Origin of the sequence: Candidatus Vallotiella sp. (ex Adelges kitamiensis) (genome assembly GCF_020342435.1) — a bacterium.
Classification (GTDB): Bacteria; Pseudomonadota; Gammaproteobacteria; order Burkholderiales; family Burkholderiaceae; genus Mycetohabitans.
This window is the reverse complement of sequence record NZ_CP080504.1, coordinates 145,369-203,039: the sequence shown is the minus strand read 5'-3', so window position 1 is coordinate 203,039 and position 57,671 is coordinate 145,369. Positions and strand designations below refer to the sequence as shown.

The 57,671-nt window shown below is 44.7% G+C and carries 34 protein-coding genes and 3 pseudogenes (2 of these 37 only partly in view); 19 read left to right on the top strand and 18 right to left on the bottom strand.

Annotated elements, in window-relative coordinates; all coding sequences use genetic code 11:
• From K0T93_RS00830 to K0T93_RS04495, 4 genes and pseudogenes are all read left to right on the top strand, one after another.
• Positions 1 to 103: the 3' portion of an HAD family hydrolase gene (locus K0T93_RS00830; RefSeq protein ID WP_225721525.1), read on the top strand. Its footprint begins 596 nt before the window's first position; the window shows 103 of its 699 coding nt (coding positions 597-699); the start codon falls outside the window, past its left edge; the stop codon is at positions 101 to 103.
• Positions 100 to 1,740 (top strand): polynucleotide adenylyltransferase PcnB, encoded by a 1,641-nt coding sequence (gene pcnB / locus K0T93_RS00825; RefSeq protein ID WP_225721524.1) that lies wholly within the window; start codon positions 100 to 102, stop codon positions 1,738 to 1,740. The genes K0T93_RS00830 and pcnB overlap by 4 nt, the downstream gene beginning before the upstream one ends.
• 81 nt (positions 1,741 to 1,821) lie before the next feature.
• Complete coding sequence (gene folK, locus K0T93_RS00820) at positions 1,822 to 2,304, top strand: 2-amino-4-hydroxy-6-hydroxymethyldihydropteridine diphosphokinase (RefSeq protein ID WP_225721523.1); 483 nt, start codon at positions 1,822 to 1,824, stop codon at positions 2,302 to 2,304.
• A gap of 824 nt (positions 2,305 to 3,128) precedes the next feature.
• A pseudogene (locus K0T93_RS04495) lies at positions 3,129 to 3,539 on the top strand (3-methyl-2-oxobutanoate hydroxymethyltransferase).
• 306 nt (positions 3,540 to 3,845) lie between these two features.
• Here the strand turns inward: K0T93_RS04495 and dnaJ are convergent.
• From dnaJ to grpE, 3 genes are all read right to left on the bottom strand, one after another.
• On the bottom strand, positions 3,846 to 4,973 hold the full coding sequence (gene dnaJ, locus K0T93_RS00810; RefSeq protein ID WP_225721522.1) for a molecular chaperone DnaJ: 1,128 nt from the start codon (positions 4,971 to 4,973) through the stop codon (positions 3,846 to 3,848).
• Between the two features lie 148 nt (positions 4,974 to 5,121).
• Positions 5,122 to 7,023, bottom strand: coding sequence for a molecular chaperone DnaK (gene dnaK, locus K0T93_RS00805; RefSeq protein WP_225721745.1), 1,902 nt, complete (start codon positions 7,021 to 7,023; stop codon positions 5,122 to 5,124).
• 85 nt (positions 7,024 to 7,108) lie between these two features.
• The gene (gene grpE / locus K0T93_RS00800) at positions 7,109 to 7,717 is read right to left on the bottom strand and encodes a nucleotide exchange factor GrpE (protein WP_225721744.1); all 609 of its coding nucleotides are present in this window, start codon (positions 7,715 to 7,717) and stop codon (positions 7,109 to 7,111) included.
• Positions 7,718 to 8,492: 775 nt separating this feature from the next.
• On the opposite strand from grpE, the gene K0T93_RS00795 reads away from it, so the two are divergent.
• The 6 genes from K0T93_RS00795 (at position 8,493) to proC (ending at position 21,040) form a co-directional block, all read left to right on the top strand.
• Complete coding sequence (locus tag K0T93_RS00795) at positions 8,493 to 9,389, top strand: NAD kinase (RefSeq protein ID WP_225721521.1); 897 nt, start codon at positions 8,493 to 8,495, stop codon at positions 9,387 to 9,389.
• A gap of 79 nt (positions 9,390 to 9,468) precedes the next feature.
• Positions 9,469 to 11,121 (top strand): DNA repair protein RecN, encoded by a 1,653-nt coding sequence (recN, locus tag K0T93_RS00790; RefSeq protein WP_225721520.1) that lies wholly within the window; start codon positions 9,469 to 9,471, stop codon positions 11,119 to 11,121.
• A gap of 753 nt (positions 11,122 to 11,874) precedes the next feature.
• On the top strand, positions 11,875 to 16,155 hold the full coding sequence (locus K0T93_RS00785) for a YhdP family protein (RefSeq protein ID WP_225721519.1): 4,281 nt from the start codon (positions 11,875 to 11,877) through the stop codon (positions 16,153 to 16,155).
• Positions 16,156 to 16,292: 137 nt separating this feature from the next.
• Positions 16,293 to 17,759, top strand: a complete 1,467-nt coding sequence (gene tldD / locus K0T93_RS00780; RefSeq protein ID WP_225721518.1) for a metalloprotease TldD — start codon at positions 16,293 to 16,295, stop codon at positions 17,757 to 17,759.
• Positions 17,760 to 19,514: 1,755 nt separating this feature from the next.
• Positions 19,515 to 20,219, top strand: a complete 705-nt coding sequence (locus K0T93_RS00775; protein ID WP_225721517.1) for a YggS family pyridoxal phosphate-dependent enzyme — start codon at positions 19,515 to 19,517, stop codon at positions 20,217 to 20,219.
• 11 nt (positions 20,220 to 20,230) lie between these two features.
• Entirely contained in the window at positions 20,231 to 21,040 is an 810-nt protein-coding gene (gene proC, locus K0T93_RS00770; RefSeq protein WP_225721516.1) for a pyrroline-5-carboxylate reductase, read from the top strand.
• A 1,244-nt stretch (positions 21,041 to 22,284) separates the two neighbouring features.
• Here the strand turns inward: proC and recG are convergent.
• Positions 22,285 to 24,390 carry an ATP-dependent DNA helicase RecG gene (gene recG, locus K0T93_RS00765; RefSeq protein WP_225721515.1) on the bottom strand — a complete coding sequence of 702 codons (2,106 nt, stop codon included), beginning with the start codon at positions 24,388 to 24,390 and terminating at the stop codon, positions 22,285 to 22,287.
• A 260-nt stretch (positions 24,391 to 24,650) separates the two neighbouring features.
• On the opposite strand from recG, the gene queA reads away from it, so the two are divergent.
• A complete protein-coding gene (gene queA, locus K0T93_RS00760; RefSeq protein WP_225721514.1) occupies positions 24,651 to 25,727 on the top strand; it encodes a tRNA preQ1(34) S-adenosylmethionine ribosyltransferase-isomerase QueA in 1,077 nt (358 codons plus the stop codon).
• A complete protein-coding gene (gene tgt / locus K0T93_RS00755) occupies positions 25,724 to 26,854 on the top strand; it encodes a tRNA guanosine(34) transglycosylase Tgt (RefSeq protein ID WP_225721513.1) in 1,131 nt (376 codons plus the stop codon). The genes queA and tgt overlap by 4 nt, the downstream gene beginning before the upstream one ends.
• Positions 26,855 to 27,270: 416 nt before the next feature.
• Here the strand turns inward: tgt and mnmA are convergent, their stop codons facing one another.
• Positions 27,271 to 28,413, bottom strand: a complete 1,143-nt coding sequence (mnmA, locus tag K0T93_RS00750) for a tRNA 2-thiouridine(34) synthase MnmA (protein WP_225721512.1) — start codon at positions 28,411 to 28,413, stop codon at positions 27,271 to 27,273.
• 640 nt (positions 28,414 to 29,053) lie between these two features.
• Positions 29,054 to 30,298: a THUMP domain-containing class I SAM-dependent RNA methyltransferase gene (locus tag K0T93_RS00745; protein WP_225721511.1), complete on the bottom strand. Its 1,245-nt coding sequence runs from the start codon at positions 30,296 to 30,298 to the stop codon at positions 29,054 to 29,056.
• Between the two features lie 168 nt (positions 30,299 to 30,466).
• Between K0T93_RS00745 and yajC the strand changes: the two genes are divergently transcribed.
• From yajC to purB, 4 genes and pseudogenes are all read left to right on the top strand, one after another.
• On the top strand, positions 30,467 to 30,844 hold the full coding sequence (gene yajC / locus K0T93_RS00740) for a preprotein translocase subunit YajC (RefSeq protein WP_225721510.1): 378 nt from the start codon (positions 30,467 to 30,469) through the stop codon (positions 30,842 to 30,844).
• A 112-nt stretch (positions 30,845 to 30,956) separates the two neighbouring features.
• Positions 30,957 to 32,789, top strand: a pseudogene (secD, locus tag K0T93_RS00735) (protein translocase subunit SecD); the annotation flags it as partial.
• 211 nt (positions 32,790 to 33,000) lie between these two features.
• Positions 33,001 to 33,927 carry a protein translocase subunit SecF gene (gene secF / locus K0T93_RS00730; protein ID WP_225721508.1) on the top strand — a complete coding sequence of 309 codons (927 nt, stop codon included), beginning with the start codon at positions 33,001 to 33,003 and terminating at the stop codon, positions 33,925 to 33,927.
• A 561-nt stretch (positions 33,928 to 34,488) separates the two neighbouring features.
• Positions 34,489 to 35,877: an adenylosuccinate lyase gene (gene purB / locus K0T93_RS00725; RefSeq protein ID WP_225721507.1), complete on the top strand. Its 1,389-nt coding sequence runs from the start codon at positions 34,489 to 34,491 to the stop codon at positions 35,875 to 35,877.
• A gap of 602 nt (positions 35,878 to 36,479) precedes the next feature.
• On the opposite strand, the gene K0T93_RS00720 is transcribed toward purB, so the two are convergent.
• The 8 genes from K0T93_RS00720 to K0T93_RS00685 all read right to left on the bottom strand — a co-directional run bounded on the left by K0T93_RS00720 (position 36,480) and on the right by K0T93_RS00685 (position 46,965).
• On the bottom strand, positions 36,480 to 37,115 hold the full coding sequence (locus K0T93_RS00720) for a bifunctional 4-hydroxy-2-oxoglutarate aldolase/2-dehydro-3-deoxy-phosphogluconate aldolase (protein WP_225721506.1): 636 nt from the start codon (positions 37,113 to 37,115) through the stop codon (positions 36,480 to 36,482).
• An 18-nt stretch (positions 37,116 to 37,133) separates the two neighbouring features.
• Positions 37,134 to 38,984, bottom strand: coding sequence for a phosphogluconate dehydratase (edd, locus tag K0T93_RS00715; RefSeq protein WP_225721505.1), 1,851 nt, complete (start codon positions 38,982 to 38,984; stop codon positions 37,134 to 37,136).
• Between the two features lie 551 nt (positions 38,985 to 39,535).
• On the bottom strand, positions 39,536 to 40,807 hold the full coding sequence (locus K0T93_RS00710) for a glutamate-5-semialdehyde dehydrogenase (protein WP_225721504.1): 1,272 nt from the start codon (positions 40,805 to 40,807) through the stop codon (positions 39,536 to 39,538).
• Between the two features lie 130 nt (positions 40,808 to 40,937).
• The gene (gene holA / locus K0T93_RS00705; protein ID WP_225721503.1) at positions 40,938 to 42,047 is read right to left on the bottom strand and encodes a DNA polymerase III subunit delta; all 1,110 of its coding nucleotides are present in this window, start codon (positions 42,045 to 42,047) and stop codon (positions 40,938 to 40,940) included.
• A complete protein-coding gene (locus tag K0T93_RS00700; RefSeq protein WP_225721502.1) occupies positions 42,007 to 42,609 on the bottom strand; it encodes an LPS-assembly lipoprotein LptE in 603 nt (200 codons plus the stop codon). Before K0T93_RS00700 ends, holA begins: the two co-directional genes overlap by 41 nt.
• Before the next feature lie 11 nt (positions 42,610 to 42,620).
• On the bottom strand, positions 42,621 to 45,209 hold the full coding sequence (leuS, locus tag K0T93_RS00695; RefSeq protein WP_225721501.1) for a leucine--tRNA ligase: 2,589 nt from the start codon (positions 45,207 to 45,209) through the stop codon (positions 42,621 to 42,623).
• Between the two features lie 416 nt (positions 45,210 to 45,625).
• Entirely contained in the window at positions 45,626 to 46,423 is a 798-nt protein-coding gene (dapB, locus tag K0T93_RS00690; protein WP_225721500.1) for a 4-hydroxy-tetrahydrodipicolinate reductase, read from the bottom strand.
• A 98-nt stretch (positions 46,424 to 46,521) separates the two neighbouring features.
• Positions 46,522 to 46,965, bottom strand: coding sequence for an outer membrane protein assembly factor BamE (locus K0T93_RS00685; RefSeq protein ID WP_445082794.1), 444 nt, complete (start codon positions 46,963 to 46,965; stop codon positions 46,522 to 46,524).
• Between the two features lie 161 nt (positions 46,966 to 47,126).
• Between K0T93_RS00685 and fur the strand changes: the two genes are divergently transcribed.
• A complete protein-coding gene (fur, locus tag K0T93_RS00680; RefSeq protein WP_225721499.1) occupies positions 47,127 to 47,621 on the top strand; it encodes a ferric iron uptake transcriptional regulator in 495 nt (164 codons plus the stop codon).
• A 954-nt stretch (positions 47,622 to 48,575) separates the two neighbouring features.
• Here fur and gap read toward each other — a convergent pair.
• The 4 genes and pseudogenes from gap to K0T93_RS00660 form a co-directional block, all read right to left on the bottom strand.
• Complete coding sequence (gene gap / locus K0T93_RS00675; protein WP_225721498.1) at positions 48,576 to 49,586, bottom strand: type I glyceraldehyde-3-phosphate dehydrogenase; 1,011 nt, start codon at positions 49,584 to 49,586, stop codon at positions 48,576 to 48,578.
• Between the two features lie 56 nt (positions 49,587 to 49,642).
• Positions 49,643 to 51,676 (bottom strand): transketolase, encoded by a 2,034-nt coding sequence (tkt, locus tag K0T93_RS00670; protein ID WP_225721497.1) that lies wholly within the window; start codon positions 51,674 to 51,676, stop codon positions 49,643 to 49,645.
• A 703-nt stretch (positions 51,677 to 52,379) separates the two neighbouring features.
• A pseudogene (locus tag K0T93_RS00665) lies at positions 52,380 to 52,794 on the bottom strand (barstar family protein); the annotation flags it as partial.
• Positions 52,795 to 53,628: 834 nt separating this feature from the next.
• A complete protein-coding gene (locus K0T93_RS00660) occupies positions 53,629 to 55,950 on the bottom strand; it encodes an NADP-dependent malic enzyme (protein ID WP_225721496.1) in 2,322 nt (773 codons plus the stop codon).
• 143 nt (positions 55,951 to 56,093) lie between these two features.
• On the opposite strand from K0T93_RS00660, the gene thiL reads away from it, so the two are divergent.
• Positions 56,094 to 57,140 (top strand): thiamine-phosphate kinase, encoded by a 1,047-nt coding sequence (gene thiL / locus K0T93_RS00655; protein WP_445082793.1) that lies wholly within the window; start codon positions 56,094 to 56,096, stop codon positions 57,138 to 57,140.
• 25 nt (positions 57,141 to 57,165) lie between these two features.
• Positions 57,166 to 57,671, top strand: the 5' portion of a protein-coding gene (locus tag K0T93_RS00650; RefSeq protein WP_445082800.1) for a phosphatidylglycerophosphatase A family protein. The gene runs 19 nt beyond the window's last position; the window shows 506 of its 525 coding nt (coding positions 1-506); its start codon is at positions 57,166 to 57,168; its stop codon lies off the right edge, out of view.

The following is a 57,671-nucleotide window of genomic DNA, read 5'->3' as shown; positions in this document are numbered from 1 at the left end:
TGAAAAGGTTACTGACCCAGTGGCGACTAATCCGGATAAAAAGCTGCGAGAGTATGCACTTGCCCGTGGTTGGAGTATCCTTAAACTCTTCCAAACAACGTGATTACGAAATTCATCCGAAAGTTATTTAGCTTTCGTAGAAATGATTCCACCTCTCCGACAGGCATATCGCGCATTGCAGATGTCTATTGGAAGAGTTCGAATATTAACCTACACATCTCTCTAGAAGACTGCTGGCGCAATACGGCACGAGGTGAGCAGTATGGCGCACCAGCTAAAGCATTATCAGTGCGAAAAACTAGGCTGCTGTCTCATAAGTCATCGTGTTGGATGTTATGCCAAGATACCTTAGCCGTCAGAAAATATACTGAAAGTTATACTACTGCTAGGGGCAAAACTAAAGTACCGGTGATTGTATCGGCTGATGTACATCACATCGATCTATCACTGATTTCGCGTAATGCGATCCATGTTACTAACACACTTCAGAAAGCTGGTTTTTACGCATTTATCGTTGGCGGTGCAGTGCGTGATCTACTTCTTAATATAGCACCGAAAGATTTTGATGTGGCCACGGATGCTACGCCTGACGAAGTTATTAAGCTATTCCGACGCGCTAGATTAATCGGCCGACGCTTTCAAATTGTCCATGTTCAGTTCGGACTAGAGATTATCGAAGTATCAACATTCCGCGCGCTGATGGATATAACTCCAGATAATACTGGGCAGACTATGGATAGCGACCTAGAAACGCTAGCACGCAAGCGCAGGTGCAGTAGATCGAACTGGAGAATGCATACGATAGACGCAAGTGGCCGTGTTTTGCGCGATAATGTCTGGGGTGAACAGCATGAAGATGCCATGCGCCGAGATTTCACTGTCAATTCAATGTATTACGATCCATCGATGCAAACCGTGCTTGACTACCATCACGGGATGGACGACATTCAAGCACGCATATTACGCATGATCGGAGAACCAGCTACCCGCTTTCGAGAGGATCCCATTAGGATGCTACGTGTTGTGCGTTTCGCAGCTAAACTTGATTTTATAATTGAATTATCGACTCAAGCTCCGCTTGCTGAACTAGCGGATCTAATCAATAATATACCAGCAGCTCGGCTGTTTGACGAGATGCTTAAACTGTTGTTATCCGGCCACGCAGTAGACTGCCTGCGGAAGTTGCGTGCGCTAGGTTTGCATCATAGAGTATTGCCATTTCTAGATATAGCACTTGCGCAGCCCATTAGGGAACGTTTTATTATGCTTGCATTAACTAATACAGACGAGCGTGTACGTGCAGGTAAACGGGTTTCCCCAGGGTTCTTATTTGCTTCGTTACTATGGCATGAAATACAACTGCGCTGGCAACAACATGAGGCCGGCGGCGAACATTCTATTCCGGCACTACATCGGGCTTTGGATGCAGTGCTCAATCAGCAAACTAAAAAACTTGCGATACAGAGGCGTTACACGGCTGACATGCGTGAAATCTTAGAGCTTCAGCCTCGGCTAGAGAAGCGCTCTGGCCGAAGTGCATTAAAAATTCTAGAACATAAACGGTTTAGAGCGGGTTACGATTTTCTCTTACTACGCTGCGCATCGGGCGAGTTAGATCCAACCATCGGTCGATGGTGGGAATATTTCATTACTAGCGATTCGAGCTTACGCGAAGTAATGCTAGCAAAAAAGAAAAAAATGCCTGCCGTTCCGATGTCGCGGAAGATTAGGTCATCGTAAAACCCTGTTTCACGTAGCAACGAAAGCGCTTAATAGGCTTACGCGAACGCCTGCTATCGAATAAAAGGAAGAATCGACGTCATGACTGTCGCTTATCTTGGCTTAGGTGCAAACCTTGGCAACGCGCAGAAAACGTTGAGGGATGCTGTGATTTGCCTTGAACAGCAAGTGCTTATTACTGTGCTTGTAAAATCAAGTCTGTACTGTACTGCTCCAGTTAATGCTAATGGTAACGATTTTTATAACTGTGTTGTGAAGATTGATACTATGCTTACCATACGGAAGCTACTCGCTTTGTGCCATAGCCTTGAAGATCACTTTGGCCGAGAACGCTTGTACCAAAACGCACCCCGGACATTAGATATCGATATTCTATTATACGGCACTATACATCTTAACAAGAACGATCTTAAGGTACCGCATCCGCGATTAATTGAGCGAGCGTTCGCTTTAGTGCCATTACTTGAAATAGAAGCAACGATTGAGATTCCTAATCTAGCCCGGGCTGATTATTACCTATCTAGAGTCACCTCACAGCGTATCGAAAAGATCGCCTCTTACTAATCTACGCTAATGTACACACGATCACAATCGCTAACTATCAGTTAGAGTAGGCTAGTCAAACTGTTTATCAGTTTACTATCACTGACGCCATTACTAACGATATATCTGCTTGTATAATTAATGCTAATAAGCACTATAATTATCTATATACTCAAGACTAATATAAAATTATTAAGCATAATACTTAACAAAGTATTTCTTGAGCGTTTTTTAAAGAGTATGTGCCTAACTTTTCCGGCATTGTTATACTCTATGCATACTCGACATGTTACTCGACTGAATTTTCCTGTATTAAAAGATAGACTGTTTACAATATTAAACTTTTTGATGATAAATCAATGCCGTATAGCCCGCTAGATGACCTAGCTTAGATAAGGATAGATCTTGTAAACTACTTACTAAGAGATTAATTCTACGTTGTTAGAAACAATTTTATAAAATTGCTCTAGGCGCTTCATTTCAATAAGAAAGCATATTATCAATACATACTCTTATATATTCTATATTAGACTTTCTTCTTTTTGATTAGAAGATCTATTAAAATTAGATCGATATTAGCCATAAAGCGATATAGGCATAGGGTTTTTTTATAAAACCCTCTGAAGTGATTTAATATAAGCTATCCGTTAAATTCTGCTAGTCGTCGCATTGTGTCCTATTTCTTCAGAAGATAGGTGATTCTAGCGAGTTAATCGCAATGCTGACGTGCTGCGACGCGAGCTTTGCATCATTACTTGAACGCGTGGGTGGTAGCTATGTTCCTCATCGGTGACTCGCTGGGCAATGCACTATAGGGCCATGCGTATTCAAGAGCAGTCAAGCTTATGCAAACGGGCCCGCAGATAGTTAAACTTGGGGGTGGTCTATGGGTTGCTGAGACAATTCGTTTCCTAGTTGAGCGGTCAGTGCCAGTCTATGCACATTTAGGACTCACACCATGTTAGCATATACATTTAGCGATTTTAAAGTCCGGAGCACCAAACAATCTAGCAGCAGAAAAATTAATAAAAGATGCTCAATTGATTGAATAAGCTAGCGCGCAAACGCTCGTGCTTGAAGCAATTCAATCTTCGCTAGGAGCTCAGGTCACTATATTAAGAAAAATTTTAACTACTAGTATCAGCGCCAAAGGGAACTGTTTAGGTCAAGTGTTATTATTATACGATATGCTAGGTCTAGTTTCAAGAAAACAGCCTCGGTTCATAAAAAACCTTATAGCTTCAATATTCTATTGAAGCAGCCGTCTATGCTTACGTACGCGCTGTCAAGGAACAGACTTCCTCTGCTGAGGAGCATACATTTTAAAAATCTGCACTTAATCCTAGGTTAGAGGAAATAATATTCGTACTTACTTGGTGCCGATTTTGGGCAGACCTTATATTACTATAATCTTCGCCTATCTCGCGTTCGTGGATCAACAAGCGAGATAGGCGAAGATGTCATGATGCCTGTGATATATACTCTATAGAGAGATACGCAGTGTCGCACAAAGAAGATCGCTTAGACACATAAGTTGTCTAAGCGACACACTTCAAATTATATTATTCGAAGAAACTTTTTACGCGATCGAACCAACTCTTACTCTGCGGGCTATGCCGCGCCCCCCCCTCGAATAGCGATTTTTCAAATTGACGTAGCAGATCGCGCTGCATCTCAGTTAGCTTTACTGGGGTTTCCACTTGTACGTGTACATACAAATCCCCGGGTAAGCTTGATCTCAAACCTTTAATACCTTTTCCCCGTAGACAGAATGTCTTGCTTGATTGCGTGCCTTCCGGTACGGTAAACGATGCTTTTCCAGCTAGCGTCGGCACTTCAATTTCACCGCCTAGAACCGCGGTGGTAAAGGCAATTGGCATCTGACAATGTAGGTCATTACCATCACGTTCGAAGACAGTATGTGGCTTAATATGAATTTCTACATAGAGATCACCATTTGGACCGCCATTAATACCCGGTTCACCATTACCAGAAGATCGAATCCGCATTCCATCATCAATTCCAGCAGGAATCTTCACCTCCAGTGTTTTCGTTTCTCTAACCTTACCAGCGCCGTGACAACAGGCACAAGGCTCTGGAATATATGTTCCATTTCCGTGACACTGTGAACATGTTTGCTGGATACTAAAGAAACCCTGAGACATCCGTACTTGGCCCTGCCCATGACAGGTTGGACACGTCGCAGGTTTAGTGCCTGGCTTGGCACCAGAACTATTACATATCTTGCAAGGTGTCCAGTTTGGTACGCGGATTTGCGTCGCATAGCCGTGCGCTGCTTGCTCCAGCGAGATCTCCATGCTGTATCGTAGGTCCGAACCATGATATGCCTGGGGACCTGTACGGCGACCGCTACCTCCAGCCTGCCCAAAAATATCGCCAAAAATATCGCCAAATGCGTCTGAAAAACCGCTAAATCCTTGTGCACTAGCGGCGCTCATATTCGGGTCAACGCCTGCGCGGCCATACTGATCGTATGCGGCGCGTTTCTGCGAGTCGGACAGGATTTCGTAGGCTTCTTTTACTTCTTTAAAACGCCCTTCTGAATCCTTATTGTTAGGATTTCGATCCGGGTGATACTTCATTGCTAGCTTTCGATACGCCTTCTTAATATCGTCATCGGACGCATTTTTAGCGACACTCAGCACGTCGTAGTAGTCCTGTTTGGCCATATCAAATCAATGTAAAAATGGGCTTGGAGAACGGCCAAGCTCGCCAAGCGCTTTATTTTTCTACCATGCGCGAAATACACGATGGCTGCAAAATAGCTAGATTAGGGCCGCCTGTGTGAGATGCATACGGCGGCCCCCGTTGTTTCGCTTAATCTTTCTTTACTTCTTTAAAGTCGGCGTCGACAACATCATTTGGAGCTGCGCTTGTCTGGCTCTGAATGTCAGCGTACATTTTCTCGCTAAGTTTCTGTGAAGCTTTAGAGAGTATTTGAACTTTTGTTTCGACCTGCTTTTTGTCTGACGTGTTCTTTAGCGCTTCTTCTAATTCCTTAAGTGCAACCTCAATTTCGGTCTTCTCACTTGCGTTAATTTTCTCACCATAATCAGATAGAGCTTTCTTTGTGCTATGTACTAGCGCATCACCTTGATTATGCACATCAGCTAGCTCGCGTAGGCGATGATCTTCTTCAGCGTTTGCTTCAGCATCTTTTACCATTTTCTCAATTTCAGCCTCGGATAAGCCTGAATTTGCTTTGATGGTGATCTTGTTCTCTTTTCCAGTACCCTTATCACGCGCATGTACATGCAAGATACCATTTGCATCAATATCAAACGTTACCTCAATCTGAGGAATGCCCCGAGGAGCGGGCGGGATACCCTCTAGATTAAATTCGCCTAATAACTTATTACCAGCCGCCATCTCACGCTCACCCTGGAAAACTTTGATCGTTACCGCAGATTGATTGTCATCGGCTGTTGAGTATACTTGTGTATGTTTGGTTGGAATTGTGGTGTTTTTGTTGATCATCTTTGTCATTACACCACCCAGAGTCTCGATGCCTAGCGATAGAGGCGTCACATCGAGTAGCAGAACATCAGTTCGATCACCAGAAAGAACCTGACCCTGAATCGCGGCACCTACTGCAACTGCTTCGTCTGGATTAACATCGCGACGCGGTTCTTTTCCAAAGAACTCTTTAACTTTGTCCTGTACTTTTGGCATCCGAGTCATGCCACCCACTAAAATTACGTCATCAATGTCAGAAACTTTTACGCCTGCATCTTTGATTGCAGTACGACATGGTTCAATCGTACGCTCGATTAACTCCTCAACTAACGCCTCTAATTTTGCGCGAGTAATCTTTATATTTAAGTGCTTTGGGCCAGACGCATCGGCTGTAATGTATGGCAGATTGATTTCAGTTTGTGCTGAACTTGATAGCTCGATCTTAGCTTTTTCAGATGCCTCTTTTAACCGTTGCAGCGCAAGTATGTCCTTAGAAAGATCAACACCTTGCTCCTTCTTAAATTCATTGATGATGTAATCGATGACCCTCTGATCAAAATCTTCGCCTCCCAAGAAGGTATCGCCGTTAGTTGATAGCACCTCAAATTGCATCTCCCCATCCACATCCGCGATCTCGATAATAGAGACATCAAACGTGCCACCGCCTAAATCATAGACCGCAATCTTTCGGTCTCCTTTCGCAGTTTTATCTAGTCCAAACGCAAGCGCCGCAGCAGTTGGCTCATTGATGATTCGCTTTACTTCTAGCCCGGCAATACGACCTGCATCTTTTGTAGCTTGCCGCTGGCTATCATTGAAGTATGCCGGTACGGTAATTACCGCTTCGGTTACTGGTTCGCCGAGATAATCTTCAGCTGTTTTCTTCATCTTACGCAAGACTTCGGCAGAAATCTGCGGCGGTGCAAGCTTTTTATTATGCACTTGTACCCAGGCGTCGCCATTATTTGCCTTAATAATTGGATAAGGCATTAGTCCAACATCTTTTTGAACTTCTTTCTCCTGAAAACGACGGCCAATCAGTCTCTTAACGGCGAACAGCGTATTTTTAGGATTAGTTACAGATTGGCGCTTAGCTGGAGCACCAACTAGAATTTCGCCATCATTCATATATGCGATAATCGAAGGTGTTGTGCGGGTGCCCTCCGAGTTCTCGATCACTCGTACTTGGTTGCCTTCCATGAGCGCTACGCATGAATTTGTGGTACCAAGGTCGATTCCAATAATCTTACCCATTTTACTAATCTCCTGGCTTTGATCTAGCGGACTAGCGTATCACGCTAGTCATTCATTCACATCTGCTCACAACATAGGTACAACAGCGCCGATTTCAATACCTTGACGTAGCCTCGGGCGCGGCTACAGTAACTAGGGCGGGGCGGAGCACACGATCGGCAATTACATAGCCTTTTTGTAATACGCTAACGATTGTGTTAGGTGCCTGCTCGGTCGGTATTAGCGAGATCGCCTGATGCTGGTGTGGATCGAATGTTTCGCCGATAGGATTAATCTGGACAACACGGCCCTTCTCTAAAGCGCTAGACAATTGCCGTAATGTTAATTCGACGCCTTCACGTACTTTTTCAAAGTCACCCGTAATATCCGCTAGTGCGGCCTCGAGACTGTCAACAACTGGCAAAAGATGTTTAGCGAAACTCTCGATAGCAAACTTATGTGCTTTAGCAACGTCGTCTTGGGTGCGCCGTCTTACGTTTTCTGTCTCCGCTTGAGCACGCATAAAACTCTCATGCAATTCAGAAATTTTAGCATGGGCTTGCTCGAGTGCTTTAGTGTCAGGGATGCCCGGCTGTTCTATTACATCCCCTTCGTGAGGACTCTCATTTGGACATATATGCGATGCTCCCGACGATTGTGAATCGTTACCGGTAGGTTCTGTGTCTGATGTAGGAAAATTCTGGCCGACTTGCTTTTCTTCCATAATAGCTGTGGTCAATAATAGTTTGATCCGACTGTTTCCGCGCCCAGCCGAACTGCAGGCATTAGGACGCAAGATACGTTTAGTTACTAATCGACTTTGGGGTCGACGCAAGACTTTTCAATAGCTTTCCCTAAAAAGTCATGTCTATACAGCGTAGTACGCAGACGAGCTGTTTATACGGCTACATATTGTATTTTCTATATGCGGTGGTTTCTATCGATTTATACGATATCTTCGATGAAGCTCATTAAGCTGGCTTCATAGAATATTAATATATATCCGACCTTTTCCAAATGCTTTGAGAATTAAAAATATTGAACTTTATACTGTCTATAGCATACGTTTCAGTTCATTAGAGGTCAATGGTTGATACTATCGTTATGCTCTAAAAATAATCGAGATCTTTAAATTCACATTGGGAAACTTATAGGAATTTCAGCGTTTTTTGATACTGATACAGACATAGCGATATAGTGCCGATGGTGCACTACATGTGGAATCGGTGCGGCGTAAAGTGCCAAGGTGAATTCTTAGCCAGGTATACGTGATATAGATTTCCTCTAGGCAGAATTCAAGTATCGAATACTTAGCTCATTGTTAAAAACAACCCGCTGATTTTCAGCAATACTCTTGGAATCTAAGCGGGATCTATATAAAGAATCTACATACAAAATATAATTTTGCTCTTAGAGAGATTTTTTATTTATCCGAAAGCATATAACACGTAAACTACGAAAGCATATAGTTTTTTAGATACCTGTGGTGTAATGCGGGCATGAAAATCGGCCCCTTCAAAACTATTGCGCTAGTTGGGCGCAATAACTCACCTAGCGCTGGCAAGCTGCTTGTCGCGCTTGCTGAGCACCTGACACAACGCGGGTTCCAAATTGTGTTCGAGGCTGAGACAGCGCGCGAAAACGGACTTCACTCCTATCCGGCGTTTACACCGGCCGAAATTGGCTCTCGCGCCGACGTTGCCGTTGTGCTCGGTGGCGACGGTACTATGCTGGGTATCGGCCGGCAACTCGCTCCATACCGTACCCCGCTAATCGGTGTTAACCACGGCCGGTTTGGCTTTATCACTGACATCGAAATCGCTGATATGAATCAATTGCCCCAAATGCTATTGGGCAGCTATGAACGCGAAGAGAGGTCATTAGTAGAAGCTAGAATCATGCGCAATGGCACCCAGATTTATCATGCACAGGCATTTAACGACGTAGTTGTAAACCGAAGCGGCTTCTCTGGAATGACGGAATTACGCGTGTCAGTTGACGATAACTTTATGTCGGACCAGCGATCAGACGGACTGATTGTAGCTACGCCAACCGGTTCAACTGCGTACGCACTTTCTTCTAACGGCCCGTTACTGCATCCGCAATTGCAAGGAATTGTGCTGGTGCCAATCGCGCCACACGCATTGTCAAATCGGCCGATTGTACTGCCTGACACGTGCCGGATCGCGATCCAGATTATTGGTGGCCGAGACGTCAATGTGAATTTTGATATGCAGTCATTCACTGCGTTACAACTTAAAGATACGATCGAGGTACAGCGTTCCAGGTACACAGTACCGTTCCTACATCCAATTGGATACAGTTATTATCGGACTTTGCGCAAGAAGCTACACTGGAATGAGCATTCGTCGCTAGGTGGGGAGAAGCCCGGCTAAAGCAGCGCCGTCGCCATACGCCGTTTAAATCATTAAAATCTAGTTAGTCAGATTTTCACGACGACTGCTTTCTTCGACTATGCTACGTCATTTATCAATCCGGAACTTTGTTATCGTCACCTCGCTCGACATTGAGTTCGGGCAAGGCTTTACTGTTTTTTCTGGTGAAACCGGTGCCGGAAAATCGATCCTAATCGACGCATTGGCGTTAGTGCTCGGCGCTCGATCCGACTCGGCAGTGGTGCGGACCGGGCAGGGTCGCGCGGACATCACCGCAAATCTTGACGTGCATGAAGGTGCTGTGCAGTGGCTTACAAAGCATGCGTTTTATGACGGCGGCGGGCATGTGATATTGCGCCGTGTAATTACTGCTAACGGTCGTTCACGTGCATTTATCAACGGTGCAGTGGCTACGCTTAGCGAATTACGAGATATCGGTGGAATGCTTGTGGATATTTATGGTCAGCATGCCCATCAGTTACTGATGCGTGGTGATGCACAACGCGAGCTATTCGATGCACATGCAGGTCTAAAATTTTTAGCTGAAGACGTCGCACGGGCATGGCGCAGTCTGCGCGACGCGGTAGCGGCTGCACAGACTGCAGAGGAGCGAAAGGGTGAGATGCAGCTTGAACGAGAACGACTGATGTGGCAATTTGCAGAGCTCGAGAAACTGGCGCCGCAACCCGGTGAATGGGATAAAATTAGCATCGAGCACGATCAACTAGCGCACGCAGCAAACTTGATTGATGGTGTGCAGTCGGCGCTAGGAATTTTATCCACGTCGGATAACGCTATAGTTATGCAACTAAGTGCAATCATCGCTCAACTGCGAAGCCTAGCTAAGATCGATAGTACACTCAATGACGCGTTATCTACTTTAGAGCCTGCTGAGATTCAATTACAGGAAGCAGCTTATTCGCTTACCCACTACGCACAGAGACTTGAGCTTGAACCAGCTCGATTCGCGCAAATTGAAACCCGGCTTGATGCGCTATATTCGACTGCGCGTAAATTCCGAATACAACCGGATGCACTACCAGATGAGTTGCTAGCTCGACGCACCCAGCTACAAACGCTAGATTTAGCGGCAGACATTGATGCGTTGCGCTCTGCGAGAGAGTGTGCGGAGCAAGCCTATACGCTTCTTGCGAAGCGACTATCTAAAGCTCGTATCAAGGCAGCGAAGAGACTAAGCGCCGCAGTAACCGGCTGGATGCAAGACTTATCAATGTCTGGTGGGCGGTTCGAGGTTACGTTGGAGTTATTGCCTGTAGGTGGCCAGCATGGGCTCGAGCAGGTAGAGTTCCGGGTAGCTAGCCATGCCGGAATGCGGTTGCAGCCAATAGAGAAAGTAGCTTCTGGCGGAGAATTAGCCCGCATTAGCCTTGCGCTGTCAGTAATTTTGAGCACTGCAAGCCTAACGCCAACACTGATTTTCGATGAAGTTGACAGTGGAATCAGCGGCGCGGTAGCGGAGGTCGTTGGACGCTTGTTAAGCCAGCTCGGCCAGATCCGGCAAGTATTGTGTGTAACTCATTTGCCGCAGGTCGCTTCCCGAGGTGAACACCACTTCAACGTAGCCAAGTTTGCAGACTCTCAAGATGAGGCGTGCATTAAAGTAACTGTACTAGATTATGCAATCCGCGTCGAGGAGATAGCTCGCATGCTTGGGGGTATCGAGATTACCGAGATCACGCGAAAGCACGCAAAAGAAATGCTAGCTGCTTGAAGCGCCTCTACTTACCTAAAATACGCATACTATATGCATATACTTCTCACACTTTCTTAACAGGCCTTTTTACTAAAATTGATCAAACTAGAGATGTATAGCGTTCTAATACATACTTCCACGTCTGCAAAAATGTTCCTCTGAATATACCGACGCAAGGATAAAAGTGAACCAAAATTACCCCTGTACGCAGCTGTATTTCCATATAGAAATACACTGTTTATGATAGAGATACACTCAGCCGTCGCAAGTCTTAAGCGACACCTAACTTATGAGAAAGACTTATTTCGAGATCAGAAACAGGGAGGGGTAATACCCCTCCCTGTTTTTCCCTCATCTTCGAAAATACAAGTATATCTATGCTAGATAATGTATTTTACTTACTTCTCTCGAAGCCCACTATCTATTTAGATCAGGTCGGGCCATTCTGAGCAATCGCTGCACGTTTAACATACATGCCATACAATATCTGCGACCGACCTTGTTTATAGCAAGGTCAATGAATTTACAACTTATCTAAATTTATTGTGGCAGAACTTTATCTGCACACATTTACCTAGCTAGCTAAATCGCACTTCATCACTATCATCACTGTTTGAAAAAATTAGAGACGGACTAACCTTAGTAAGCGCTGAGGACATCAGTCTCCAAAGACTGATGCAGTGCCGAATGTAAGTCTCATATGATTTTACCCACATACTCTATGTTACGTTTATTTTTTATGCCCACCATCACATATTGCGTTCTCCTCGAATGCTAGACCGTCATGAAAAATTCGATTCTCAAGATTCGCGCAATACAAAATCCGGAAGTAGATGGCTAAACTGGCCGAATGATCGGATATTGCGACGTATACTCGGGTTTTGTACGATCCTGGCTATTACGCTGTACTTTGGTGCTGCAGCTATTTACTTAAGTCTACGCTACGTCATCTTCCCCCGACTAGATTCGATGCGGCCGTATATTGAGCGATGTATCTCAGATACGCTTCATGCTCCAGTACATATAGGTAAGTTGACTGGTCGCTGGAGCGGATTTCAACCCACGATAGAGATTTACAAACTGACGATCATAGGTTTAGACGGACAGCGTATGCTCGAAGTGCCTAATGCTAGCGCCACTCTATCATGGCGTTCGTTAACTCGTCTAGAACCGGTATTCTCAAGTCTAATAGTGGAGCAACCCGATATTTTCATCGAACGACACACTGATGGCACTTATACAATTGCCGGTGTGCGAGTCGATCCACATCAGCATAGTAATAGTGCAATCCTACGCTGGCTGATGATGCAGCGTATCATATTGTTGCGTGGTGGAGTCCTACACTGGATCAACGCGCCACGAGGCTTGCCGACACTAACATGTCGAAATATCTGCGTAGTCATTAAAAACCACAGCCTAAGTCATCAGCTTAGCGTACAAGCTCAACCAGACGGACATTTCCTACGTGGCCCGATTTCTTTCCGCGCACAATTTTATCATTCTCCACTGAAGATGCTCGCGGAGCCAGCAGGTTGGAGCGGAACGATATTTGCTTCGAGTAAAAGCATAGCGTTACACGAGCTGATACGCTATACAGGTACATGCCTAAATGTTCAGAGCGGCATGCTGAACGCAGTTGCGTGGCTTAACTTCTCAGATGGGAAATGGAGGGGTGCACGTGGCGTATTATCCGGATCAGAGTTACGACTGTGCATAGACCCGACGCTGCCGCAACTGGATGTACCCAGCGTCCGATTAGATTGGTCACTACATCATAGCAATATACATAATATTGATTACACGCTAAATTTAGGCAATGTACGCATTGAAGTGGGCGGGCAGATTCCACTCCCGGACGGCACACCAATTACCCGGCTGCTTAGTATTGGCAGATTTAACGCCCAGTTTCGCCGAGCAACACTAAGCCGGGGGCAATTAATTGGTATTAGCGGAGATGCGATCGATCTTGGGGTGCTTACGCACTTCCTGCGCACATTGCCACTACCGCATCGTATACTTAATGAATTGGAGCGGTTTGACCCACATGGCACGCTAGCGAACTACGAGATACAAATTGAGCACCGCGCACCACATAGTCAAGAAGCCGCTAGAATAGCTAAAATCAGTAGCAGCGAACCAATTATACGTTATCGCATAAATGCTGAACTTGAGGGAGTCAGCTTTAGCGCTCAGGATCCACTGCCTGGTGCAGAAAATATATGGGGTAAGGTTAGCGCTGATCAGAATGGTGGTTATGCCATGATTAATACCACCAACGCCGTAGTTTCGATCCCTGCAGAATTTGAGAATCCTCGACTTACGTTTAAACGGTTTATAGCTGAGGCAACATGGACTGCGCGTGCACTAGCTGCGGATTTATCCCGCCCAGCCATTACGGTTAACATCTCTCGATTAATTCTCGATAATCAAGACCTATGCGCTAGCGCAAGGGGCATCTATTCAAATCCGGGACACGGATATGGAAAGCTCGATATGGAAGCGATATTTGATAGGCTGTTGCTATCTCGCCTTGCGCGATATTTGCCCACCAGAATCAGCAAACATACCCGCTCCTATTTGAACCATGCACTGAAAGCCGGAACTGTGCGCAATGCGAAGATCTCCATCCACGGTGAACTGTCTAAGTTCCCGTACATACGTAATTCACAAGCTGGTGTATTCAAGATAGTTGTACCATTTCAAAATGGTAGTTTTGATCCAACGCCGAGTTTTCAGAATCAGATAAGAAAAGACATGCCGGAAATATGGCCTACGTTCGACGGCATCGATGGTCTATTCTGGATGAGTCAGAATATATTGCATCTTGATATCCAGCGCGCACGCTACCAGCGTGTCACTCTAGCTCAGTTAACGGGTCATATTAACGATTTAGCTGCACTTGACTCGGATCTAGTAATTGACGGCGTAGCTAGTGGCTCTCTAGCCGATATGCTTAATTATGTAAATCATAGCTCGCTTGCAGTACTCTTCAACCATCCGGGAAAGCTTGTAAGAGCTAAAGGCAACGCGACGTTGGCGCTTCGGCTATCGATTCCACTCCATTTGAATAGGACACATATTCGTGTGAACGGCTCACTTAGTTTGGCACACGATACGGTATCGTTTGTATCTGGAAAGCAGCTTTCGGTAATTCCACCCATTACGCAGATCCATGGAAAGGTAGATTTTACTGAGAACACAGTGACGATTAGGCATATCACTGGCCAGTTCCTTGGTGGGAATATTTGCGCTAATGGATGTATACAGGGGGATAAATCAGGCAGCTTCAGTGTATCGGGCCACTTATGTACCAACGCGATCCAAGCCATAGCGTTACCAAGACCAGTATCCACGCTGCTCACTCGCGTATCGGGCTGCGTACCTTACTCAGTAACTGTGCACACGTATAAGAACAAACTACCTTACATCTCAGTTACTTCAGATCTGCGTGGACTCGCGCTGCAATTACCAGCGCCATTCATGAAACCGGCTGGCGCACCCATGTCATTCTTATTGAGCCTCCGTCCGGCGGTTATGGGTAAACAACGCATGACAGATATTAGTCGACTGGATGCACAACTCGGGCTACTCAACCTTACTTATCTAGTGCGGCGCGTCAATAACAAACCGATAATTATGCATGGTATGATCACCATAAACAAAAAAGAAATTTTGTCTAGAAAAGGGGGGACAACTGTAACAGCAGACATAGCATATTTCGACGCAGACGCATGGCGAGCGCTGTTCGATAGCCTATCGATCCCTACTAATGCTATATCAACTGATCCAGTCTCTACTGTGTTATTTACACATCCTACTTCAGCTTGTGTCGGTTCAGCGCTTCGTGTGCCAGACATGGCTACTTCGCTCAATCTATTAGGTAACATTAAATCACTTGTACCTACTCGCATCTCCCTGCACTTAGGTACATTAAAATTGTTGAACCGGCACTGGAAAAACATAGTAATTAACGCGACGGGGAAACTAGGTGTATGGAGGGTTCGTATTGTATCGGGCATGGTATCTGGCTATATCACATGGCACTCACAGACACCAAATAACCCATATGGGCAGATAGTCGCTCGTCTGGATAAACTAGTGATTCCAAATAGTTGCGAACCGATGCTAGGAAGCCCAAGGTTAGAAGAACCAGCGCGGTATCTCCCATCAATAGACCTAATCATCAATGAATGTACTGTGCGAAAACACAATCTCGGCAAGATCAAAGTCAATGCACATAACATTGACGAAAAGGGAGCGCCAGTCTGGAAATTAGACCAGTTAGATGCGATAAATCCAGCAGCTCGGCTATCAATAATCGCAACAACCTCTCGAATAACACAAGGCACTACTGGCTGCACAAATATCGATAGCCATAATAACTTATGGCGCACGGCAGTGAATTTCAAGCTTAACATCGCTGATGGTGGTACCTTGCTAGACTGCCTTGGCTTACCCAGAACACTCAAGGGTAGCAGCGGTGAACTGTCAGGCAGTATTAACTGGCAAGGCAGACTGATGCAGATTAATTATGCAACACTGAATGGAAAACTATTACTCAGACTAATGCATGGCCAAATCCTAAAGGTCGATCCAGGCGCAGTTAAACTGCTCAGCGTACTCAGTCTTCAATCGCTTACCCGATTAGCGATGTTAGATTTAAACGCATTGTTTGGCGCAGGACTACCATTTAACAATATATCTACTACTAGTACGATCAAAAACGGCATTGTTAGAAGCGATAACTTTGCGCTGAAAAGTGCATTTGCCAAGATTACATTGCATGGCAATATAGATCTCGAGCGTGAACAGCAGGACCTGCTAATGACAGTAACGCCGTCGCTAAGTCTAGACACCGTAGCACTAGCTACAGCTGCAGTCAACCCACTACTTGGCTTAGGTACACTTGTCGCTAGCCTGGTTTTATCTGAACCTATTTCGCAGTCATTCGCACGTCACTACACAGTAACAGGCTCGTGGTCACATCCGCGAGTTAAGCAATTACTAAAAGATCACGGTAAGATAAAAAACATTGAACCTTATTCATCATAGCAATGAACAACTCTGTTTTCAGAAAAAGCGATGCCAGGCGACGATCCACACCGCTTCCAATAACGAATCGCTTGCGTTTTAAATCGCACTGTCGAAATATTAACCCCGTTTACTAATAGTCAAACGGGCGATTCCATATGAATATGATCGAACCAAACCTCTGTCATCTGTCTACTGCTAAAGATCTTCTTCTTACACACTATGGCCTTGATGAGTCCATCCTTCTGCGCACGCTAAACGAAATTTTTTTTCATCGAGTTGACTACGCAGATTTGTACTTACAAATAACCCGAAGCGAAACGTGGAGCCTGGAGGAAGGCATTGTCAAATCAGGTAGTTTTAGCATTGATCAGGGTGTAGGCGTGCGCGCGATAGTCGGCCAGCATACAGCATTCGCATACTACGATGATTTATCTCTACAAGCGCTAGCACAAGCAGCCCAGGCTACCCGCTCGATTGCTCAAGTAGGCAGTGGAAAAGCTTACGCTCGGGTCGCTGGGGTATTGCACAGCAACGTTGGACATAACCTATACCAGCCTACAGATCCTCTGAACTCTCTGGATGCGAATGCAAAAGTAGCCCTTCTAGAACGTATAGAGAAAATAGCTCACTCGAAGGATCCACGCGTCACGCAAGTGATAGCAAGTTTATCAGGCGAATACGATGTTATTCTGGTAGCGCGCAGTGATGGCGCATTGGCTGCCGACCTTCGGCCCCTTGTTCGTATGTCTGTTACAGTTATTGCTGAGCAGAACCAGCGACGTGAGATGGGCACTAGCGGTGGCGGAGGCCGCTACGACTACGCCTACTTCACCGAAGAAGTAATAACGAATTATGTCGACAGTGCAGTGCATGCTGCACTGGTAAACTTAGAGGCACTCCCTGCGCCCGCTGGCACGATGACAGTTGTACTCGGGCCTGGATGGCCAGGCGTGCTACTGCATGAAGCGATTGGTCACGGGTTGGAAGGCGATTTTAACCGTAAAGGCTCGTCGGCGTTCTCTGGACGTATTGGTGAACGAGTTGCCGCTCACGGCGTCACAGTAGTCGATAACGGAACACTGGCAAATCGGCGTGGCTCGTTGAACATCGATGATGAGGGCAACCTCACACAATGTACGACGTTGATCGAGGATGGAATCCTGACCGGCTACATGCAAGATACGCTTAATGCGCGACTGATGAAGACTAAGGTTACTGGCAATGCTCGGAGAGAATCGTATGCTGCATTACCGATGCCGCGCATGACAAACACTTATATGTTAGGCGGTAATCAAGATCCCGACGAGATTATCGCATCGGTTAATCATGGTCTATACGCAGTTAATTTCGGTGGTGGGCAAGTTGATATCACGAATGGAAAGTTTGTATTCTCTACTTCCGAGGCCTACATGATCGAGAATGGAAAGATTTCCTACCCTGTTAAGGGTGCAACCCTGGTAGGAAACGGACCAGAATCTCTTAAATATATATCGATGATCGGCAACAATATGTCATTAGACACGGGCGTGGGCGTATGCGGGAAAGAAGGTCAGACTGTACCAGTCGGAGTTGGGCAGCCAACATTACGCATCGATCGTATAACGGTGGGTGGAACTATATAATACTCACTATGGCAACGTGGCGCGTGTTTTGCATTCATACACAATGTAATTATGCGTGCGCATCGTCGACTTCTATTAATGAGAATTAAGTTCAAAGCACAGGGTCTATATCTAAGAACCAAGACTGCTTTTTATTTTCTAAATTGCATGTAAGTTAGAAGTAGCGCAAAAATCATATTTTTGCTCTGCTTAAACATTACTCAGCGAGTCTTGATAGCGAAAAATGTATTAACATTCCATCTAATTGTAGATATCAAGACGATTGAGAATAGTTTTCCAATATAGAGGTGTACATGCTGAACATCCAGCTCTTGTCTGGCGCTTCACCTTAAGGAAGCCATATGTATTATTTTAAGATAGGAGGAAGCAGTTAAATAACTTTGAATGTTATATACTTAGAAGATCAACCAGGACTTATTCGAATACGTATTCTGTGCTGTGCAAGCTTTTTCATCTATTACTTCTTGAGTCGCTACGCTAAATGACGCATAAGTTAGCCAGGCGAAGTTAGCTAGCCGTCAGACGATATAAAGTCAAACTATTAGACAACGCTTATCGCTCACGGCAAGCCTACTTGTAGTAGGAATCTGATAATTATTAACCTATCCGGATTAGCTGATCAACTAATATACCTTTTATTAGCTTAAAAAATCGAGTTCGACATAATTATCTGGGGTTACCCTATCCCTTGTACATATTGTCCAAAGTAATTTCCGTGGCTTTAAGCATATACAAAATTTGTCGGCATGATTCTAAATTATGCTCTTAACTTAATCTAGTGTTATTCTGGAAATATACAAATTCTGTTCTTTGCGTTCTACCGTGCATAAATAGTTCAGCACATTGAAATATAACACAGAGGAAGTCTTTTGATAGACCACCCGCCTAAAAACACAGTCAATAGTGCGAAGGTCGTAGAAACATCTGTATACGCATATATTGTAATTTTGACCGAACGGCCGCGATGACTTACCAAAATATACATGCTAAGCTTATAGATAGTTCAAAACTTTATTAGAAGACAACAGAAGATTTAAAGCAATCTCTACTTTTACTGTGACTCAGCTAAAATTCGGAAGATAGAATACCAGTTAAAAATAACTTGCATTACGCGGACTACGTTTTAGAAAAATTTATACCATCGAACATAGCGATGGTCTACATAAATAAATTTCATAGTTGCTAGGAAAGCGCGCTGGCCGTTGATATAACACTCGAATTAAGCACATCCTGACTTGCAATACGACCTGACTCTATACAATATGCTCAGGAATAAAATCACGATGTAACTTAATCTCTAAGAGATTAAGTTACTAGGAAAGTCTAGAGCACAGAAACTACTTACTTATTCTACTCAAGTAGAGGAACATGCTTTTTAGATAATTTAATACTAAGTTGATAAAATAGTGTGATTGACCACTATATATAGCTATCTTGTTAGGGTTCACACTACAATATATAGTGCTGTATTTTTATGCATGTTCATCTTACTACTTGGATAAGTTAGATAAACTAAATGATCTCGAATCAAATCTTTTGATTCAAAACTCTTAATATCGGATAGTCGTAGATAGCATGCAGCTCTACCTGAGCTATCATTTATCTGAGTCCAGAGATAGGTAACTAGTAGAAATCGAGCGAAGACGAGGATAGTGCTTAAATCCCCGTGTTTATTAATGCTTGAGCTTTAAATACTCTTCTAGAGAGCTTGAGATTACACATTAATATTAAGAATATTAAAGATAGTCAAATGTTATGTCCTTTACTATTGCGCAAAATTTAGACACAGTTCGTCGCCGTATTTTAGCGATATCTGCAACTGCCGGCCGTGACGCGGCGAGCGTGAAACTACTTGCTGTATCCAAGACCTTTCCAGCTAACGTGATACGCGCCGCGCACGCAGCGGGCCAGAAATCCTTTGCTGAAAACTATATTCGTGAGGCATTGAATAAGATCTCCACACTACATTCGTTGCGCGAATTAATTGAATGGCATTTCATTGGGACACTTCAATCAAATAAGACGAGAGCGATTGCTGAGCAGTTTGACTGGGTACATTCGATTGATCGATTTAAGATTGCTTGCCGACTATCAGAGCAACGGCCTACCCACTTGCCACCGCTCAATATTTGTATACAAGTAAACATTAGCGGCGAGATATCTAAGAGTGGAATCTCACCTAATAATATCTCTGCACTAGCGCATGATGTTGCATCGCTACCCCGTCTTCGACTACGTGGACTAATGTCAGTCCCTAGTCCAATGTCCGGGCTACGTGTCCAGCGCACTCCCCACCGAAGATTGCGTGAACTATTTGATTTCCTCAATGCGCAAAACTTCGATCTTGACACGCTGTCGATGGGCATGTCTGCTGATTTTGGCGCGGCTATTCTCGAGGGCGCGACAATTGTACGAGTCGGCACCGCGCTTTTCGGGCCGCGAACTTATTCGACCCACTGAGAAAAATCCTCATGAAAATCATATTTATTGGTGCGGGCAATATGGCTGGGGCACTAATCGGCGGATTGCTCAAGAGAGGTATTCCGTCAGACGATCTGTATGCTATCGATCCGTCATCTGATGCGCGTGCACGCTTAGAGAAGCGATATTCGATACAGTCTAGTGAGACTATGGATGGTACTCTCAATGAGTATGATGTGATTATTATTGCAGTCAAGCCACAGGTGATGAAAACTGCGATCGAGCCACTTGCGCCATGGCTACGAGCACAGCTGATCATTAGCGTTGCGGCTGGTATACGCGCGGTAGATATCTCGCGCTGGCTAAATGGATACCCACGCGTAGTCCGCGCGATGCCTAATACCCTCGCTCTGCTCGGTATAGGTGTAACCGGCCTGGCAGCGCTACGCAGTGTTGATAATGACGACCGGACACTTGCTGAGCAGGTACTGCGCGCGGTCGGCGATATTGTGTGGTGTGAAGATGAATCAAAAATAGATGCAGTGACAGCTATCTCTGGAAGTGGCCCTGCCTATGTTTTCTACTTTATCCAGGCCATGCAACGCGCTGCCCATGAGCTGGGGCTTGATGAAAAGCAGACGCACACCCTAGTATTTACCACATTTTCTGGTGCTATTCAACTAGCCGCACAGTCAGATGAGTCCTCCAGTGCTCTTCTGGAGCGCGTAGTCTCAGAAGGTGGCACAACAGTTGCTGCGCTTGACTCCTTTGAAACCGATAGCATTAGCACGGCAATCGTACGTGGAGTGTTAGCAGCTCATGCTCGAGCAATCTATATTAGTGACACATTTGGAAAATAATAAACGGGGATGTGATATATTCTTAGAATATCTAGCAATCTCGGATCAAGATAAATAAGCTGCTGTGCAGCCAAGTGAGCTTGCTCATCTAACTGGTATACGATAGACTAATACAGCTCATAGCTAATCCATGCATAAATGCCTAATATTGCTGCATAGCATACGTCACAGCCAGAGCGTCGAAATGATCAAAGGTTAGTACAGGTGTGCAAATACTAATCTTAATATCATTTCTTGGTCCGTCATCGCCTAGATGATATCGTAATCTGTCGACCAAAACACATTTGCCAGCAGAATCAACTATACAAGCGGCGACACATGATCCTGGATTATAGAGAACCCTATCCGTATTCCACGGCCAAATGTAATACTAAGATATGTGCAGAATCTATAAAAATGCTTTATAAACAGATATACGCCCACCATAAATAATAGCGCAACAGATAGCCACTTGTTTAGAGAGTTAGGGGGTAGGTTCAATAGGAGCGATACTAGTATAAGCGTCGCTGCTAAGGTCTGTGCTTATTATAGGGCAATCTGGGCCGACGTGATAGGGCAATCTTGTATGCGCTGTATATATTTATCTAAATTCCAGTCTTCGTAATTGTTAACTGTGCATCTGGGCGCTCACGTCATAATAGCTTCAATCTGAAGATTGAAACAATATAAGCGGATAGATGACCATCTGATGCTACCTATAACGTATTAAGAGTCGTCCACAGAAACAGCCCAATCCTAGTGGGCTTTTCAGCTTGTAGTAGGCGGAAATATTCTACCGCCTTTAGGCTGTATCCTCAGCACGTTTTTAGAGCACCCGGATAGATAATAATTCGGATCTTAGCAACGTTAGCCTTCGTAAAAATTGTTTAGTAGAGGTCTACCTTATCTAATATATCAATCCAGTGACTAGATATTCTGCTTATCCTAACAAAGTTTAATCGGATAGAGCGCTATCTCGCAGAGCTCTTTCGTGGAGCTCTTGCACCACGCGTAATATATACACTAATATACGCGCTAATCTGAATATAGCTGCATACATAGAATGTAGTCGAGCAATCTATGATCATATACAGCGCCTCGACTAGTAAATCCTTACCTGACTTACGGTTTTCTCGATTTCAAGGGTCTGCTTGAGAACACGTTGCATCTAAATAGAGATATTACTGATTAGTTAATGCTATACTGCGGCAAGTTTTTATAGGATTACTATCTAGTTTAGTAAGAGGCTTGTATCTGTACATATTTTATGCTTTTAAGTACAACTCACGAGCACCGAGCCAACGCGTCAAATGTTCGGCAGCGGCTTTCGGGTACTCGCTTAATAGACGATCAGCCGCAAGCTGCGCTGGCTTAATCATCCAAGCATCCTCTTTGATATCAACAAAACGCAGTAGCATTGTACCAGATTGCCGCGCACCGAAAAATTCACCTGGACCGCGAATTTCTAAGTCCCGGCGTGCAATCTCGAAACCATCTGTAGTCTCGCGAATTATGCGTAATCGCTCGCGTGCCGCTAATGACAGCGGGTTAGTATACATTAGTAGACATACCGATGACTGGCCTCCTCGGCCGACTCGACCGCGTAATTGATGTAATTGCGCGAGGCCAAAGCGCTCTGCATGCTCAATTACCATCAACGAAGCATTAGGCACATCAACGCCCACCTCAATTACTGTAGTCGTTACTAGCAAATGGATCTTTTTATGTATAAAGTTAGCCATTACCTTAGCCTTATTAGTAGCCTTTAAACGGCCATGCACCAGCCCAACACGCAGCTGCGGCAATGCGTCAACAAGCACCTTATAAGTATCTACTACAGTCTGTAATTGTAGCGCCTCACTCTCTTCAATCAATGGGCACACCCAATACACCTGGTTTCCATTCAATGCTGATGTGCGAACACGAGAAATTACTTCATCTCGACGCACATCCGATACCAGCTTAGTAAGAACGGGTGTTCTTCCTGGTGGCAACTCATCAATTGTGGATACATCTAGGTCTGCATAGTATGTCATTGCGAGCGTGCGCGGGATCGGTGTAGCAGACATCATTAATTGATGCGGCTGGAATCCAGAGGCTATATCTTCAATTTGTGCCTTCGCACATAATGCAAGCCGTTGCTTGACACCAAAGCGATGCTGCTCATCTATAATTACAAAACCCAGCCGAGCAAATTTAACTGTCCCTTGAATCATTGCCTGCGTACCGACTATTAACTGTGTATCACCTCTAGCAACCGCTTCTAGCGCAGCATGCTTGTCACAAGCCCGCATACTACCAGCTAACCATGTAGTGTATACACCTAGTGGCTCTAGCCAGCTACGTAGTTTGTGAAAATGCTGTTCAGCTAGAAGCTTTGTAGGAGTCATCAGCGCCACCTGATAGCCGGCATCAATCGCCTGCGCCGCAGCGAGTGCAGCAACTACGGTTTTACCGCTACCCACATCCCCCTGTAGCAATCGATACATCGGGTGAGTTGCGGCTAGGTCTGCCGAAATTTGCTTGATAGCCCGCTGCTGCGCGTTGGTCAGCTGGAATAGTAATGCTGCACGAAATTGCGTGACGAGTGCTTCTCGGGCGCCGGAACGAGACGCAAGCGCTGGTGCTACGCGAAAACGCCTCTCTTTATAAGAGAGCTTAAGCGACAGTTGCTGAGCAATTAATTCCTCAAATTTGATTCGCAACCAGGCCGGATGAGTGCGGTTTATAAATACAGTTTTATCTATATCTGAACGCGGGTTATGTAGAATGCGCACCGCATGAGACAGCCGGGGTAGCGGGAATGGCGCTAAAAAATCTTCGATAATCCGCGGCGGTAGAATCTCTGGTAATAACGTGCGTTGCAGCGCACTATTGATTGCATGCCGTAAATACGCCTGAGATACGCCAGCTATACTTGGATAAACTGGCGTCAACACGATAGGCAATGGCATATCTTTTTTAAGTATATAGTATGCTGGGTGCACCATCTCTATCCCGAAAAAGCCCACTCGTAAGTTGCTACGTGCGCGCAAGCGGACACCAGGCGCAAATTGCCTCATCTGCGAACCCCAAAATTTCAGAAACCTCAGCATTAGTACATCGCCATTTTTATCACGAAGTCGTACTAGCATTTGACGGCATGGTTGACAAATGATTTCGCTTCTTACTATTTCACCTTCAACCTGTGCAGTCATACCAGGCAAAAGTTTTCGAATCGGTATCAATCTTGTCTCATCCTCATACCGAATTGGAAAATGCAGCACCAAGTCGATATCCCGTATCAACCCAAGCCGAACTAGCTTGTCACCTAGCCTGCTATTTAACTTATTATTAGTAGGCTGAGCTAGAGCAGCGGTAGAGAGTTTCATCAAAACTTAGATAGAGATGTACTATCGAATGTTATTAGTATCCCGCAGATTAGGGACTATAAGCGGCTTGAGTAGTTGTCTGGAAGCTCTTAACTTAGCATAGTCGCTAAACATCGTAATATTATTAGGCACGGTGTTAGATTCAGATAATCTAGATAATAGGACAACGGTATTGAACTATCGCAAGTACAATATCAATTTATTTTTACGGTGCCATATTGTGCATCAAGATAGTGGTATTGCGCTACCTATCCGATGTTATGTACACACTGCCAGATTTTGATTTTAATCTCCCCTCAGAGTTAATTGCGCAATATGCTTTGCCCGCACGTAGTGCGAGCCGCTTACTCGAAGTCACGCCAGACGGTACTCTTCTGGACCATTGTTTTTCTGAACTTCTGACTTGCGTTGAGCCTAACGATCTGCTAGTTTTTAACGATACAAAAGTAATAAAAGCTCGCTTCAATGGGGTAAAAGCGAGTGGCGGAGGCGTTGAGGTTCTCATTGAGCGCGTAACTGGTCCGCGTACCGCACTCGCACAAATCCGAGCAAGCAAGCGTCCAAAACTTGGTTCAATAATCCGACTTTCAGACGCATTTGAGGTAAGAATTGGAGAGCCCGCAAACCCATTTCATACACTGCATTTCCCACACAATTGTATTGAATTAATTAATTGGTATGGGCGGTTTCCTTTGCCACCCTATATTAAGCATAGCCCCGATAGCTACGATGAGATACGGTATCAAACCGTGTTTTCGATGACGCCTGGCGCCATTGCGGCGCCCACTGCTGGTCTGCACTTTGATGTGCCAACACTTATTGCATTAAAAATGCGAGGTGTCCGCTGTGCTACGTTAACGCTGCACGTGGGTTCTGGCACGTTCCAGCCCGTACGCACTAACGATATTGGGCAGCATAAAATGCATAGCGAGTGGTATCACATCCCTCCAGCTCTAGTTGAAGAAATCCAAGCTACGCGGGCTGCGGGACGTTCGGTGATCGCAGTTGGTACAACATCAATGCGGGCACTAGAAGCGGCAGCCCGTGATGCTGAGCGCTGTGGCCATGAACTACGTGCGGTTTGTGCGGAAACGGATATCTTTATTACACCTGGCTACCGATTCCGTGTCATTGACCGGCTTTTGACAAACTTTCATTTGCCGAAATCAACACTTCTGATGTTAGTGTCTGCATTTTCAGGTGTCGAACCAATCCGCCGCGCCTACCGCCACGCGATCTCACAACGCTACCGTTTTTTTAGCTATGGCGACGCGATGTTACTTACTCGGGCTGCCTCTCTTGCTGCGCACAAGCCCCGACCTGATTTATTATCATGATAAAATTTAGCGTCCTATTCACCGACGGTCTTGCACGACGAGGTCGACTGACTCTGCATAACGGAACGGTCGACACGCCAATTTTCATGCCAGTCGGCACATATGGCACCGTTAAGGCCATGACGCCTCGCGTGCTTGAAGACGTTCAAGCCCAAATTATCTTGAGCAATACATTTTATCTCTGGATATACCCTGGACTAGACACAATTACTGAACATGGTGGTCTGCACCGGTTTATGGGCTGGGAACGACCGATCCTAACCGATTCTGGTGGTTTTCAAGTATTCTCGCTCGCCGAACTGCGCAAAATTACCGAGGATGGTGTGACGTTCACCTCACCAATCAACGGCGACCGACTATTTCTATCACCGGAGGTATCAATGCAGGTGCAAACGGCATTGAACTCCAACATCGCGATGCAATTTGACGAATGTACCCCATACATGATTGATGGCATGCCTATATCGTATGATACTACGGCATGTTCGATGCAGATGTCATTGAGATGGGCTAAGCGCTCTCTTAATGAATTCAGGCGTCTTGCTAACCTAAACGCGCTATTCGGTATCGTACAGGGTGGCATGTACGAAGCGCTACGTGAAGAATCATTAGATGGACTGTTAGACATCGGTTTTGATGGCTATGCAATTGGCGGATTATCAGTGGGTGAATCTAAGGAGGATATGTTACGCGTACTGCATCATATTAGTTTCCGGCTTCCAATCGATAAGCCTCACTACTTAATGGGGGTCGGCAAGCCGGAAGACTTGGTAGCCGGCGTTGCCGCCGGCGTTGATATGTTTGACTGTGTTATGCCAACACGCAACGCGCGTAATGGCTGGCTTTTCACACGGTTTGGCGACTTGAAAATCCGAAATGCGATACACCGGAAAGACACGCGTCCTCTAGACGAAAGCTGTGCCTGCTATACGTGTCGCCACTTTTCGCGTGCGTACTTACACCACCTACATCGTGTTGGTGAAATCCTAGGTGCGCAGCTAAATACGATCCATAATCTATATTACTATCTCAACCTAATGCAGAAAATCCGAGATTCCATCGAATCGGGAACATTCGATGCATTTGTAACGCATTTCCACGCTGACCGTGCACGTGGCGTTGAATAGTGACTGTAGCACTTCTACACCAGCTGTTATACTAGGCGCTTTTTAGAAAGTTTCAGGGTTAATATAGATACAGAAAACATCCGTGTAGCAACACTGACATAAGGTATAATAGACATCGACAGCGGTAAGCGCATAGCGCGTTTTGTCAGATTTTTTATAGGTCAATACAGAAAGATATAAAACTAGATAGTCTAGACGTAATAGTGCACTTGTGTTATCACGTACCAATGAAAGTAGTATTCAATTGTTCGAACACCTATAATACAGTTCTATATGTCAGACTATCTTCAAGAATGTTAACTTCTTAAAATAGACTGACTCAGTTTTACTGCTCTAATGTGGAGATCACGCTTAAGATCTCACTAGAAAGTGAGCTATGTTTACTTATTTCCGTAGTAAAGTAAGCCATAAACGCTTTACGAAGCGATCACAGCAGAAAGCGTCCGTCGATAAGTTGCCGTAGATTTAAACTCCGTTGATGTAGCATTGATAATGCCGCCACCTAAGCAGACGTCGCCATCGTATAGTACGGTAGATTGCCCCGGTGTTACCGCCCATTGAGGCTGAGCAAAGCTCAAAGCGAAGTGCTTAGCTGATACAGAATGAAATATGCAGGCAGCATCCTTCTGACGATAGCGTGTCTTAGCTACATATAAATATCCTTCCTGCGGTTCTTTGCCTGAGATCCAACTGGCATCCTCTCCCTGCAAGGTCAAGCTAAATAAGCATGGGTGATCATGCCCCTGCACAATATACAGGGTATTACTCGCTATATCTTTATTGGCAACGAACCATGGTTTTCCGCTACCATTGCGCCAACCCCCTAGGCCGATTCCCTTGCGTTGACCTAATGTATAAAATGCGAGCCCAATATGTTTTCCAGCGATCTTGCCATCCACGGTTTTCATCTGTCCAGGGTGAATAGGTAGATAGCGATTCAGGAACGCACGGAACGGCCTTTCTCCGATAAAACAGATGCCCATCGAATCTTTCTTTGCCGCGTTAGGCAACTCGATCTGTGCTGCAATCTTACGAACCTGCGTCTTTAGCATTTCCCCGAGCGGAAACAGGGTGCGGCTCAATTGCGATTGGTTAAGGCGATACAGGAAATAAGATTGATCTTTAGATGAGTCTCGTGCCTTAAGCAGTTCAAACCGTGCACCGACTTCTCGAACGCGCGCATAGTGGCCAGTTGCAATTGTTTGTGCACCCAATGATATCGCGTGGTCCAGAAATGCTTTAAATTTAATTTCCGAATTGCACAATACATCCGGATTAGGCGTACGGCCCGCCGAGTGCTCTCGAAGAAACTTGGCGAAAACTCTATTTTTATACTGTGTAGAGAAGTTTACCGATTCGATGTCGATACCAACAAAGTCTGCGACCGATACGACATCAATCCAGTCCTGCCGGCTTGAGCAATATTCGTTGTCATCATCATCCTCCCAGTTTTTCATAAATAGGCCAATTACCTCGTAGCCTTGCTGTTTAAGCAACCACGCAGCGACTGAGGAATCAACACCACCAGATATACCAACAACCACGCGTTGCTTTGTCATAAGCCAGCTGGATTCCCGGAGGCTAGATGCAGCATACTATACTTAATATTCTGCAACTAAATGAAAGTGCGCTAAGTCGGCAGACAAGAGCGTCTAGCCAGATGTATACTCGGCATAAGATACTTAAAATATTAGAGTATAGTTTGATAAAACTAAAAAACATATATTAACTATATAGATGACCTACCCGACTAAACTACAATATATACCAATAACTTGACCGAAGCCCGTACGTAGTTACTATTCATGCCTAATGATTAGGCGCTTCACGCATAATGATATATCCATAAATTTTTGTTGTATCAATACTAGTGTAATTAGCAGCTCCCCGTCTGTATTACTGTTGTAGAGGTCTATTCTACGACGATAGATAGACACCGCTTTCCGACTGTACAGTACAATTTAGATTTCTACTACATTTCTCTTCTAATAATAGGGATAGATGCAGTATTAATCAGCTCTAAAACTTAAGAAAGTCGGGGACATAGATTGTGTATACTCGGGGAGTACAAGAAAAGAATAAGACATATAATGCAGTCTAGTCTAAGACATATAAACCTATACCGGTATATACACATTGCTAGCACCATGTCTTGTAATTCAATATCGTCCGTATATTCGCAGACAATCTGTTACCGCATTAGAGCAGCGCTAATTTAAAGCAGAATAGCTGACATGCGAGTGTACCGTTATATAACAATGTCTTTGTCGATGCACGTAGTCTCATTTGGTCTGGTATTTTTCGATCTGGACTAAGCACAAATACTTTCCAGCCAGAGAACCTCTGCTTGAGTACGCTGCCGAATTCGTATAAGAACATGCTATTCGCGCTACCTGAGTGAGCATTTTGAAATGCTATTTCACTGCTTCCGAAGAAGTCGGCCCTCCGGCTATATAACGAAATCCGCTCGCCATAAGGTGGATTGATAACTAGTACGCCTGGCGGATTGCATGGCGCTATAATATCGCGCGCATCGCATTGTTTGAGCGATACCATATTCGTACCCGCGCGTTGCAGATTCGATTTGGCTTTGGCTAATACTTCACCAGATATGTCGCTACCATAGATCGAGAAGGTGCCATTTTGAGTAGCGCAAGCACTAACCTCGCGTTTAGTATCTAGTGCCTGTGCCTTCATGCGCTTCCATAGGGCAACATCGTAGTGCTTGAGCTTTTCGAAGCCAAAATGTCTGTTGAGACCGGGCGCAATGCCTAGCGCAATCTGTGCAGCTTCAGCAATAAACGTACCGCTTCCGCACATTGGGTCGAACAACGGATCGTCTATGGTCCAGCCAGATAGCCGAAGAATCCCTGCGGCTAGATTCTCACGCAATGGCGCGACACCTTTATCTAAGCGCCACCCGCGCTTAAATAAGGGCTTTCCGGAGGTGTCTAGGTACAAAGTGCAGTCCGTATCAGTAATAAACGCTTTAAGACGCACATCTGGTTCGACTGTATCGATACTAGGTCTTGTACCGGTCCGTTCACGTAGCCGGTCGCAGATCGCATCTTTAATGCGCAGCATCGTGAATGCTAGACTGTGAAGTGGCGATTTTATCGCGGTTATATCTACTCGCAACGTGCGACTAGCGTCGAACCATTGCTCCCAAGACTGTTCGTATGCTAGCACGTAAATATCGTGCTCGTCACAGTAGGGCTGCGTTACTATTTTCAATAGAATCCTGTTAGCGATACGAGAATATAAGTTAGCTGCGAGAGCAGTAGCCCATGTACCGCTGAATAGTACGCCTCCACCTATCGGCGTTTTCACAGAAAACGCTGAATCGGCTGCAAGCATAGATAATTCGCAGAGTTCAGCAGCTAGAGCGCTTTCTAAACCACGCGGGCAAGGAGCAAAGAATTCGAGGCAGGTTAAGGAAGACATAGAGGAAAACGAAAACCCAACAGGCCTAAAGAGACTGGTGAATATATTGTATATAGTTATGCGATGGATGAATTGGCTACTAAACCGATTTATTCTAGTGTGATGGACGTGGCTTAGTTCAGCATATCAGCCTGTATGGCCGATATGCTGTTTTTCTATTTTATGTAGATGGTAGAATATCAGGTTATTTTAATCTTTCACTATAGAGAAACCAACGTGTTCATTTTTAATGCGTACGCTCAAGGCGTATCCGCTATAGGCGGTGCTGCTAGCTTCATTCAGACATATGGCTTATTCATACTAATGATTGCAGTGCTGTATTTTTTCATGATTCGTCCTCAGATGAAAAGGCAGAAGGAGCATCGGAACATGTTAGCCAGCATGACTAAAGGTGATGAAGTTCTTACGTCTAGCGGTATGATAGGCAAGCTTTCTAAGCTCGGCGAGGTTTATGTTGGAGTCGAGTTGTGTGAGGGTGTTGAGATTACTATCCAAAAAAACGCGGTTTCTACGATTCTTCCAAAAGGCACGATAAAGTCTCTCTGATCTTAGAGAGTACCGATCTCTATGAGGTCTAGTGTCTTGATAAGTCGATTGCACACCCAAGTAGAATAGTCCGAGGCGCGTTGCACTAGAACTTTTCCCGCCTAGTTATTTCATGAATCGCTATCCCCTTTGGAAATACATTGTGATGCTGCTAGCACTTGCTACCGGCTTACTGTACACATTACCTAACTTCTTTGGTGAGGTGCCGGCAGTGCAGGTATCTAGCGGTAAAGTAACAGTCAATCTAGATTCATCTATATTCCGGATTGTCGAGTCAACGCTCAACGAGCATGGAATACATGCGGATGACATGATTCTAGATAACATAAGTCAAAATACGACTCTCCACGTACGTCTAAAAGATGCCGATACTCAATTACGCGTGAAAGACCTTCTACAAAAAGTGCTGAATGCTCATTCAAAGGATCCAAACTATATTGTTGCTCTGAATCTGCAATCGAATACGCCGCACTGGTTAGACACGCTGCACGCGCTGCCAATGCATCTGGGTCTGGATCTTTGCGGTGGTGTACACTTCCTACTTCGGGTAGACTTGAATAACGCATTGAATAAAAGGCTTGATTCGGACGCGAATGATGGACGTACATTGCTACACAACAAGTCAATTGGCAATAGCAGCATAAATCGCGTTGGCCAAACAGTAGTAGTTAACTGTAACAATCAAGAGGTTGCAAACCGCGCTCGTCGGATTCTATCAGACAATATTACTGAGTTGACATGGAGGCTATTGCCGACAGCATCCTGCTATAAGGTGGTAGGGAAGTTTACCCTTAGCGCTCAAAAGATAGTACTAGACACTATATTAGGGCAAAATATTATAACCTTAAACAATCGAGTAAACGAACTCGGCATCGCGGAACCGATTGTACAGCAACAGGGTGCAGACCGAATTGTCGTTGAATTACCCGGCGTTCAGGATACCGCAAAAGCTAAAGATATCATCGGTCGGACTGCCGCGCTGGAAGCGCGAATGGTTGATGACGAAAATCCAGTGCGAAATATTAAAGATTCAGTGCCAACTGATGATGATCTATTTACGCAAGGCAGTGGTGCGCCAGTATACTTAAAAAAACAAGTAATTTTCAGTGGTCACCGAATTACTGATGCATCAGTCGATTTTGATGAACATCAGCGTCCAGCAGTAAAAATCTGCCTTGATGCGCATGCAGGGCAGGTTTTGCGTGATGTATCACGCAGCAATATCAATAAGACGATGGCAATCGTATTATTCGAAAAAAACAGGGGTGAGCTTTTAACTGTAGCAACGATTCAGTCTGAACTAGGCAAAAATTTTCAGATTACTGGCCAGATGTCGCTACAGGAAGCGACTAATCTTGCATTATTGTTGCGTGCTGGTTCTTTAGCTGCGCCGATGGAAATCATTGAGGAACGCACGATTGGCCCGAGCGTAGGTCTAGACAACATCAGAAAAGGTTTCAACGCGGTGCAGTACGGATTCCTCGCAATCACAGTGTTTATAATTGCGTACTATATGCTGTTCGGACTGATTTCAGTGATTGCATTATCGGTAAACTTGTTTCTACTTATCGCGCTTCTATCGATAATGCAGGCAACGCTTACATTGCCAGGTATTGCAGCGATTGCACTAACACTGGGCATGGCAATCGATGCGAATGTGCTCATTAATGAGCGTATTCGTGAAGAACTGCGTTATAGCGCGTCGGCACAACTAGCTATCCAGAATGGCTTTTCGCATGCATGGGTAACAATCTTAGATTCGAGTATCACGCTATTGATCGTTGGGCTATCGTTGCTTACCTTTAGTTCTGGGCCAGTACGTGGCTTTGCCGTTGTGCACTGCATTGGCATCCTGACATCAATGTTTTCTGCAGTATTCTTTGCTCGGGGGCTAGTAAACCTATGGTATGGCGGTAAGAAGAGGCTTAAATCTCTGGCTATTGGGTAGATATAGATCCCAGAAATACACCATCCGGTACACAAAAGCTATCTAAAAAAGATGGTTATCATGACACAAACATCATCCACGGTGTTAGAGAAAAGCGAACGGGATCTAATCGTGCTACCTCACAATCGACCTCCGTTAAAACGTAGAGCGCGAGGTGATGCTCGAACCAAGATACGCTAATCTTACTGAGCGCGTTTAGAAAAGCCTTATGGAATTTTTTCGAATTCAAAAAGATATTCCTTTTATGAAGTGGGCATTAATCTTTAATATAATCTCACTCATAATGCTCCTGCTCGCGGTGTTCTTTCTAATATATCGCGGTCTACATTTGTCCCCTGAATTTACAGGCGGCACTATGTTAGAAATCCACGTGCCAGAAGCCAAAAAAATTGATGTAATTCGTCACGCGCTAGATAAGATTTTGTATACCGATGCGCAGGTGCAGACTTTTGGTACGTCGCATGATGTTCTAATCCGACTACCATTAAAAGAAGGGCTATCCTCAACGAAGCAAAGCGACCGGGTCATGACTGCGCTGAAAGCGCTTGATGCTCAGATCAAGCTCCAATGTATGGAATTTGTTGGACCACAAGTAGGAAAAGAACTAGTGATAGATGGGCTGCTTTCACTTACTTGCGCGGTTGTAAGTATTACTCTCTATCTCGCGTTTCGATTCGAATGGAGGCTTGCAATTGCCGGCGCTATTGCAAACTTGCATGACCTAATAATTATTTTAGGTTTCTTCGCATTTTTCCAGTGGGAGTTTTCGCTGTCAGTACTAGCAGCAGTGCTCGCAGTGCTTGGCTATTCGGTTAATGAGTCCGTTGTCATTTTTGATCGTATTCGCGAGACATTCCAGCGTGAGCGTAATATGACGATCACTGACGTTATTAATCATGCCATTACGAGCACAATATCACGCACGATTATCACGCACGGCTTAACACAGATGATGGTGTTATCGATACTTCTATTCGGCGGCCTTATGCTGCGCTATTTTGCATTGGCGCTAACTATTGGCATCTTGTTCAGTATCTACTCGTCAGTATTCGTCTCGTCTGCCCTAGCAATGTGTTTCGGGATTAAGCGCAGAGATTTAAACGCAGTAAAAAATGGGGGTCACAGCCCAGAATAATCGGCACTCTAAGACGCAGATACAGCTGCATTCACTTCTCTCTTGAGGAACTAGCTATTCTGGCCTCTTAAGCTGCACACTTATCATATGTAACAATACTAATTATAGCTATAAAGACCTTATGGAAGCCTGCCATCACTTTATTAAAGCTTGGTTAATACTATTTTTAGTACAAGTTCAAAGATACGAATGATATTTAGTAAAATTCGCTGAAAATCAGCATAAAGTTATCGTATAACAATACACGCCTAGTTTCCCTGGTACTAGTCAGGGGGAGTTAGTAGCAGGCAAGTGGCTAATTTTCAATATTTTTTGTAAGAAAGAACATGTTAACATATTCTCAATAACCTTAGAAATAAAATATTTCCTCTATATCGTTCAGCATCAAGAATAGCACCTTGTTTAGCAGATGAAATAGAAAAATTATTATAGTCGCTATCTAACTAAAAAGTTTTAGACTGCATAGTCTTTTGCTATTTCCTGATTTTCGGATTCGATAGGAGCGGCCGATAATTAAATTTATATTTTTCACTTTTTAGAACTACTATAATCTCCCGTGCCATGTCTAATATTTCTCTTAATACCCCTTTTGCGCTAACTATTCTATCGCCCCTGGATGGCCGCTATGCGGATAGAACTGAGCCTCTGCGTGACTGGCTATCTGAAGCAGCATTTATACGACATCGTGTCATTGTTGAAGTTCATTGGTTAATCGCGCTATCACGTGCTGGATTGTCTGGAATTCCAGCGCTCTCTACATCATCTGAACAATTTTTACTTCAACTGGTTGAAAAGTTTTCCCTGCATACTGCTGCTCGCATTAAAGAGATCGAATGCGTAACAAACCATGATGTAAAAGCAGTTGAGTACTGGCTTAAGGAGTCTCTCGATGGTCAACCAGAACTAGAGCGTATCAGTGGGTTTATCCATTTTGCCTGCACGTCTGAGGATATTAATAATACGGCACATGCGTTAATGCTACAGGGTGCGCGTAAGCATGTAATACAGCCGGCATTAAGCGCTGTACATCAGCGGCTGATTACACTCGCGCATAAATACGCCACACAATCAATGCTCTCACGCACGCATGGACAGCCAGCTAGTCCAACGACCTTAGGTAAGGAAATTGCTAACGTAGCTAGTCGTGTATCATATGCTATTAACCAAATTTCTACTGTCACAGTATTGGGAAAGATGAATGGCGCAGTCGGCAATTTCAACGCCCATCTATCTGCCTACCCCAATTTTGACTGGGAAGGTTTTGCTCGGGATTTCGTGCAGATGCAACTCGGGCTAACATTTAATCCCTATACAATTCAAATTGAACCGCACGACTATATGGCGGAGCTCTTCGACGCAGTTGCTCGAGTCAATACAATCTTATTAGACTTGAATCGCGATATGTGGGGTTACATCTCGTTAGGATATTTTAAACAAAAGATAAAGCCAGAAGAAATTGGCTCATCAACAATGCCGCATAAGGTTAATCCAATTGATTTTGAAAATTCCGAAGGTAACCTTGGGCTAGCTAATGCAATGCTACACCATTTTTCAAGCAAGCTTCCAATATCGCGCTGGCAACGCGACCTAAGCGATTCGACAGTTCTGCGTAGCATTGGACTTGCATTTGGCTATTCGCTACTCGCATATGATGCATTAATTCGCGGACTCGATAAACTCGAGGTAAATTCAAATCGAATTGATGAAGACCTAAATAAATGCTGGGAAGTGCTGGCCGAACCAATACAAACAGTTATGCGCCGCTATAAAATAGAAAATCCGTATGAACAATTAAAGGAGCTCACGCGTAGCAAAAAAATTACTCAAGATAGATTACATACCTTTATTAATACACTGGAAATTCCCAACGAAGCCAAAAAGCAACTGCTACTAATGACACCAGCATCCTATATTGGCAAAGCAATAGAGCTTGCACAGCGCATCAACTAATATGGGTGTGCTTGATCAATACTATAGAGACACGCACGTGCTTCAACTGAAAGTGCAATCCTGTATCATTGCTTCGATATACACTAATTCTTAAACACGGGTTTGTTGCATTTCTAGAAATAACAGGATTAAGAAGCACAGCATAAGCTATGCTCGTACAGCAATAGACACGTGTTTTTAGGCACGATTTACACTATATTATCACCAACCTTGCATAGCAACTTTAAGATTAAAACTTAAATAAGCGGAGGATTGATGGGCTTATATCTATGCTTCTATGGCGTAATTACCTACGTAAACTAAACAAGCAGTGCTATAGAAAGCAATTTTTAGAAGTTATCGTAATACTGCAGCCTATTTCCCATTTTATCTAACTATATCGCACATAAATACGCTTCTCTCTAGAGAAAAATATTTCTACCCCTCGATTAGGTATCAATTAAAAACTTCAACCCAATTGAGTCAACACTCAAAAATAAGAATCAGAATTAAATAAATTTAGTACATAAACAACAAGCGAAGCACGGAGATCGCTGCTTAGCAGTGCCCTATACTCCAGTCGAGTAGCTACCCTTATCTGATCTGATATATAAAATAAAGGTCTAGATATTAGCCCGTGCTAGTTGACTTGCTGCATGGGCTAGACGTGTTACTTCACCCCAGTTTTGGGCAGTTATTGCCGTATGCGGAGTGAGCCACGATCCACCAACGCAGACTACGTTAGGTAAAGAGAGAAAACTTCTCGCTAACTCCTTTGTGATACCTCCAGTCGGACAAAAACGTAGCGTTGGGAAGGGGCCTCTAAATGCTTTCAGCATTTCTAATCCCCCAGCTTGCTGGGCTGGGAAGAACTTTACAATATCGTAGCCAAGGGAAAGCGCAAATAGAATATCAGAAGGCGTCATCACGCCGGGAAGTAAGGGTAAGCCAATATCCTTAGCAGCTAAATGAAGATCGCTTGTAAGGCCAGGCGACACACCAAATATTGCGCCAGCACGCTTGGCTTTTTCAATCTGATCGACAGTAGTTAGGGTACCGACACCTACAACGATATCCGATGAAAATTGTGCTGCGTGCTTGATTACTTGCAGGCCTACCGCAGTTCGTAGAGTAATCTCTAGAACTTTTATCCCGCCCTGGTATAGGGCATGTACGACTTGCTTGCCCTGCTCCACTGATTCAAATGTTAGAACCGGGATAACTGGCCCGATCTGCACAATTTCGCTCACGGATTTCATCTATAGTTTTCCTGTAGTTCAAATTGAAATAATATCCTCACCCGGCATTGCTCCAAAAACCGAAGCGCCTTGCTCGGCTGGTAGAGCTGCCGCACGAAACATGCTGAATAGCTCGCGGCCAAAGCCCAACTCATTCTGGTTAGAATATGCAATAGGCTTTTCATATGCACGTCGCGCCCATTCAGCCTCCTCCACGTCTAACTGCCCAGCTTCTGCATCTAGTGTAATTAAATCTCCGTTACGCACTTTGCTAATCGGGCCATCTAGAAGTGCTTCAGGCGATAGATGAATGACCGCTGGCACCTTTCCAGAAGCGCCCGACATTCTACCGTCTGTTACTAGTGCTACCTTAAAACCTTTATCCTGTAAGATACCTAATAGCGGCGTGAGCCGATGCAACTCTGGCATACCATTAGCTCTTGCTCCCTGGAATCGCACTACAACAACGCAATCTCGCTCTAGCTCACCACGATTGAAAGCAGTTTGAACACCTTCTTGTGAATCAAAAACGATTGCTGGTGCAGTAATACTGCGATGTTCTTGTGCGACTGCGGAAATCTTAATCACACCTCGTCCCAGCCGGCCTTGTACTAGCCGTAGCCCACCATCTAGCTGGAACGGTTCCGCAACGCCTCTTAAAACAGCTTTGTCTCGGCTCTCGCGCGAGCCATTAACCCAAAGCAACTTATTGTTAACTAATGTTGGTTCACGCGTATAATAGTTTGATAAGCTGATCCCAGCGACAGTCATTACATCATCATGTAGCAAACCAGCCTCGAGTAGTGTGTGTGTCAGAAAAGCCATACCCCCGGCTGAGTGATAGTGATTAATATCTGCTGTACCATTCGGATATATCTTCGCTAGCAGTGGCACCGCACGTGACAAGTCATCAAAGTCGTTCCAGTCGATAACAATGCCAGCGGCGCGAGCAATTGCCACTAAATGCAGAGTATGATTAGTAGAGCCTCCGGTAGCTAATAGCGCACTAATGCCATTGACAATTGTTTTTTCATCAATTACGCGCCCAATCGGCGTATAGTGCGGGCCTTGTGCAGTTAGTTGTAGCACCCGTCGTGCTGCCTCGGCAGTAAGTGCATCTCGTAGTGGCGTATGCGGATGAATGAATGCAGCACCTGGCAAGTGCAGACCCATTATTTCCATAAGAAGCTGGTTTGAGTTTGCTGTACCATAGAATGTGCAAGTACCATGGCTATGGTACGCGCTAGCCTCACTATTGAGCAGTACCTCGCGTCCTAAGGCGCCGATAGCGAACTTCTGACGGATCTTAGCCTTTTCATCATTAGACAAGCCACTAGTCATCGGTCCTGCAGGTACGAATATCGTTGGTAAATGGCCGAATTTCAACGCACCGATCAGTAGACCTGGCACGATCTTGTCGCAAATGCCTAAGCATAGTGCCGCATCAAACATATTGTGCGTCAATGCAATCGCCGTCGACATCGCAATCGTATCACGGGAGAATAGTGATAGCTCCATGCCAGCGTTACCCTGCGTGATGCCGTCACACATCGCTGGCACGCCACCAGCAAATTGTGCGATACCCCCCGCTTCGCGGGCAGCTCGTTTGATAACGTCAGGAAAGTTACGGTACGGCGCATGCGCTGATAACATCTCATTATAAGCTGACACAATACCGATATTAGGCCGCTGCAGCGCGCGGATTGTGATCTTGTCCTGTCCTTCAAATCCAGCCGAACCATGAGCTAAATTAGCGCAAGACAATGTACTGCGCGCAGGAAACTGTCCTTGTGCATCCCCGATTCGGGTGAGATAAGCATGCCGCGTTGCTTTACTACGCTCGATAATTCGATCGGTCACAGCTGTTAGCTGGGAGTGTAACGAAGTCATGAAAATCGCTCCTGGAGACGGGCGGCACACGCAACCGATCCGGAAAATTTGTGTCGCTGAATAAATTAAAAGCTTGACCGGCGTACCGAGTCTAATAGAAATTCCGGAAGGACTCAATCAGAGGTAATGAGGAGAGATTCCTCTCATAGCTAATAGGCTTAGTCTGGCTGACTACAGAATTGTTGATATACTACATCAGTTTTACTTGATTACATAGATACGCCAGACGACTTTAAGATCTTCGGGTTCTCTACGGCTCAGAAGTCTCGTGGATTTTGATAATTCATAATCAGGTTTATATCATGTACACTGTGCACTTGTCTCTCTGTTAAACACTAAACGCCCTTTCAAATAAGTTTACTTACCCCATAGGAAGTACTACCCTAACTAAAGTAGACAATTATCCTTTAAATCTCAGTGGAGCATTTATCAAACACTTACATCTTTGGTATCAGTAGTTCTCAAAAACAAGAGTTAAATAAAACAGCCCTAAAACCAGGAAGACATCTAGATGGTATGAGGTATATTAATGTACAACAATGTTTGTTCCTTTATAGGCGAACTTCACCATGACCTAAGACAATATATTTTAATGAGGTTAATCCTTCAAGGCCGACCGGACCACGCGCATGTAATTTGTTGTTAGAAATGCCTATTTCAGTACCTAGACCATATTCAAATCCATCCGCGAAACGCGTTGATGCATTGACTATCACGCTAGCTGAATCGACTTCATTTAGGAACTGCATCGCGCGATTATAATGTTCAGTCACGATCGCATCGGTATGCGCAGAGCCATACATATTAATATGCTCAATCGCTGAATCGATGCCATCTACAATCCTAATTGAAAGTACTGGCGCTAGGTATTCTGTATGCCAATCGGCCTCGGTCGCATCTACAAGCGGCTCGATATCGGCATTAGCAAGAATTGTTCGTGCGGCTGGATCTACCCGAAGCTCTACTGCTTTATCTAGATATAACTTACCTAGCAGTGGTAATATGTTTGGAGCGATTCCCCGTGCGATAAGCAGCGTCTCCATCGTATTACAAGTGCCGTACCGATGCGTTTTTGCGTTATCGCATATATCTAATGCTTTACTAATATCAGCATCATCATCTACATAAACATGGCAAACGCCATCAAGGTGTTTAATCATTGGTACCCGTGCTTTACCAATCAATTTTTGCATCAAGCGTTTTCCACCCCGCGGCACGATCACATCAACATAGTCGGTCATTGTAATTAGCTTGTTTACCGCTGCCCGATCTGGTGTATCGATCACTTGCACTCCATCCTCTGGTAAACTACTTGTGCGAAGTATTTCGGAGATTAGTACAGAAAATGCTGTATTGGATTCGATTGACTCTGAGCCACCACGTAGGATCGCGGCGTTGCCTGATTTCAGGCATAGCGCAGCTGCATCAATCGTAACATTCGGCCGCGACTCATAAATTACACCAATCACACCCAGCGGAACCCGCATCTGACCGACTTGTATACCTGTGGGACGCATCCTCATACTAGTAATTTCGCCAATTGGATCAGGTAGCGCCGCAACTTGACGTACACTCTTAACCATCATTGTTAGCACTTTCTCCGACAGCGTTAGTCGGTCAATGAAAGCCGCATCGTGCCCATGGGCCAGCGCTCGATCAACATCACGTGCGTTTGCTCGCTGAAGCGTGTCAGCCTGTTCCTGGATTGCTAGCGCAATCCGTTCAAGTATCGCATTCTTTTCGGCTCCTGAGACTCTGGCAAGTACCCTTGATGCTGCACGAGCACGGATACCTAAATCAGTCATGTAGCAGTTAATATTCATCTTTATGTTCCCGCAATATGCGGATATGATAGGCGTTAAAAACACTTATCTACGCAGATTAAAATTGTTGTCCAGTACACGCGCCTTAATACGCTACATGACAGGCAACATAATAGTTGCTATTATAAGACTATAGGCGTACTACCGGTCTGGCAGTAATGTTAGTACCCGGCTGAGCAATCATCATTGCTAGATCGAACAAACTATCCCACGGATCGGCTGGTGGCAGTAACGTATAAGCAGGTTCGATATTCGGACGCGTTACCCCTGTCCCGCTGAACAGCCCCTTGATTTGTCGATCTATCTGCACTGCAAAGCCTACTGCTTGTTCCAGAGAAGATACATCAACACGTTGCAGTGCAGAGGGTATTAGCTGTTCATGCAGCCTGCATACGCGATTTTCATGCATTAAAATCGCTAACGATTTACCAGTAGTCAGACCTCGCTTTATTCGCATTAGCAAACGGATTTCTTCTGAGATAGCCCAAAGCACTAACACTGCTGTCTCACCTTCGCTACGCAATCCATCGAGCATCCGTGTCAAGCGTGCAATATCCCCGGTAAGTATTGCCTCATTAAGCCTAAACACGTTATAACGAGCCACATTAAGCACCGAATCGCACACCTGTTCAAACGTTAATTCACCGGCGGGATATAATAAACCAAGCTTTTGTATTTCTTGATGAGCGGCAAGCAGGTTACCCTCAACCCGATCGGTAAGAAATTGCAGTACCCGTCGACCTTCGTCACCAGAGACAATACTTTGTTGCTGCGCTGCAAGCCGTTTAGCAATCCAGTTCGGCAGTTGCGCGCGCTCAACTGTATCGATACGTATCACCATACCAGCCTGAAGCAATGCAGTAAACCATGCCGTCTTCTGCGTTACGGCGTCTAGCCGGGGTAATGTAATTAGCGTTAGCGTGTTAGGATTTTTCGACGCTGCTAACGCTTTTAATGCCTCACTACTATTTGTATCTAGCTTACAGGTTGGAATGCGCAATTCGATCATCTGACGCTTGCTAAATAACGACATCGATTTTATAGCACCAATTAGTAGGCTCCAATCAAAACCCCGATCGACAAAAAGTACCTTGCGCTCAGTAAAATCGGCAGCATGCGCAGCACTGCGGATACATGCTATAGCTTCCTGCATAAGTAATGGCTCATCGCCATACACAATGTATAAGCAACCTAACGTCTTAGCGAGATGCGATTTCAGGGCGTTTACGCGAAGTTGCATGGCTTGTATCCGGTTTACCGTAAAATGTATGTGTTATTCCCGAACGCACCCTATCATAGTTCAGATTCGGTGCAGGCATTACGCTTATGCACCATAATAGCTGGCTAACTGCTTCGTTACTCATGTCGCGATACAGTACATCGTATTCTTGCAATTTAGATAAGACATTCTGATCAGAATAACGCGTTGATCGATTTAAGTGAAGCATGCTAAATGGCAACAGCACCGTGCCATCCATACCAATTAATTGGTAGGACATTGTATAGTTAAGCTCATGATCATTAAGCTGTCCATCCGCATTATGCGGAACTATCTTAGTACTACACGCTTCTGAAATTGACAAAATTGCATCCGCACTGTCCACACTATTAACAATCTGCGTCTGGCTGCTATTCTCGATTATTCTCCGAATCTTTGCGCTGAGTTCTAGATCTGGGCTAATAAGCGCAAGCCGTTTAAATGGGAGGATATAGTTACCTCGCAGTTGGAAACCGCATCCGGATAATAATAACGCTGTCGCAGCAAACACGCTGAAGTAGCATGCTAGCTTCAATTTAGGCATATGGAGACTTATTAAAAGACTACATTTACAAGCCGCCCAGGCACGATCACTACTTTCTTTGGCGTTTTGCCTTTAGAAAACTTGTTAAGCGTCTCATGCGCGAGTGTCATCTGCTCTATAGCATTATGTGACGTGTCACTCGCTACTTTTAGTGTGCCGCGAGATTTACCATTAATCTGCAGTACTAATTCTATTTCGCTTTTTTCTAGCGCTTGTTCATTCACTTCCGGCCATTCTGCATCTAGAAGCGTACCAAATTGTGTCACGTAACCAAGTTCACGCCATAATATAAATGTAATGTGCGGTATCACCGGATATAGTACGCGAAGTAAGATACCGTATCCCTCGTACAAAACTGCAGCGCAGACATTTTTAGCTAACTCTAGCGCATTGAGCATTTTCATCGCTGCAGACACAACGGTGTTATATTGAAGACGTTGATAGTCAAAATTGGCTTGTTTGAGCATCGAGTAAATCTCACGGCGCAGCACTTTACTCGCGTTTTTTAGTGTTATACTATCTAGTGCGGGCTGGGTTAAAAAAATTGCATAATGCATATAGCCGAATGTCCATAGTCTCCTCAAAAAACGGCAAGCGCCTTCTAGGCCAGTGCTAGACCATTCTAGTGATTGCTCAGGCGATGCTGCGAACACTATAAATAGTCGCACGCAATCAGCACCGTGCAAATCGATTAGATATTGCGGATCGACGCCATTATTTTTTGACTTCGACATTTTCTCAAGACCGCCGATCTCAACCGGTTGGCCATCGGTGTATAGTACTGCGCTAACTGGACGCCCTTTTTCATCGTGTGACAACTGTACACCCGAAGAATTGAACCATGTTTTTTTACCGGTTGAATCCTCACGATAGTATGTCTGATCGAGTACCATACCCTGTGTGACCAAATTGGTTGCTGGCTCCCAAAAATTAATTAGTTTAAGGCTTCTCATTACCCTGGCCCAGAAGCGTGCATATAATAGATGCAAAATCGCATGCTCAATGCCACCGATATATTGATCCATAGGCATCCAATAGTCGGTACGAGAGTCCACCATTGACAGTGCATCTGAACATGTGTAGCGCGAGAAATACCAAGCAGAATCAACAAACGTGTCCATCGTATCAGTTTCACGTCTTGCCTCAGCACCACAGCGCGGGCATGTGCAACGCGTAAACGTATCAGATTTAGCTAGTGGGTTACCATTACCATCTGGGACTAAGTCTTCAGGCAACAGTACAGGTAAGTCTTGCTCTGGCACCGGCACATCGCCACAGCACGAGCAATAGATCATAGGGATCGGCGTACCCCAATAGCGCTGACGCGAAATGCCCCAGTCACGCAATCGGTATTCGACCTGTTTAGTGATAAGGCCCCTAACAGAAAGATCTGTTGTAATAGCTTCAACTGCTTGATTATAATCCATTCCATCATACTTTCCACTATTCACGCAGGTGCTCGCGCACCCCTCGCTACGATAGTCTTGAGATGAATTTGGTACTTTGCCTCGCTCTGTGCTGATCCGATTAATAGGAAGGCGATACTTCGTCGCGAATGAAAAGTCGCGCTCATCGTGAACTGGCACGCCCATTACCGCACCTTCACTATAGTTCATTAATACGTAGTTGCTAATCCAGACTTCAATATCAGCACCTGTTAGCGGATGTGTAACGCAGAAACCGGTGGGCACCCCTTTCCTCTCTATTGTTGATATATCAGACTCGGCTACCCCGCCATATCTACATTTATTAATAAACGCACGCAATGTGCATAGGTTCTTTGCCAATTTCGTAGCGAGCGGATGTTCTGCGGCGATAGCTACGAAAGTGACATCCATAATCGTATCTATACGGGTGGTAAATACGCGTAGCAATTGCTTCTTTCCATCTATTTCATACGGGAAGCCAAAGTTTACTCCATGGCTTTTGCCAATCCAGTTACGCTGCATTATTTTCACGCTCTCGGGCCACCCCAGCGCATCTAGATCCTGAAGTAACGGCTCTGCGTATTCCGTGATGCGCAAGTAATACATTGGGATATTGCGCTTCTGAACTACCGCTCCAGAACGCCAGCCACGCCCGTTAATGACCTGCTCATTAGCCAGTACAGTTTGCTCAACTGGATCCCAGTTTACTGTCCCTGACTTCTTATATGCGATGCCTTTTTCAAGCATCTTTAGGAATAACCACTGGTTCCACCTGTAGTATTCTGGCTTACATGTCGTAATTTCACGTGACCAGTCAATTGCTAAACCAATCGCCTGCATTTGCTTCTTCATGTAGGCAATATTTTCATATGTCCACTTAGCTGGTGGAACGCCATTAGCAATCGCTGCGTTTTCTGCTGGCATACCGAATGCATCCCATCCCATTGGCATTAGAACGTTATAGCCGTGCATACGCTTGTAACGATACATTACGTCATTAATCGTATAGTTACGTACATGCCCCATATGCAGTTTGCCAGATGGGTAGGGCAGCATCGAAACGCAATAGAATTTTTCTTTGCTAGTATACTCAGAACTACGATAGACATCTCCATCCATCCACGCCTGCTGTGCGGTGGATTCAACATTGTCGGGAACATATTTATCTTGCATAATAGTCTTCTTAGTAAGAAACTTGCTGCTCGCCGAGATAACGTGAATACATGTGAGTCTAGTCTACCCTAAGAAACTTATTAGTAATAAATACAGGTTATAGGCGCGCTATATACGCCAATCATGAGAATTCTGGCTGTTAAGTGCAATCTGAATAAGTTATAAATAGGCACTGTAACGACTAAAAAGCTGCATGCTTGCGTTATCTTATACTGCTCGTGTAGCTCTAGATAAGTATCCTCCACTGTAGATGATAAATGCGACCAGCATTCAATCAAATTTAGGTTTATCTTGCGATATAGCTCGTACATCGCAAGATACGCATACTCCCTTATTATAGGTAAGGCCGTACGTTCTCGAATGTGATATACCTAGAACTAAGCTAAAGCAACTCTGCGAGTTCGGGAGCATGAGGGCTAGCACAAATCTAAAACGTCCCACATATCATATAGCCCTGCTGGTCGTCCAAATAGGAAACGAGCAGCCTGTATCGCGCCCTGCGCGTATGCAAGACGACTACTCGACTTATGCGTAATTTCGATGCGCTCTCCCGTTCCAGCGAACATCACTGTATGATCACCACCGATGTCGCCGCCACGAATAACTGAGAACCCTATCGCTGTCGCATCTCGCTCATCACTCATACCATGACGTCCGTACACAGCACAGGAATCTAAATGACGACCTAATGCTGTCGCGAGCACTTCACCCATTCTTAGGGCCGTACCGGACGGCGCATCAACTTTATTCCGGTGATGCGCTTCAATAATTTCAATATCATAGCCAGTAGAAAAATATTTAGCAGCTACCTGCAGTAGCTTTAACGTCACGTTTACACCTACACTCATATTCGGGGAAAATACAATTCCAAGTATCTGCGCAGCGTTGACTAACTCAGCTTTCTGAGATTCAGTAAAACCTGTCGTACCTATCACCATGCAAGTGCGGTGCTGACGCGCTACTTTCAGATACTCAAGCGTACCTTCGGGCCTTGTGAAATCGATCAGCACGTCTGAATGCGCTAGTACGCGGTGAGCATTGTCAGTGATCTCAAGACCAGTACGGAAACCGGCGAAGGCGCCAGCATCTTGCCCAAGTGAGATAGAACCCGGACGTTCTAGCACGCCCGACAACATAACTTCTGGTGTATTCCACACTGTTTTAATTAACATCTGCCCCATGCGGCCTGATGCCCCTGCGATAGCGATTTTCATATTGATAAGTTCATTTTAAACGCTGGGCTCTCACACCAGCTAGTTAGTTTTATAGAGCTATTATCTGCTACCACCTACGGATTAATTAGCTTTAACTATCAAGGCCTTGACCACCACTTTTTTAAACTTTTACGATTACTATCGATTTCAGCGATAAACTCGCGCTCGGATGGCAAGTCGTTAGCCCCCGTCCAGTCTGCTACGAGATCACCGCCAAAATTTATAACTAGGTCTCTCTTCTGTATAATAGCAGTTCCAGGGCGCTTTATATAAAACACATAGTCCCAGCGGTCTATATGGAACATATCGGTGAGCAGCGGTGTACCGAGGAGACTACGCACCTTATCTCTGGACATACCAACTTGTAAAGTTGATGCAGTTTCAGCTGATACGAAATTGCCCTGTACCACTGTAGTTCGGTATGTAATACTCGGATACGCTATAGATTGGGTAAAGCTATCATATGTCTCGCATCCACTGAGCAGAGTTATGCCAGTAAGAACAAAGATGCGGACTATTACTGAACAGGTAATCGCTCTCATTTGTAATCTAAAGAGAGTGTTAAACTCTTTTTTATCTGCGAAACGTAGCCTAATGCTGTTTTAGTCTATTTTGACCTGAGACACGCCTTTCTTCTTAAACTAGAACACTCTAAAATAGACTACTATTAGAACCTCAAATTGTACCCTATAGATGCCTAGCAATGACTGATCCCGCTGACCTCAAGAATATAGGGCTCAAGGCGACTTTGCCGCGCCTAAAGATTTTAGAGATTTTCCAACACGGTGCCGTGCGCCACTTAACCGCAGAAGATATCTATCGAAACTTACTCAATGCAAATCTAGATATTGGCCTGGCAACTGTTTATCGTGTGTTAACGCAGTTTGAACAAGCCGGCTTGCTTAAACGCAGTAATTTTGAATCTAGCAAAGCAATGTTCGAACTTAATGAGGGAACGCACCACGATCATTTAGTATGTCTGGACTGCGGACGAGTTGAAGAATTCAATGACCCCCAGATTGAATACCGCCAGAAATTAATTGCTAAAGAACGGGGCTTTAAGCTACAAGATCACGCGCTCGCGATGTATGGTTTCTGTACAAAAGAATGTAGAAGCAGCAACCTAAATTTATACGAAGAAAGGCGTATTAAACCAAGCTACTATGCAGCTTTCTTCAGGCGTCCTTATAAGACATAAGGATTTTAAACAACTAAAAAATAATAGCATTAGAATTAACTTTCTCATCCCAATAAAATATTTTTATTATTTTTTAATGGAGAAAAATCGCTTTTAAAAAGAACTAGCTTTTACTTTACTTTAGATGCTTATTATATCTAAAAAATATCTTAGTTGTTTTTTTACAAATTATTAATTGTACAGGTTTTTACTAACTATCCTAACTAAATAAGATACGCACTTTTTTTACTCTTAAGTTAATTAAGAAAGTTCAACAAGTATAAGTAAAACATTAGCTATAATAATTAGCTCCACCAAAAATTACCTGGTATATTTTTAGAGTTTAGAAGATAGATAATACTTATACTTCATTAAAATGACTTCAAGTATATAATATCTAATATAGTAGCTATATTAATAGTTCATTTTTATGATTATCTCTAAAGTCTAACTCTCACAAAAATAGCTTAGACTGTATGATCACTAATTAAAAAAAGAAACGCCACCCATCTTCTGGAAATCCTAGAAGACTTGATAGATGGGATAAAAAATAATAAGGGACTTTCTATGTTATTCCGATTAGTTTTTTAAATTAAGTTTATATGCTAAGTCTAATTTATTAAATTAGACTTAGCTGAGCTGAGTATTAACCGAAATTAGAAACTGGATTCAAATTAAATAACCCTTATTAAGGCTTATTGATGAGTAATATAAGTGAAAATATGAATCTTCGATTTTTTTATGAAGATGTAATCTAATACAACTGTACTGAGTTATATGCCGAAAAATTTGAACTCCTAATATCAGAGATATTATTCACATAAAATTTAAAATGAAAGTTAATTCAAGTAAAAAATATAGATTTATACCCAACTTTTTTATACGTTTCCTATAAAGCTTATAGAAAATAGACTATATTTCGAGGGCGCCGCCGAACAGGCCAACTTTGCCTTATACGAAAATATTGTGTGCACATTACTTCGCATTAGCCAGCGCTACCGTCGTATCAAGCATTCGGTTTGAGAAGCCCCATTCATTGTCGTACCAACTTGATACCTTAACGAGACGGCCTGATACTTTAGTGAGAGTCGCATCAAACGTTGAAGATGCCGAGTTATGATTAAAGTCAATCGATACTAATGGTGCAGCGCTATAAGAAAGAATACCATTTAGCGGCCCTTCCGACGCTGTTTTTAGAATCTTATTTACTTCATACACATTTGTGTCGCGCGAGGCAATAAATGATAGGTCGACGATCGACACGTTGATTGTCGGTACACGTATAGCATAGCCATCTAACTTTCCATTAAGCTCTGGAAGTACTAGACCGATGGATGTTGCTGCGCCGGTTTTCGTTGGAATCATGCTATGGGTAGCCGAGCGCGCACGACGCAGGTCTTTGTGGTATACGTCAGTTAGTACTTGGTCGTTCGTATACGCATGAATCGTCGTCATTAAGCCATTTTCGATTCCAATTGCATCCTGTAGTGGCTTAACTAGCGGCACAATGCAATTTGTCGTGCACGAAGCATTCGAAATAACTGTATCAGTTGCTTTTAATACCTGATGGTTGACACCATAGACGATAGTCGCATCAACATCTTTTCCACCCGGGGCTGAAATGACAACCTTCTTTGCACCACTTTTCAAGTGCGCGCTCGCGCTCTCTTTCGACGTGAATAAACCAGTACATTCTAGTACAACATCTACGGCGAGATTACGCCACGGCAGCTTATCTAAATTGCGGTTCGTAAGCACATGGATTTTATCGCCGTTGACAATCATATAGTCGCCCTCAACAGAGACGCTACCCATAAATTTTCCGTGTGCAGTATCGTACTGGGTTAGATGCACATTAGTTTTAACATCACCAAGATCGTTGATCGCTACGATCTCAATATCATGCTTTTTACCACTCTCGTAGAAGGCTCGTAGCGTATTGCGGCCAATTCGGCCATAACCGTTAATTGCGACACGAATCGTCATATTTATCTCCTTATGAGTGCGTGCGATTTTCAATCGTCACCTTACACTTCCTCAGATTAATTCAATACCGACTTTACAGTGTTGATAATGTTATCGACTGTAAAACCAAAATTCTCAAATAACACACTAGCAGGCGCCGATTCGCCGAACGTATTAATCCCGACAACGCCACCCTCGATTCCTACATATTTATACCAAAACGCTGTAACGCCCGCCTCGATTGCCACCCGAGCCACGCCGCGCGGCAGAACTCGATCTCGCCATTCCGCATCCTGTCGATCAAATACAGTAGCTGATGGCATCGATACAACACGAGTACCGATACCCATTAGCGCAAGCGGCTCAATAGCGTTCATCGCGAGCTCCACCTCAGAACCTGTCGAGATTAGAAGCACTTTTTGAGCCATGATATCGTCATTCCAGTCGTGCAGTACGTATCCGCCACGAGCGATTGCCTCAATCTGCGCATCAGTTCGCGAAAAGAACGCTAGGTTCTGTCGACTAAGAATCAACGATGATGGTCCATGACGCTCAACCGCCTGTGTCCAGGCCACTGCAGTTTCAACCGAGTCAGCTGGACGCCATACCTCCATATTCGGAATCAGACGAAGGCTTGATACATGTTCGATAGATTGGTGTGTTGGACCATCCTCGCCGAGGCCGATCGAATCATGTGTAAATACAAAAATAGAACGAGTCTTCATCAACGAGGCCATCCGCAATGCGTTTCGGCTATAATCTGAGAAAATCAAGAACGTGCTACCAAATGGTAAATAGCCTCCATGCAATGCAATGCCGTTAAGTGCGGCACTCATGCCAAATTCACGCACACCATAGTTAACATGATTTCCCCACTCTATCAGCTTTGAATCGCTTTCATGGCTAGAGCGTACCGCCTTGCTGGTTTTCCAGTAGGTTAAAGTCGAGTCGGAAAGATCGGCTGAACCACCAAGTAGTTCCGGCAGAGTCGCAGCTAGCACCTCGATCACTTGCTGTGATGCTTTACGGGTCGAGATCGCTGCAGCGCGCTCGTTGATGTCGACGATTATCCTCCGTACGGTATTAGTCCAATTCGTAGGTAGATGGCTAGCTATACGGCGTTCAAACTCGGCTGCCTGCTTCGGATACTTTATGCGATATACAGCGAAATTTCTTTTCCACTCTCGTTCAGCTTTAATGCCCGTCTTTTTTGCGTTCCATAGCGTATAAACATCAGGGGGAATCACAAAAGACTCGGCGTCCCAGCCGATTGCTAAGCGTGTTTCAGCAATCTCAGTCGCCCCTAGTGGCGAGCCATGCACGTCGGGGCTACCAGCTTTATTTGGCGCCCCTCTACCGATAATAGTACGGCAGCAAATTAGTGTCGGTTTATTTGATTGCTTTGCAGTGCGGATGACTATATCAATCTTATCTACATCATGGCCATCGACTGCACGGATTACGTTCCATCCATAAGCCTCAAAACGTTTCGGCGTATCGTCAGCGAACCAATGCCTTACATCCCCATCAATCGAAATGCCGTTATCGTCATATAGTACAATTAGCTTTGATAACCCAAGTGTGCCTGCTAGAGAGCAGGCCTCATGCGACACCCCCTCCATTAGACATCCATCTCCAACGAATACGTATGTGTAATGGTCAACAATCTTCGCATCGGGCTGATTAAATTCAGCCGCTAATAGTGCTTCCGCTAGCGCCATACCTACTGCGTTAGCTAATCCCTGACCTAATGGCCCCGTAGTCGTTTCTACACCTGGTGTAATACCAACCTCTGGATGGCCCGGTGTTCTCGAATGCAGTTGTCGGAAACGTTTCAACTCGTTCATTGGCAAATCATAACCGCTTAGGTGTAGCAACGCATATAGCAGCATCGACCCATGCCCATTAGATAGAACGAAGCGATCCCGGTCCGCCCAATGTGGGTTAACGGGATTATGTCGCAAATGACGTTGCCATAGTGCTACAGCGATTTCCGCCATGCCCATAGGCATTCCAGGATGGCCGGAATTTGCCTGCTGAATAGCATCCATAGTTAACGCACGGATTGCGTTAGCCATCATGCTAGTCTGTGTGAATAGCTGGGTTGTCATGTTGGATCTAGACTCAGGAAAAATAACGCTGCGCAGAGCTGAGGGCATGACGTACAAGCATACGCCTGTGAGAGAAGACTCGAAGAGGGCGGCATTTTAACAGACAGACCCACCGAAGCCTATCCACGATATCCATCTGCACAGCTACAGACAACAGCATACTAACGAGATTTTTCAGAAGCAGTACTCTGCGCGCGAATTTATTCTTCAGGGAGACTGAACTGAAAATGCAATGTACTGTAGCACAGTCTCATTAAAAAGCTTAATTCCACAATCTTTTTAGTAACACGCTATTACTTATAGAGTATATAAAGCTTTACTAAATGAGGCATTACAGTTTCTGAGATATATACAAAAGTACTACGATGTAGATGCGTCTAACTTAGATACATCCAATTCTCTGGATTCGACACTCGGTAAGCAGTGAACTTCTTTATCATATTGTAGTAGTGCAAGTATTGCTTGAAGAGCCAAAAACAGATTTATCATAGCGTATAATCAAACCGGAAAAGGGGGTTTGCAACCCACTAAATATAATCACCTTACTATATTTATAAAGATCAGCGTAGGCTCCGCGTGCTATGCAATAAGAAAGCTAGCATAGTAGTCGCTTTCTATGCAAGGCGTACTACTATGCTAGACGAGAGATGAGAGACACTCAGTATGAGTGGCTCATAATCTCTCGCAGACAAGCTAAATTGAATTAGACAAACGAATAAAACACGCGGAAATTAACTTTCCGTTCCCCCCAAAAATTCAGCGGCTTCTTGAAACACGTCAAGCAGAGTTTCCCGCGCTTCTTTGTCGAACTTCTGCGTTTCAGGCAAACCTTCAAGCGCAATTACGAAACCAGGTTGCGCCTCTGACTTATGCATAGTATCTGTCAAACAGTCATACAGCCAATCGTAGTTCTTACCGAACTGCTTTGGGAAAAGAAACGATGTCGAAATTGACTCAAGCACCTCTGCTTTTGTCTGGGAAGCCGCACAATTTGCATACAGAAAATGGTGACCTAGCCGAACCGCTTCGTCGACTAACTCCGGCACACGGAATGCACGAATCGATTGCACGATGTTTGTGTGCACCGTCTTGAAAAGACTCATGTTCCCTCTATTAGACAGCAGCGCACCGACACACCACGGCGCTGCTCACGTTCGACGCTTTTTTAGCGTAGCATGCTGCCAAAACAATCTTCTATTGTTCAGCATAAATATATTTCTTATTACCGCAATCATTCTGAAATCCATTGTAAGAATGCATAGTAGTCACATTACAATAACATTCACTAGTATAAAGCGGCGCCTCTTTCAAAGACGATTGTCTTCCTGGCCCCGATATTTCGTACAGCGTTTCGCCGTGTAAGCTAGCGCAATAGCGCTAACAAATTAGATATCACGCGACTCGAAATTACAAAATACTATTAGTCTAAAGTCAGTAAGAAATCTGATAGAGATAGGTATCGCACCCACGCTATGGAAATTAAGCCCGGTATCGGATAGTAAACATAGTCGCCTAAGTGTGTCGTAATAGTGCTGTTTGTTAATTCTGTATCCTATTTCAAGGGGCAAACCTGTGCATAGCCATTAATCATAAAATATTATTTTTAATTACCTTGATTATTAACGATGTTAGACAATTGCAAGGTTATTTTCTATAGATTAGCTTACATTCTAAATTTTTACCTCACAATATGCGGATGCTAAAGATCAAACATATAAAAGTACACCTTGTTTTTGATATCACGAGCAGAAATTCGAGTTAGAGCGGTAGAGAATTTTTGCTCCATATACAATTATAGTAGCGCTTCTGATTGTCACATGATTACCTCCTAGCTTCAGGCTAATACACTCCATTTACCAATAATATTCTGTTACTCATCAGACGTGATGCATACACCTCTATGTATCACGCGCTGTACTGCGGTGGGAGAGCCGTTGTTTAACAGCCATGGTTTACTGCTCTCTACTAAACTGTTGCATGACCGCAGCCGCATCGGCGACTAATAACGCTGTCATGTTAACAATACGGCGCACAGTCGCGGACTCGGTTAGTATATGCACTGGTTTTGCTGAACCTAGTAGAATCGGCCCGATCGCAATATTATTCCCTGCCGCGGTTTTAAGTAAATTGTATGAAATATTGGCTGCATCGATATTAGGTAGAACTAATAAATTTGCTTCACCATCAAACATTTTTTCTGGTAGAACGCCTCTGTTTTGGTTCGCATTGAGAGCAATATCTCCATGCATTTCACCGTCGATCTGAAGTTTTGGTGCATATTTTTGTAGTAACGCGAGCGTGTTACGCATCTTCTGAGCACTTGGGGCGTTACTCGAACCAAAATTAGAATGGGATAACAAAGCAATCTTCGGTTCGATACCAAAACGACGCACCTCGTCCGCGGCCATTAACGTGATTTCAGCTAGTTCCTCTGAAGTTGGATCAACGTTCACATGCGTGTCAACTAAGAATATCTGTCTATTCGGCAATACCAGGCAATTCATTGCCGCGTAGACTGAGCATCCGGCTCGCTTTCCAATAACCTGATCTATAAAATGCAAGTGTCGGTGCGTGGTTGAGATTGTTCCACAGATCATACCATCAGCCTCGCCTTTGAGCACCAGCATCGAGCCGATTAGCGTAGTACGCCGCCGCATTTCGACTTTCGCTAGCTGCTGCGTAATGCCCTTGCGCGCCATTATCTTAAAGTACGTCTGCCAGAAATCTCGATAGCGCTCATCGTGATCAGTATTAACAATCGTGAAATCTTCTCCAACAGTAAGACGCAGCCCATAGCGTGCGATACGCTGCTCGATTATAGCTGGTCGTCCGATTAAGATAGGTTTAGCTAGCCGCTCGTCGACCACAATTTGCACCGCCCTTAGAATACGCTCCTCTTCGCCCTCAGCGAATACGACACACTTCTTATTTGCTTGAGTTCCGCGTGCAATGTGGAAAACTGGCTTCATTGCTGTGCCGCTGTGATATACAAATTTCTGAAGATTTTGCTTATAAGCCTCTATATCTTCGATTGGCTGCGTAGCGACGTGGCAATCCATTGCAGCCTGCGCTACCGCCGATGCAACTTTTACAATCAGTCGCGGATCGAACGGTTTTGGAATTAGGTAGTTAGGACCGAACGTCACATCTTGTACTCCATACGCTGTCGCTACGATGTCGCTTTGCTCTTGGCGCGTTAGTTCAGCAATTGCGTTAACCGCAGCTATTTCCATCTCCTTAGTTATTGTAGTCGCACCAGAATCCAGCGCGCCGCGAAAAATAAAAGGAAAACATAGAACATTATTGACCTGGTTTGGATAATCAGCTCGTCCAGTTGCCAAAATTGCGTCTGGACGTACTTGCAGCGCAACCTCTGGTAAGATTTCAGGCGTCGGATTAGCTAGAGCTAGGATTAGTGGCCGAGCGGCCATCCGCTTAACCATATCTGGCTTTAGCACGTCGGCAGCAGACAAACCAAGAAACACGTCAGCACCACCAATTACATCAGATAACGTGCGCGCATCAGTAACCTGCTCGAATAGTGCTTTATCTGAATCCATAAGCTCTGTGCGGCCTTTATAGACAACCCCAGCTAGATCTGTAACAAATATATTTTCACGTTTTAGCCCTATATCTAGCAGTAGGTTCAAGCATGCTAGCGCCGCAGCACCAGCTCCGGAAACAACAAATTTCACCTCACTGAGCAATTTTCCGACAACCTTCAAGCCGTTATTCACGGCTGCAGCTACTACAATCGCGGTGCCATGCTGGTCATCATGGAATACTGGTATCTTCATTCTCTTGCGGCACTCACGCTCGACCATAAAGCAATCAGGTGCCTTAATGTCTTCTAGATTAATGCCCCCGAATGTCGGCTCTAATGAAGCGATTACCTCGATCAGCTTTTGCGGGTCCTTCTCGTTGAGTTCAATATCAAATACATCAATGCCTGCAAACTTCTTGAAGAGAACAGCTTTTCCTTCCATGACCGGCTTAGCTGCAAGTGGTCCGATATCGCCTAGACCGAGAACAGCCGTACCATTCGACACTACGCCCACTAAATTACTACGCGCAGTGAAGCGAGCCGCGTTGAGAGGGTTGGAGACGATTTCTTCACACGCAGCTGCAACGCCGGGCGAATAGGCCAGAGCAAGATCACGCTGATTAATAATCTGTTTAGTCGGCGCGATGGCGACTTTTCCTGGCATTGGGAATTCGTGATAATCAAGCGCAGCTTTGCGCAGCTTAAACTTACTGTTAGTTGATGTCGACATAATAGCCTGTCAGTGCGGATTAAAATGCATGTTTTAGCCGCATTGTAACGTCACTAGCTAACTCTAAACGGGTACTTTCTGCTTATCGCTACGGTAATGGTACTATGCAGCCACAGCGCGCACAACGTAGTGCGTATCTTATTATGCAAGCTTTGTCTCGCATCATGCTGACATTCTTATCCGAATTTAGCCTTATTGACCGCTATTCTTCTCAGCGTAGACAACCACATCATAGTGCAATTTTAGGAATTGGTGATGATTGTGCTCTGCTTGCTGCACGTCCAGGGCACGAATTAGCAGTATCTACTGATATGCTCCTCGAAGGATGCCACTTTTTCGCTGACGTGCCGCCAGTTACACTAGGGCACAAAGCATTAGCGGTTAACTTGTCAGATCTAGCAGCAATGGGCGCCGAACCACGAGCATTCACACTAGCGCTAGCCCTACCGGATACAGGTACTTCACGCCAGGACTGGCTCGACGCATTTTCGCACGGATTGTTCTCGCTAGCGGATCGTTATAGCTGCGAGTTGGTGGGCGGGGATACTACTGCGGGACCACTGAATATTTGCATCACTGTATTTGGGGATGTGCCCTGTGGCCAAGCACTGCGACGCGATGGCGCCCAGCCTGGCGATGATATCTGGGTGTCTGGCGCGTTAGGGGATGCACGTCTAGCACTGGGTGCGTTGCGGAATGAATGGCCTCTCACCATAGATCAGTTACCTGCGTTACGTCATGCCTTACAAATGCCCGAGCCGCGCATCGCGCTTGGCATCGCGCTAAGAGGTATTGCACATGCAGCGCTCGACTTATCTGATGGTTTGGCTGGAGATTTATCGCATATTCTTAGACGTTCTAACGTAACGGCACACGTCGACGTCGATGCACTGCCACGTTCAGCTGCTCTACGCGAACAACCTCTGTCAATTCAATACCGGTGCGCAATTGAAGGCGGCGACGATTACGAGTTGTGTTTCACCGCGCCGTCTAGCCAGCGTGACACGCTACTTGCACTTATCCCCCGTATTGGTATATCACTTACACGAATAGGTACAATAGACACCCTTTCTGATCTAGATAAAGGAAATACCAGCGTGACTAACCTATACAAAGCGCATTGGTATGATAGTTCCGGCTCTCCGATTGATACAACCTGGCGCAGTTTTGACCATTTCTATGAAAAATGACCCCTCCCACTCTGATTCGCATCAAATGCATATCGCACTGGTAACTAAGCCAGGATTCGATTCAAAACTACACTCGAGCGCCGTTATACGCTCCATGCTATTTCATCCTCTACACTTGTTATCACTTGGCGGGGGCAGTGGTTTGTCACCAGTGATACCGGGCACAGTTGGGACCCTGTTCGGATGGTTGTTGTTTCTAGTATTGAATCCCCACCTAAGCGTTATGCAGTGGTGGATACTCATTGCCATCAGCTTTGTCTCTGGGTGCGGCTTTACCGGCTTTACGGCCCAACACATGGGAGCAAAAGATCCGGGTGCGGTAGTTTGGGACGAAATCGTTGCAATTTGGCTAGTCATGCTCTTTATCATGCCGGCGAGCTTTACTTGTCAGTTTTGTGCATTTATGACATTTCGCTTCTTCGATATAGTAAAACCGCCACCGATCTGCTATCTTAACAGCAAGTTATCAGGCAGTTTTGGCATCATGTTTGATGATATTATCGCGGCATTTTTCACATTGATTGTCATCAC

Coding starts and splice junctions, on each gene's coding strand:
- tkt (WP_225721497.1), bottom strand. CDS start 51,676: ATGACAACCCAGCTATTCACACAGACTAGCATGATGGCTAACGCAATC.
- mnmA (WP_225721512.1), bottom strand. CDS start 28,413: ATGACAAAGCAACGCGTGGTTGTTGGTATATCTGGTGGTGTTGATTCC.
- folK (WP_225721523.1), top strand. CDS start 1,822: ATGACTGTCGCTTATCTTGGCTTAGGTGCAAACCTTGGCAACGCGCAG.
- thiL (WP_445082793.1), top strand. CDS start 56,094: ATGCAAGCTTTGTCTCGCATCATGCTGACATTCTTATCCGAATTTAGC.
- K0T93_RS00660 (WP_225721496.1), bottom strand. CDS start 55,950: ATGTCGACATCAACTAACAGTAAGTTTAAGCTGCGCAAAGCTGCGCTT.
- proC (WP_225721516.1), top strand. CDS start 20,231: ATGAAAATCATATTTATTGGTGCGGGCAATATGGCTGGGGCACTAATC.
- K0T93_RS00775 (WP_225721517.1), top strand. CDS start 19,515: ATGTCCTTTACTATTGCGCAAAATTTAGACACAGTTCGTCGCCGTATT.
- secF (WP_225721508.1), top strand. CDS start 33,001: ATGGAATTTTTTCGAATTCAAAAAGATATTCCTTTTATGAAGTGGGCA.
- dnaJ (WP_225721522.1), bottom strand. CDS start 4,973: ATGGCCAAACAGGACTACTACGACGTGCTGAGTGTCGCTAAAAATGCG.
- yajC (WP_225721510.1), top strand. CDS start 30,467: ATGGTAGAATATCAGGTTATTTTAATCTTTCACTATAGAGAAACCAAC.
- dapB (WP_225721500.1), bottom strand. CDS start 46,423: ATGAAAATCGCTATCGCAGGGGCATCAGGCCGCATGGGGCAGATGTTA.
- edd (WP_225721505.1), bottom strand. CDS start 38,984: ATGACTTCGTTACACTCCCAGCTAACAGCTGTGACCGATCGAATTATC.
- K0T93_RS00710 (WP_225721504.1), bottom strand. CDS start 40,807: ATGAATATTAACTGCTACATGACTGATTTAGGTATCCGTGCTCGTGCA.
- tgt (WP_225721513.1), top strand. CDS start 25,724: ATGATAAAATTTAGCGTCCTATTCACCGACGGTCTTGCACGACGAGGT.
- K0T93_RS00720 (WP_225721506.1), bottom strand. CDS start 37,115: ATGAAATCCGTGAGCGAAATTGTGCAGATCGGGCCAGTTATCCCGGTT.
- recG (WP_225721515.1), bottom strand. CDS start 24,390: ATGAAACTCTCTACCGCTGCTCTAGCTCAGCCTACTAATAATAAGTTA.
- K0T93_RS00685 (WP_445082794.1), bottom strand. CDS start 46,965: ATGAGAGCGATTACCTGTTCAGTAATAGTCCGCATCTTTGTTCTTACT.
- K0T93_RS00785 (WP_225721519.1), top strand. CDS start 11,875: ATGCTAGACCGTCATGAAAAATTCGATTCTCAAGATTCGCGCAATACA.
- holA (WP_225721503.1), bottom strand. CDS start 42,047: ATGCAACTTCGCGTAAACGCCCTGAAATCGCATCTCGCTAAGACGTTA.
- grpE (WP_225721744.1), bottom strand. CDS start 7,717: ATGGAAGAAAAGCAAGTCGGCCAGAATTTTCCTACATCAGACACAGAA.
- purB (WP_225721507.1), top strand. CDS start 34,489: ATGTCTAATATTTCTCTTAATACCCCTTTTGCGCTAACTATTCTATCG.
- K0T93_RS00745 (WP_225721511.1), bottom strand. CDS start 30,298: ATGTCTTCCTTAACCTGCCTCGAATTCTTTGCTCCTTGCCCGCGTGGT.
- leuS (WP_225721501.1), bottom strand. CDS start 45,209: ATGCAAGATAAATATGTTCCCGACAATGTTGAATCCACCGCACAGCAG.
- recN (WP_225721520.1), top strand. CDS start 9,469: ATGCTACGTCATTTATCAATCCGGAACTTTGTTATCGTCACCTCGCTC.
- fur (WP_225721499.1), top strand. CDS start 47,127: ATGACTGATCCCGCTGACCTCAAGAATATAGGGCTCAAGGCGACTTTG.
- gap (WP_225721498.1), bottom strand. CDS start 49,586: ATGACGATTCGTGTCGCAATTAACGGTTATGGCCGAATTGGCCGCAAT.
- tldD (WP_225721518.1), top strand. CDS start 16,293: ATGAATATGATCGAACCAAACCTCTGTCATCTGTCTACTGCTAAAGAT.
- K0T93_RS00700 (WP_225721502.1), bottom strand. CDS start 42,609: ATGCCTAAATTGAAGCTAGCATGCTACTTCAGCGTGTTTGCTGCGACA.
- K0T93_RS00795 (WP_225721521.1), top strand. CDS start 8,493: ATGAAAATCGGCCCCTTCAAAACTATTGCGCTAGTTGGGCGCAATAAC.
- queA (WP_225721514.1), top strand. CDS start 24,651: ATGTACACACTGCCAGATTTTGATTTTAATCTCCCCTCAGAGTTAATT.